This window comes from Alienimonas sp. DA493 (genome assembly GCF_043951915.1).
Classification (GTDB): domain Bacteria; phylum Planctomycetota; class Planctomycetia; order Planctomycetales; family Planctomycetaceae; genus Alienimonas.
Genome location: NZ_JBINJD010000014.1, coordinates 1 through 55542, shown reverse-complemented (window position 1 = coordinate 55542; position 55542 = coordinate 1). Strand labels below are relative to the sequence as shown.

54 protein-coding genes and 1 tRNA gene (1 of these 55 only partly in view) are annotated in these 55542 nt (G+C 73.0%); 19 read left to right on the top strand and 36 right to left on the bottom strand.

The window, feature by feature from the left end; translation table 11 throughout:
* From ACG2DA_RS03825 to ACG2DA_RS03805, 5 genes are all read right to left on the bottom strand, one after another.
* On the bottom strand, positions 1 to 684 hold the 5' portion of the coding sequence (locus ACG2DA_RS03825; protein ID WP_395254143.1) for a hypothetical protein. It extends 498 nt beyond the left edge of the window; only the first 684 of its 1182 coding nucleotides appear in the window; its start codon is at positions 682 to 684; the stop codon falls past the left edge of the window.
* A gap of 114 nt (positions 685 to 798) precedes the next feature.
* Positions 799 to 1395 carry a hypothetical protein gene (locus ACG2DA_RS03820; RefSeq protein ID WP_395254142.1) on the bottom strand — a complete coding sequence of 199 codons (597 nt, stop codon included), beginning with the start codon at positions 1393 to 1395 and terminating at the stop codon, positions 799 to 801.
* On the bottom strand, positions 1377 to 2906 hold the full coding sequence (locus tag ACG2DA_RS03815) for a UDP-N-acetylglucosamine 1-carboxyvinyltransferase (RefSeq protein WP_395254141.1): 1530 nt from the start codon (positions 2904 to 2906) through the stop codon (positions 1377 to 1379). Before ACG2DA_RS03815 ends, ACG2DA_RS03820 begins: the two co-directional genes overlap by 19 nt.
* A gap of 95 nt (positions 2907 to 3001) precedes the next feature.
* Positions 3002 to 4153, bottom strand: a complete 1152-nt coding sequence (locus ACG2DA_RS03810; RefSeq protein ID WP_395254140.1) for an aminotransferase class V-fold PLP-dependent enzyme — start codon at positions 4151 to 4153, stop codon at positions 3002 to 3004.
* Positions 4154 to 4163: 10 nt separating this feature from the next.
* Positions 4164 to 5072 (bottom strand): LON peptidase substrate-binding domain-containing protein, encoded by a 909-nt coding sequence (locus tag ACG2DA_RS03805; RefSeq protein ID WP_395254139.1) that lies wholly within the window; start codon positions 5070 to 5072, stop codon positions 4164 to 4166.
* Between the two features lie 98 nt (positions 5073 to 5170).
* Between ACG2DA_RS03805 and nth the strand changes: the two genes are divergently transcribed.
* From nth to ACG2DA_RS03790, 3 genes are all read left to right on the top strand, one after another.
* Positions 5171 to 5845: an endonuclease III gene (gene nth / locus ACG2DA_RS03800; RefSeq protein WP_395254138.1), complete on the top strand. Its 675-nt coding sequence runs from the start codon at positions 5171 to 5173 to the stop codon at positions 5843 to 5845.
* A gap of 86 nt (positions 5846 to 5931) precedes the next feature.
* Positions 5932 to 6507, top strand: a complete 576-nt coding sequence (gene dcd, locus ACG2DA_RS03795) for a dCTP deaminase (protein ID WP_395254148.1) — start codon at positions 5932 to 5934, stop codon at positions 6505 to 6507.
* Positions 6508 to 6640: 133 nt separating this feature from the next.
* Positions 6641 to 7645 (top strand): sodium:calcium antiporter, encoded by a 1005-nt coding sequence (locus ACG2DA_RS03790; protein ID WP_395254137.1) that lies wholly within the window; start codon positions 6641 to 6643, stop codon positions 7643 to 7645.
* 16 nt (positions 7646 to 7661) lie between these two features.
* On the opposite strand, the gene ligA is transcribed toward ACG2DA_RS03790, so the two are convergent.
* Positions 7662 to 9866, bottom strand: a complete 2205-nt coding sequence (gene ligA, locus ACG2DA_RS03785; RefSeq protein WP_395254136.1) for an NAD-dependent DNA ligase LigA — start codon at positions 9864 to 9866, stop codon at positions 7662 to 7664.
* A gap of 170 nt (positions 9867 to 10036) precedes the next feature.
* Positions 10037 to 10837 carry a hypothetical protein gene (locus ACG2DA_RS03780; protein ID WP_395254135.1) on the bottom strand — a complete coding sequence of 267 codons (801 nt, stop codon included), beginning with the start codon at positions 10835 to 10837 and terminating at the stop codon, positions 10037 to 10039.
* Positions 10838 to 11212: 375 nt separating this feature from the next.
* Here ACG2DA_RS03780 and folP point away from each other — a divergent pair, with 375 nt between their 5' ends.
* Positions 11213 to 12100 carry a dihydropteroate synthase gene (gene folP, locus ACG2DA_RS03775; protein ID WP_395254134.1) on the top strand — a complete coding sequence of 296 codons (888 nt, stop codon included), beginning with the start codon at positions 11213 to 11215 and terminating at the stop codon, positions 12098 to 12100.
* 40 nt (positions 12101 to 12140) lie between these two features.
* Here the strand turns inward: folP and cls are convergent, their stop codons facing one another.
* From cls to ACG2DA_RS03760, 3 genes are read right to left on the bottom strand one after another with little or no spacing between them, the layout of a single operon-like run.
* On the bottom strand, positions 12141 to 13670 hold the full coding sequence (gene cls, locus ACG2DA_RS03770; protein ID WP_395254133.1) for a cardiolipin synthase: 1530 nt from the start codon (positions 13668 to 13670) through the stop codon (positions 12141 to 12143).
* A 5-nt stretch (positions 13671 to 13675) separates the two neighbouring features.
* Positions 13676 to 14746 carry a DUF368 domain-containing protein gene (locus ACG2DA_RS03765; protein ID WP_395254132.1) on the bottom strand — a complete coding sequence of 357 codons (1071 nt, stop codon included), beginning with the start codon at positions 14744 to 14746 and terminating at the stop codon, positions 13676 to 13678.
* Entirely contained in the window at positions 14743 to 15348 is a 606-nt protein-coding gene (locus tag ACG2DA_RS03760; RefSeq protein WP_395254131.1) for an isochorismatase family protein, read from the bottom strand. Before ACG2DA_RS03760 ends, ACG2DA_RS03765 begins: the two co-directional genes overlap by 4 nt.
* A gap of 333 nt (positions 15349 to 15681) precedes the next feature.
* On the opposite strand from ACG2DA_RS03760, the gene ACG2DA_RS03755 reads away from it, so the two are divergent.
* The 3 genes from ACG2DA_RS03755 (at position 15682) to ACG2DA_RS03745 (ending at position 18431) form a co-directional block, all read left to right on the top strand.
* Entirely contained in the window at positions 15682 to 17856 is a 2175-nt protein-coding gene (locus ACG2DA_RS03755) for a 30S ribosomal protein S1 (protein WP_395254130.1), read from the top strand.
* Between the two features lies 1 nt (position 17857).
* Positions 17858 to 18112, top strand: a complete 255-nt coding sequence (locus tag ACG2DA_RS03750; protein WP_395254129.1) for a hypothetical protein — start codon at positions 17858 to 17860, stop codon at positions 18110 to 18112.
* Between the two features lie 121 nt (positions 18113 to 18233).
* Entirely contained in the window at positions 18234 to 18431 is a 198-nt protein-coding gene (locus ACG2DA_RS03745) for a hypothetical protein (RefSeq protein WP_395254128.1), read from the top strand.
* Between the two features lie 174 nt (positions 18432 to 18605).
* Here the strand turns inward: ACG2DA_RS03745 and ACG2DA_RS03740 are convergent, their stop codons facing one another.
* On the bottom strand, positions 18606 to 19595 hold the full coding sequence (locus tag ACG2DA_RS03740; protein ID WP_395254127.1) for an adenosine kinase: 990 nt from the start codon (positions 19593 to 19595) through the stop codon (positions 18606 to 18608).
* A 33-nt stretch (positions 19596 to 19628) separates the two neighbouring features.
* Entirely contained in the window at positions 19629 to 21101 is a 1473-nt protein-coding gene (locus ACG2DA_RS03735) for a hypothetical protein (protein ID WP_395254126.1), read from the bottom strand.
* A 201-nt stretch (positions 21102 to 21302) separates the two neighbouring features.
* Here ACG2DA_RS03735 and ACG2DA_RS03730 point away from each other — a divergent pair.
* Positions 21303 to 21376: transfer RNA gene (locus ACG2DA_RS03730), tRNA-Asp, on the top strand.
* 129 nt (positions 21377 to 21505) lie between these two features.
* The gene (locus ACG2DA_RS03725) at positions 21506 to 22006 is read left to right on the top strand and encodes a hypothetical protein (RefSeq protein ID WP_395254125.1); all 501 of its coding nucleotides are present in this window, start codon (positions 21506 to 21508) and stop codon (positions 22004 to 22006) included.
* Between the two features lie 62 nt (positions 22007 to 22068).
* On the opposite strand, the gene ACG2DA_RS03720 is transcribed toward ACG2DA_RS03725, so the two are convergent.
* The 4 genes from ACG2DA_RS03720 to ACG2DA_RS03705 form a co-directional block, all read right to left on the bottom strand.
* Positions 22069 to 23406: a polysaccharide biosynthesis/export family protein gene (locus ACG2DA_RS03720; protein WP_395254124.1), complete on the bottom strand. Its 1338-nt coding sequence runs from the start codon at positions 23404 to 23406 to the stop codon at positions 22069 to 22071.
* A gap of 89 nt (positions 23407 to 23495) precedes the next feature.
* The gene (locus tag ACG2DA_RS03715; protein ID WP_395254123.1) at positions 23496 to 24455 is read right to left on the bottom strand and encodes a hypothetical protein; all 960 of its coding nucleotides are present in this window, start codon (positions 24453 to 24455) and stop codon (positions 23496 to 23498) included.
* Positions 24456 to 24528: 73 nt separating this feature from the next.
* Positions 24529 to 25212, bottom strand: a complete 684-nt coding sequence (locus ACG2DA_RS03710) for a hypothetical protein (protein ID WP_395254122.1) — start codon at positions 25210 to 25212, stop codon at positions 24529 to 24531.
* A 257-nt stretch (positions 25213 to 25469) separates the two neighbouring features.
* Entirely contained in the window at positions 25470 to 26018 is a 549-nt protein-coding gene (locus tag ACG2DA_RS03705; RefSeq protein WP_395254121.1) for a hypothetical protein, read from the bottom strand.
* Between the two features lie 158 nt (positions 26019 to 26176).
* On the opposite strand from ACG2DA_RS03705, the gene ACG2DA_RS03700 reads away from it, so the two are divergent.
* A complete protein-coding gene (locus tag ACG2DA_RS03700; RefSeq protein WP_395254120.1) occupies positions 26177 to 27799 on the top strand; it encodes an alkaline phosphatase family protein in 1623 nt (540 codons plus the stop codon).
* Positions 27800 to 27817: 18 nt separating this feature from the next.
* On the opposite strand, the gene ACG2DA_RS03695 is transcribed toward ACG2DA_RS03700, so the two are convergent.
* The 7 genes from ACG2DA_RS03695 to ACG2DA_RS03665 all read right to left on the bottom strand — a co-directional run bounded on the left by ACG2DA_RS03695 (position 27818) and on the right by ACG2DA_RS03665 (position 32331).
* On the bottom strand, positions 27818 to 29284 hold the full coding sequence (locus tag ACG2DA_RS03695; protein ID WP_395254119.1) for an AI-2E family transporter: 1467 nt from the start codon (positions 29282 to 29284) through the stop codon (positions 27818 to 27820).
* A complete protein-coding gene (locus ACG2DA_RS03690) occupies positions 29281 to 29745 on the bottom strand; it encodes a phage holin family protein (protein ID WP_395254118.1) in 465 nt (154 codons plus the stop codon). Before ACG2DA_RS03690 ends, ACG2DA_RS03695 begins: the two co-directional genes overlap by 4 nt.
* Positions 29746 to 29794: 49 nt before the next feature.
* Positions 29795 to 30043, bottom strand: coding sequence for a hypothetical protein (locus ACG2DA_RS03685; RefSeq protein WP_395254117.1), 249 nt, complete (start codon positions 30041 to 30043; stop codon positions 29795 to 29797).
* Positions 30040 to 30633, bottom strand: coding sequence for a hypothetical protein (locus ACG2DA_RS03680; RefSeq protein ID WP_395254116.1), 594 nt, complete (start codon positions 30631 to 30633; stop codon positions 30040 to 30042). The genes ACG2DA_RS03685 and ACG2DA_RS03680 overlap by 4 nt, the downstream gene beginning before the upstream one ends.
* A 46-nt stretch (positions 30634 to 30679) precedes the next feature.
* The gene (locus tag ACG2DA_RS03675) at positions 30680 to 31009 is read right to left on the bottom strand and encodes a hypothetical protein (protein ID WP_395254115.1); all 330 of its coding nucleotides are present in this window, start codon (positions 31007 to 31009) and stop codon (positions 30680 to 30682) included.
* 224 nt (positions 31010 to 31233) lie between these two features.
* On the bottom strand, positions 31234 to 31704 hold the full coding sequence (locus ACG2DA_RS03670) for a PA2169 family four-helix-bundle protein (protein ID WP_395254114.1): 471 nt from the start codon (positions 31702 to 31704) through the stop codon (positions 31234 to 31236).
* A 153-nt stretch (positions 31705 to 31857) separates the two neighbouring features.
* Entirely contained in the window at positions 31858 to 32331 is a 474-nt protein-coding gene (locus tag ACG2DA_RS03665) for a hypothetical protein (RefSeq protein ID WP_395254113.1), read from the bottom strand.
* 146 nt (positions 32332 to 32477) lie between these two features.
* Here ACG2DA_RS03665 and ACG2DA_RS03660 point away from each other — a divergent pair, with 146 nt between their 5' ends.
* Positions 32478 to 33986, top strand: coding sequence for a dihydrolipoyl dehydrogenase family protein (locus ACG2DA_RS03660; RefSeq protein WP_395254112.1), 1509 nt, complete (start codon positions 32478 to 32480; stop codon positions 33984 to 33986).
* 105 nt (positions 33987 to 34091) lie between these two features.
* Here the strand turns inward: ACG2DA_RS03660 and ACG2DA_RS03655 are convergent, their stop codons facing one another.
* Positions 34092 to 34847, bottom strand: a complete 756-nt coding sequence (locus ACG2DA_RS03655) for a hypothetical protein (RefSeq protein ID WP_395254111.1) — start codon at positions 34845 to 34847, stop codon at positions 34092 to 34094.
* A 556-nt stretch (positions 34848 to 35403) separates the two neighbouring features.
* Between ACG2DA_RS03655 and ACG2DA_RS03650 the strand changes: the two genes are divergently transcribed.
* Positions 35404 to 36162 (top strand): sugar phosphate isomerase/epimerase family protein, encoded by a 759-nt coding sequence (locus ACG2DA_RS03650; protein ID WP_395254110.1) that lies wholly within the window; start codon positions 35404 to 35406, stop codon positions 36160 to 36162.
* Positions 36163 to 36348: 186 nt separating this feature from the next.
* Here ACG2DA_RS03650 and ACG2DA_RS03645 read toward each other — a convergent pair whose 3' ends face one another.
* A complete protein-coding gene (locus ACG2DA_RS03645; RefSeq protein WP_395254109.1) occupies positions 36349 to 36822 on the bottom strand; it encodes a response regulator in 474 nt (157 codons plus the stop codon).
* 271 nt (positions 36823 to 37093) lie between these two features.
* On the opposite strand from ACG2DA_RS03645, the gene ACG2DA_RS03640 reads away from it, so the two are divergent.
* On the top strand, positions 37094 to 37606 hold the full coding sequence (locus ACG2DA_RS03640) for a SufE family protein (RefSeq protein ID WP_395254108.1): 513 nt from the start codon (positions 37094 to 37096) through the stop codon (positions 37604 to 37606).
* A gap of 256 nt (positions 37607 to 37862) precedes the next feature.
* The gene (locus tag ACG2DA_RS03635; RefSeq protein WP_395254107.1) at positions 37863 to 39074 is read left to right on the top strand and encodes an aminotransferase class V-fold PLP-dependent enzyme; all 1212 of its coding nucleotides are present in this window, start codon (positions 37863 to 37865) and stop codon (positions 39072 to 39074) included.
* A 110-nt stretch (positions 39075 to 39184) separates the two neighbouring features.
* Here ACG2DA_RS03635 and ACG2DA_RS03630 read toward each other — a convergent pair whose 3' ends face one another.
* The 7 genes from ACG2DA_RS03630 to ACG2DA_RS03600 all read right to left on the bottom strand — a co-directional run bounded on the left by ACG2DA_RS03630 (position 39185) and on the right by ACG2DA_RS03600 (position 44510).
* Positions 39185 to 39946, bottom strand: a complete 762-nt coding sequence (locus ACG2DA_RS03630) for a methyltransferase family protein (RefSeq protein ID WP_395254106.1) — start codon at positions 39944 to 39946, stop codon at positions 39185 to 39187.
* Between the two features lie 131 nt (positions 39947 to 40077).
* Positions 40078 to 40725 carry a hypothetical protein gene (locus tag ACG2DA_RS03625; protein ID WP_395254105.1) on the bottom strand — a complete coding sequence of 216 codons (648 nt, stop codon included), beginning with the start codon at positions 40723 to 40725 and terminating at the stop codon, positions 40078 to 40080.
* Between the two features lie 142 nt (positions 40726 to 40867).
* Positions 40868 to 41752, bottom strand: coding sequence for a hypothetical protein (locus tag ACG2DA_RS03620; RefSeq protein ID WP_395254104.1), 885 nt, complete (start codon positions 41750 to 41752; stop codon positions 40868 to 40870).
* A 7-nt stretch (positions 41753 to 41759) separates the two neighbouring features.
* On the bottom strand, positions 41760 to 42164 hold the full coding sequence (locus tag ACG2DA_RS03615; protein WP_395254103.1) for a hypothetical protein: 405 nt from the start codon (positions 42162 to 42164) through the stop codon (positions 41760 to 41762).
* Between the two features lie 3 nt (positions 42165 to 42167).
* Entirely contained in the window at positions 42168 to 43163 is a 996-nt protein-coding gene (locus ACG2DA_RS03610) for a ThuA domain-containing protein (RefSeq protein WP_395254147.1), read from the bottom strand.
* A 184-nt stretch (positions 43164 to 43347) separates the two neighbouring features.
* Positions 43348 to 43860, bottom strand: coding sequence for a GNAT family N-acetyltransferase (locus tag ACG2DA_RS03605; protein ID WP_395254102.1), 513 nt, complete (start codon positions 43858 to 43860; stop codon positions 43348 to 43350).
* Positions 43861 to 44009: 149 nt separating this feature from the next.
* Entirely contained in the window at positions 44010 to 44510 is a 501-nt protein-coding gene (locus ACG2DA_RS03600; RefSeq protein ID WP_395254101.1) for a hypothetical protein, read from the bottom strand.
* Between the two features lie 220 nt (positions 44511 to 44730).
* On the opposite strand from ACG2DA_RS03600, the gene ACG2DA_RS03595 reads away from it, so the two are divergent.
* Positions 44731 to 45051 carry a hypothetical protein gene (locus ACG2DA_RS03595; RefSeq protein ID WP_395254100.1) on the top strand — a complete coding sequence of 107 codons (321 nt, stop codon included), beginning with the start codon at positions 44731 to 44733 and terminating at the stop codon, positions 45049 to 45051.
* A gap of 84 nt (positions 45052 to 45135) precedes the next feature.
* Here ACG2DA_RS03595 and ACG2DA_RS03590 read toward each other — a convergent pair whose 3' ends face one another.
* The 4 genes from ACG2DA_RS03590 to ACG2DA_RS03575 form a co-directional block, all read right to left on the bottom strand.
* Positions 45136 to 45516: a hypothetical protein gene (locus ACG2DA_RS03590; protein ID WP_395254099.1), complete on the bottom strand. Its 381-nt coding sequence runs from the start codon at positions 45514 to 45516 to the stop codon at positions 45136 to 45138.
* 151 nt (positions 45517 to 45667) lie between these two features.
* Positions 45668 to 47353: an AAA family ATPase gene (locus ACG2DA_RS03585; RefSeq protein ID WP_395254098.1), complete on the bottom strand. Its 1686-nt coding sequence runs from the start codon at positions 47351 to 47353 to the stop codon at positions 45668 to 45670.
* A 279-nt stretch (positions 47354 to 47632) separates the two neighbouring features.
* Complete coding sequence (locus ACG2DA_RS03580) at positions 47633 to 48232, bottom strand: hypothetical protein (RefSeq protein WP_395254097.1); 600 nt, start codon at positions 48230 to 48232, stop codon at positions 47633 to 47635.
* A gap of 514 nt (positions 48233 to 48746) precedes the next feature.
* Positions 48747 to 49889 (bottom strand): calcium/sodium antiporter, encoded by a 1143-nt coding sequence (locus tag ACG2DA_RS03575; protein ID WP_395254096.1) that lies wholly within the window; start codon positions 49887 to 49889, stop codon positions 48747 to 48749.
* Positions 49890 to 50440: 551 nt separating this feature from the next.
* Here ACG2DA_RS03575 and flhA point away from each other — a divergent pair.
* From flhA to ACG2DA_RS03555, 4 genes are all read left to right on the top strand, one after another.
* On the top strand, positions 50441 to 52672 hold the full coding sequence (gene flhA, locus ACG2DA_RS03570) for a flagellar biosynthesis protein FlhA (RefSeq protein ID WP_395254095.1): 2232 nt from the start codon (positions 50441 to 50443) through the stop codon (positions 52670 to 52672).
* 68 nt (positions 52673 to 52740) lie between these two features.
* Entirely contained in the window at positions 52741 to 53874 is a 1134-nt protein-coding gene (locus tag ACG2DA_RS03565; RefSeq protein WP_395254094.1) for a hypothetical protein, read from the top strand.
* Positions 53875 to 54017: 143 nt separating this feature from the next.
* Positions 54018 to 54299 carry a hypothetical protein gene (locus tag ACG2DA_RS03560; RefSeq protein ID WP_395254093.1) on the top strand — a complete coding sequence of 94 codons (282 nt, stop codon included), beginning with the start codon at positions 54018 to 54020 and terminating at the stop codon, positions 54297 to 54299.
* Between the two features lie 70 nt (positions 54300 to 54369).
* A complete protein-coding gene (locus tag ACG2DA_RS03555) occupies positions 54370 to 55194 on the top strand; it encodes a FliA/WhiG family RNA polymerase sigma factor (protein ID WP_395254092.1) in 825 nt (274 codons plus the stop codon).
* The last annotated feature ends 348 nt before the right edge of the window (positions 55195 to 55542 follow it).

The following is a 55542-nucleotide window of genomic DNA, read 5'->3' as shown; positions in this document are numbered from 1 at the left end:
TTCGACGCGGAACAGGTCGTGGTGGGAGTCGTCCGTGAACCAGGCGAGCAGTCCCTCCCAAGTCGTCGCGCCCTCCACCGGCCACTCGCGGGCCAGGGGGCGCTCGGAGAGCGGGACCCAAACGCGGATTGCGGGCCGTCCGTCTTTCACCTCCCGGCGATCCACGACCCAATCAGCGGGGTCGGAGGAGGCGAGGGAGATGTACGGGGTCTCTACCGGGTACCCGTGTTGCCATCCCTCCGCCCATCCACGGCCCGCAAACAGCGGCGGGGCCCAAGGAAGCGCCCGCGGGTACTGTGAGGGCTCCTCCCGCACCGAGACGTGCATGTCGTAGGGGATTTCGTCCGAAATCCCGCCGATCCAGCGATAGGGGACGAGCAGGGCCTCCGCAGGTCCGTCGCCGGGCGGCCGCAGGCAGTAGACCTGCCCCACGGCGTCGCGGACGGATTTCTCGTTCAACGGGCGACCGAACGGTTTGCCGGCCAGCCAGTTCCGACGCGGGGGGAGCGGTCCGTAGCTGTCGGGGGTGAGGAACTGCGCCCGATCGCCGCTGAGGAACATCTCGGACCAGCGGGCGAACGATTGGGCCGTGTCCTCCGGGGCGTCTCGACGGGTCTCCCGCTCGGCAACCTCCACCCGCACGCTGTGCAGGCTCTGCCGCATCTCCCGCAGCCCGGCGGCCAATTCCGCCGCGGTGGGCAGCGGGGCGGCGGGGTCGGCCGCGGCGAGGACGCACAGCAGGGCGACGGCGATGACGGACCCCTCAGGCTGGGGATGAACCGGCCGAGTGCCGGGGGATCACTTCAGCTCAAACGGCTTCTCGCTGGCCTTGTCGCCGCCGAAGCTGGCGCGGAAGGCGTCGATCTGCGGGGCGACGGTTTTCTCCGGGCCGGCCATTTTCAGGAAATAGTTGCCCTGACCCGGCACCGCGACGATCGCGGCGAGCATGCGGGAGTCCGGCTTGCGAACGGTTTTGCCCATCATCGGCGGGCCGTCCGGGGCGTTCCAGGTGCCGCTGGCGTCCAGCAGTTTGTATTCGCCCTCGCGGCCCTTGCCCTGGACCACCGTCACCTCGCGGCCCTCAGCGACGAACTGGTCGACCCACCGCTGGAGGTTCGCCGCGTCCGAGCCGCCGAAACCGCCGAACACGGTCAGTTCGGTTTCGTCCTCGACGCCCTCGGGCGCCGGGATGACGAACTGGGCCAGCCGCAGGCGGTTGGCGGCCGGTTCCTTCTTCCAGCTCTCCGGGACCGTGAGGGTGAGATCGCCGGCGGCGACCTCGACCGTCTTCGGCTGCTCGTCGTCCTGCAGAGGGGCGGACGCGGCGGCCGGCAGGCCGAGGGCGGCCAGGCCCAGCAGGGCGGCGGCGGAGGCGGTCAGACGGCGGCGGAACATGCGGGGGTCTCCGAGGCGACGGGGCGAGTTCCCCGGAGTATCCGCCGCGGCCCGACCGCCCGCCACCCGCCGCGTCCCGACCGCCGTGCGGGCCGTTTCCCCACCGCCCGGGCGGGTTCGCCGAGCGTCGCCCCTAACGCCCGCAACTTCTCCGCCGGGCGTTCGTACCCGCGGAGCAGCAACGACGCCCGGCCGATGCGGCTCGTTCCCTCGGCGGCGAGGGCGGCGATCAGCAGGGCGGCGGCGGCCCGCAGGTCCGGGGCGTGCACCTCGCCGCCGTACAGGTCCCCGCCGGTGATGACGGCGGTGGCGCCGGCCCGTTCCACGGAGGCGTGAAAGCGGGGCAGGCGGCGGAGGTGGGCGCTGCGTTCCGGGAAGACGTCGTCCGTCAGCAGGCTGGTGCCCTCGGCGACGGCAGCCAACGCGGCCAGTTGCGGGAGGACGTCCGTCGGCAGGCCCGGGAAGGCGGCGGAGCGGACCTCGAACGCCGTCGGCCGACCGCAGGAGGCCACCCGGACCGACTGGTGGGCGCCGGCCCCGCAGGTGGAGACGCGGGCCCCGCTATCGCGCAGGGCCGCGGCCACCGCGGCGACCTCAGACGGATCCACGCCGTCGACGACCACCCGCCCGCCGGTCGCGGCGGCGGCGATCATCCAGGTCGCGGCTTCGATGCGGTCCCCCGGCACCACGGCGGCCGGGCAGCGGCCGCTCACGCCCCGCAGGCGCCGCACCCCGGTGACGATGAGCGTCCGCGTGCCGAGGCCCTCAATTTCGGCGCCGGCGGCCTGCAGCAGTTCGCCGACCGCGACGACCTCCGGCTCCCGGGCCGCGCCGTTCAACACGGAGACGCCGTCGGCGACCGCGGCGGCGCACAGGGCGTTGATGGTGCCGGTGACCGTCGGCGACGGCGGCAGGCCGGGGGTCGGGGGAGCGGAGAGGAAGATGTCGGCCCCCTTCAGCCGATCCACGGAGACCGTCACGCCGTCCTGATCGCGCTCGACGTTCGCCCCCAGCGCCTCGAAGGCGGCGAGGTGGCGGTCGATCGGGCGGGGGCCGAGGTCGCAGCCGCCGACGGTCGCCAGCCGCACGGCCCCGCCGCCGTGCAGGGCGCAGCGGGCCAGCAGCGGGCCGAGCAGGCAGACGGCCCCCCGCATCGCGGCGACCCGCACCGGGCTGGGTTCGAACGGCAGCGCGTCGGGCCGCACGCGGGCCGCGTCGACCCGCACCGTGCCGTCGCTAGACTCGACGGTCGCCCCGAGTTCGCGGAGCAACTCGAGCATGAACCGGGTGTCGGTCAGGTCCGGCACCCGCCGCAGCGTGGTGGGGCCGTCCGTCAGCAGGGCCGCGGCGAGCATCGGCAGGGCGGCGTTCTTCGACCCGCCCACCCGCACCCGGCCCCGCAGCGGGACGCCGCCGGTCACGCACAGCGTGCCGTTTCGGTTGATGTCGCCGGACCGCGTCGTGCCGCGCGGGCCCCACGGCAGACTGGTCGCCGTCGTCGCTGCGTCCATCCTTGGACTCCGTTGAGAATGTGTTCCGTCCGGCGCGATTCTACGCGCGCCGGGAGTTTCCCCACAAGGGGCTCCTGACTTCGCCCCGGAGTTGGTCACGCGAGGAGCGCCGCGACCGCGTCCGCAGCGGCCTCGACCTCCGCCGGCGTGGTGAAGGGGCCGACGGAGAAGCGGACGGCGCCGCCCCGGCCGCCCGTCACGAAGTGGGCGTGCGCGCTCGGGGCGCAGTGCAGGCCCGCCCGACACTCCACGCCGAAGCTGGCGTCCAGCACGGCGGCGGCCTCCGTCGGTTCCCATCCCGGCAGCGTGACGGCGACGAGTCCGCAGCGCCGGCTCGCGTCCGGCGGGCCGAGAATCCCCACCCCAGGCAGAGCGGTCAGGCGGTCGATCAGCTGGCTGAGCCGTTCGACCGAGCGAGCGTGCAGCGCGTCCACGCCCTCCCGCTCAATCCACTCGACCGCCGCCAGCAACCCGGCGATTCCGGGCAGGTTGGGCGTGCCCGGTTCCAGGCGGTGCGGCAGGTCGGGCGGCATCGCCTCGCCCCCGCCGGCCCCGGTTCCGCCGAGGCGGGCGGGGTTTAGCTGCGGCTCGGCCCGCTCGCCGACGGTCAGCACGCCGACGCCCGGAGGACCGAGCAGCCCCTTGTGGCCGCCGGTCGCCAGCAGGTCCACGCCCCAACTGTCGACGTCAATCGGCACGTGCCCCGCGGTTTGGCAGGCGTCGAGCAGGAGCAGGGCGCCGCGGGCCCGGCAAACAGCGGCCAACTCCGCCACCGGCTGGACCGTCCCGGCGACGTTGGAGCCGTGCGAGAGGGCGACGAGCTTCACCGGGGCCGGGGCGTCGCGGAGGACAGACTCCAGTTCCTCAGGCCGGTAGAAACCGTCCTCGGTGCAGTCGAGGGGGTGGACCGCCACGCCCCGCGCCCGCAGGGCCGCGAGGGGGCGGGTGACGGAGGTGTGCTCCAACACGCCGACGACCGCGTGATCGCCCGGCTTCAGCAGGCCGAACAGGGCGAGGTTGAGGGCGTCGGTCCCGCCGGCGGTGAAGACGACCCGCTCCGGGGAGCCGACGCCCAGCAGCCGGGCCACGGCCCCGCGGCAGCGGGTCAGCAGGGCCGCCGACTCCGCGCCGCGGCGGGCGTTGCCGCGGCCGGGGGAGGGGAGGCCCAGCGCCGCCCGCATCGCCTCGGCGACGCCCGGGGCCTTCGGCAGACTGGTCGCCGCATGGTCGAGGTAAACCGTCTCCACGTCGCCGCTTTCAGTTCCACTGCGGATCGGCCAGCCCGGTGCGACCGGTCTTGAAGCCGGCCTTCACCAGGTGACGGCGGAGGTGGCGGAGGACGACGTCGGTGCGCACGTCGGGGTCGGTCTGGTCCAGCAGTTCCTGCGAATCGTCCGGGGAGAGCTGTAACACGCTCGCCACCACGTCGCACACCATCCCCGGGGTCACGCAGCGGCCGAAGGCCCGGGCGAGCACGTCCGGCAGATCGACGTCCGGGTACAGGCCGACGAAGGCGTCGGTGATCTGCCTGGTGCGGGCGGGGCGGTCGAGGTCCGGGCGGGCGCCGCAGCGGTCGGGCAGGGGGGCGACGGCGGCGAGGCGGTAGCCGGCGTCGGTGATCCGTTCGCTCTTCACCGCGGCCCGCACCACGCCCCGCAGCACGATGTGGAAGCGGCCGTCCGGCAATTCCTGCTCCGCGACGATCTTGCCGAGGCAGACCGTGTCGTGGATCGGCGGGCGATCGCTCTCGGTGACGAACTCCTCGCCGTGGGGCAGTTCGGTGTCGAACCCCTCCCGCAGCCGGGCCATGGCGATCAGGCGTTCGCCCCGGCGGTCCGCGCCGGGCGGTTCGCCCGGTTCGTCCCGCCGCTCCAAGCCGAGGGCGTCCCGAGTCATCGCCCGGTAGCGGGGCTCGAAGATGTGCAGGGGGAGCAGCGTGTGGGGGAAGAACACGCAGCCCGGCAGCGGGAACAGCGGGACCTTGCCGCTGAAGTTGCGGGGCAGCCGCTCCGGCCCCTTGGTGGCGTGGGGGGCGACGGGCTCCGGCACGCCGCAGTCGTCGTCCTCCTCCGCTCCGGCGCCGTCGGCCCCGTCGTCGCGCCCCCGGCCGGACGGATCGTCCCCGGGGCGGGGGTCGTCGTCCGGCGGGTGTTCGGGGGGCGTCATCGCAGTCGCGTCGGAGTGGCGGGCGTTGAAGGGTAGACGGCCGAGAGATTCTGACACCGCCCTCGGAACGATCCGGCGCCGGTTGCTAGGTTGCCGGGATGGCCGCCCCCCCCAAGCCCGACGCCCCCGCCGAACGCCGCGTCCGCACCGTGCTTCGCCGGTTGAAAGCGGCGTACCCGGTCGCGGAATGCGCCCTGCACCACGATTCCCCCTTCCAACTGCTGGCGGCCACGATCCTGTCGGCCCAGTGCACCGACGCCCGGGTCAACCAGACGACGCCGGCCCTGTTCGCCCGCTTCCCCGACGCCGCCGCCCTGGCCGACGCGGACGTGCGAGAGGTCGAAACGCTGGTGCAAAGCTGCGGGTTCTTCCGCTCCAAGGCGAAGAACCTGGTCGGGATGGCGACGGCCCTGGTGGAGCGGCACGGCGGGGAGGTGCCGCGGCGGTTGGAGGACCTCGTCACGCTGCCGGGGGTGGGGCGGAAGACGGCGAACGTGGTGCTGGGCGTCTGCTTCGGCATCGCGGAGGGCGTGGTGGTGGATACCCACGTCGGCCGGATCAGCCGTCGGCTGGCCTTCACCGAGGAGAAAGACGCCGTGAAGGCGGAGCGGGACCTCTGCGAACTGTTGCCGAAGTCCCGCTGGGTCAGCTTTTCCCACCGCCTGATCCTGCACGGCCGGAGCGTCTGCGACGCCCGCAAGCCGCGGTGCGAGGAGTGCGCCCTGCGCAGCGTCTGCCCGCGGGTGGGGGTGGGAAAAACGGGGGAGAGATGAGGAGTGAGGGGGGAGGAGTGGACGAACCGGCCGCTTCACGCCGACAGGACTCCTCCTTCCCCCTCACCCCTTCCTCCTCCCCCGACTTGATCCTCACCGGCCCCGCGATCGAAGCCCGGCGGCAGCGCGGGGACATCGTCATCGATCCCTACGACCCGGCGCGGCTGAACCCGAACAGCTACAACCTCAGTCTGCACGACGAGTTGCTGGTCTACAGCGACCTCGAACTGGACATGGCGAAGCCGGCCCGGTTCACGCGGCACCGCATTCCCGAGGAGGGGCTGACGCTCTACCCGCACCGGCTCTATCTGGCCCGCACGGCGGAGCGGACGGAGACGCGGAACCTCGTGCCGATGCTGGAGGGCCGCAGCAGCGTGGGGCGGCTGGGGCTGTTCATTCACGTCACGGCCGGCTTCGGCGACGTGGGCTTCTGCGGGTTCTGGACGCTGGAGATGTTCTGCGTCCAACCGGTGCGAATCTACGCCGGGGTGGAGATCGGTCAGATCTTCTATCACACCCTCGAGGGCGAGCCGCTGAACTACGCCGAGGCCCCCGGCGCGGGCGGCAAGTACCAGCACAACCGCGACATCCAGCCGAGCCTGCTGTACCGGGAGTTCGACCAGGACCCGCAGGGCGAACTGTTCGAGCACGCCGGCGGCTGATTGGCGGGCGGGGCCGCGGCCGGACGGGCCGGCGCCCGCGGCGGCGATCCGGTATCGTGGCCGGTCCGCCGCGGCAGTCGGTCGCGTTTCGTGTTGCCGTCCGGGTTCGCCGTTGTCGCCGACAATCGCCGTCGTGGTTTTCCTGGCCGGCGCCGCGGCGATCGCGGTGGTCGGCACGCGGATGACGGGGTTGGCGGACCGACTGGCGGACCGCACCGGGTTGGGCGAGGCCGTCGCCGGGGCGGCCCTGCTGGGCGCGGCGACCTCCCTGCCGGGCATCGTGGCGAGCGTGACCGCGGCGCTGGACGGACGGGCCGAAATGGCGCTGTCCAACGCCGTCGGCGGCATCGCGGCCCAAACCGCGTTCCTCGCCGTCGCGGACCTCTGTTATCGCAAGGCGAACCTCGAACACGCCGCCGCCAGCGCCGCGAATATGGTGCAGGCGGCGTTGCTGGTCGTGTTGCTGACTTCCCTCCTCGCCGCGATACAGGCTCCGGCGGTGACCGTGTGGGGCGTGCACCCGATCACGCCGGCCCTGTTCGTCGCCTACGTCTTCGGACTGCGGTTGATCGCCGCGACACGCGACGATCCCGCCTGGGAGCCGGAGGAGACCCCCGAGACAGTGCCGGACGTCGACGAGTCGGGGAGCGACGACGCGTCGCTGCGGCGGCTCTGGGCGGAGTTCCTCGCCGCGGCGGCGGTGGTGGGCGTCGCCGGGTGGGTCGTCACCCGGGCGACGGTTACGCTGGCGGCGGAGTGGGGCTTCAACCAGACCGTCGCCGGGGCGCTGTTCACCGCGGTGGCGACGAGTCTGCCGGAACTGATCACCTCGGTGGCCGCCGTGCGACGGGGGGCCCTGACGCTGGCGGTGGGCGGGGTGATCGGGGGGAACTGCTTCGACACGCTGTTCGCCGCCGCCGCCGACGTGGCCTACCGCGACGGCAGCCTCTACCACGCCGCGACGGCTCATTCGAACCGGGAAACGCTGCTGCTGGCCGTCAGCGCCGCGATGGCGGGCGTGCTCCTGCTGGGGCTGCTCGACCGCCAGAAACGCGGACCGGCGACGATCGGGTGGGAGTCCTGCGTCGTGCTGGTCCTCTACGCCGGGACGCTGGGGCTGATCGGCCTGGCAATGTGACGGGCCGGGCGCCGGTTCAGCCGTCCTCGCCCGTTTCCCCGGCGACCGGCTCCGCCGCGGGCAGGCCGACGAGCGCCGCGAACTGCTCTTCCGTGAGCACCGGCACGCCGGCTTTCTCCGCCTTGGCCAGTTTGGAGCCGGCCCGGGCGCCCGCGACGAGGTAGTCGGTCCGTTTGCTGACGGAGGAGCTCGCCTTGCCGCCGTGCTGCCGGATCAATTCTTCGATCTCGTCCCGCTTGAAGCGGTTCAACGTGCCGGTGACGACCACGCTTTTGCCGCCCAGCGGGCCGTCCGCCTCGGCCTTCGGCTTTTTCTCCGCCTCGCTGCCCAGGTTCAGGCCGAGAGCGCGGAACTCCTCCACCGTGGCCCGGTTGGCCGGGTCGGCGAACCAGGCGGCGAGGCTGGCCGCGATGACCCCGCCGATCTCCTCCGTCGCGGCGAGGCTGTCGGCGTCGTGCTTCATGATCTCGTCCAGCGTGCCGAACTCGTTCGCCAGCGCCCGCGAGACCGTGTTGCCGACGTGCCGGATGTTCAAACTCGTCAGCAACCGCCAGAGCGGCTGCGATTTGCTCTTCTCGATCCCGGCGAGCAGGTTGTCCACGCTCGTTTCGCCCATCCGTTCCAGGGCGAGCAGCTCCTCTCGCCGGTCCTTCAGGCGGTAGAGGTCCGGCAGGCTGGTGACGAGGCCGCTGGTCAGCAGGGCGTCGATCAGCTTCTCGCCCAGGCCGTCCACGTCCATCGCCTTACGACTGGCGAAGTACTTGATGCTGCCCCGCAGGCGTCCCGGGCAGCGTTCGTTCGGACAGCGGAAGTCGACGCCGCCCTCCTCCCGCACCAGCATGTGACCGCAGACCGGGCAGTCGGCGGGGAAGCGGATCGGCGTCTCGTCGCCGGTGCGGGCCTCCATCTCCACGCGGACGACGTGGGGGATGATCTTGCCGGCCTTCTCCATCACGACGCGGTCGCCGATCCGCAGGTCGAGGCGTTCGATCTCGTCCCGGTTGTGCAGGCTGGCCCGGGAGACGGTCGTGCCGGCGATCTCCACCGGCTCCAGCGCCGCCACCGGCGTGACCCGGCCGGTTTTGCCCACCTGGAAGGTGACGTCCGTCAGCGTCGTCTCGGCCTCCCATTTCTCCCACTTGAAGGCGACGGCCCACCGCGGGGACTTCGACCGCAGTCCCAGCGTCGCCCGCTGGGCGTGCGAATCGACCTTCACCACGATGCCGTCGACTTCGAAGTCCAACTCCGGGACGGCCTCGACCATCTCGCCGATCGCGGCGACGAGGCCGGGCATGTCGGTCGCCGTCCGCACCTGCGGGGTCGGGGCGATGCCCCAGGCCCGCAGCCGGTCGAGGAACGCCCCGTGCGTGCCGAACGCGGCGGCGTCTCCCCCGCTGACGTACCCCGTGCCGTGCCCGAGGAATCGCAGTCGCCGCTGGGCGCACAGCGACGGGTCGAGCAGCTTGAGCGACCCGGCCGTGAGGTTGCGGGGGTTGGCGTAGACCTCGTCCCCGGCGGCCTGGCGGGCGGCCCGCAGCTTGGCGAAGTCGCTGTTGCGGATGTAGGCCTCGCCGCGGACCTCGCACTCCTCCGGCACGTCGTCCGGGGAGGCGTCCAGCCGCAGCGGCACGCCGCCCAGGGTGCGGGCGTTGTGGGTCACGTCGTCGCCCCGGGCCCCGTCTCCCCGCGTGACGGCCCGGGCCAGGGCGCCGCGTTCGTAGATCAGGGCGAGGGCCACGCCGTCGATTTTGTATTCCAGCAGGTACGTGACCTCCGGCTCGGGCGGCGCTTCGCCCCCGGCCGGTTCGGCCCCGGCGGCTTTGGCGTCCGCGGCGGCCTGTTCCCGCAGGCGTTTGCGGACGCGGGCGTCCCATTCGGAGAGCCCCTGCTCGTCGTAGACGTTCTCCACCGAGAGCATCGGCGTGCGGTGCTCGACGGTGACGAACCCCTCGATCGGCTCCCCGCCGACCCGCTGGCTGGGGCTGTCCGCGGAGGCCAGCTCCGGGTGGGCCTCCTCTAGGTCGATCAGCCGCCGCATCAGGCGGTCGTACTCCCGGTCCGGGATCTCCGGCCTGGCCTCGACGTAGTACAGCCGGTTGTGGCGCCGCAGTTCGGAGCGAAGGGATTCGACCTCCGCGGCGGCCTCCTCGGCGATCGTGGGCGGACCGTCAGCCGGCGGGGCGTCGAACAGGTCTGCGGCGGGGGAACCTGTCTGTGCCAACGCAGCCTCCGAACGGATGTGGTGAACGGGAGGATACCGCTTTCGCCCCGACCCGAACCACCGAGCCGACGGCTCGACATGAAAAAACGGACCCGCCCCGGGCGGGGCGAGTCCGTCGGCGTTTCACCGGCCGACCGGGAAGCGGTCGGCGGGCAATGAAACGGGGGGGCTCAGGCGTCGTCGCCGCTGATGTCGCCCGGGGTCTCCGGGGCCTCGGTGGCGGGGCCGGCGTCGATGGTGGCGTCCGGCACGACGCTGTTGGAGGAGCCGGCGTCGTTGACGTCGACGTCGACGTTCGGGGCGTTCTGCACCGGGGCGGCGTTCCGCACCGGGGCGTTCGGCTGGGTGGTGGTGTTCAGCGGCTGCGGCTGAATCACGCCGCCCTGCTGCAACGGCTGGGCGAAGTTGGTGGTGCCGTCCACCTGGGTGCCGGTGGCGCAGTTCGGGCAGTTGGAGACGGCCGGGGCGCCGTAAACCGGCTGGCCGTAGCTGGGCTGACCGTAGACCGGCTGACCGTAGCTGGCGCCGTAGGACTGACCGCAGGGGGTGGCGTAGGAGGAGGTCGCCGCGCCGGAGCAGCTGTTACACGTGCCGGAGGTCTGCACGACGCCGTAGCTGGGCTGGCTGTAGGCGACGGTCGCGGAGCCGCAGGTGCTCGTGGCGCAGGGGGAGCAGCTGGACGAAGCGTAGCTCGGGGCGGCGTAGCTCTGCCCGTAGGCGCTGGTCGGGGCGGCGTAGCTCTGGCCGCAGGGCGTGCCGCAGGAGGAAGACGGGGCGCTGTAGGCGTGGCTCGTCCGGGTGACGTAGCCGGTCGAACCGCAGCGGTTGGCCGGGGCGCTGTAGCCGTAGCTCGGGGCGGCGTAGGTCGGGGCGGCGTTGCCGCAGGAGCTACAGGAGCTGCCGTAGCTGCCGGCGAAGGCCGGAGCCGCGGTCAGGGCGGCGGCGCCGGCGAAGAGAGCGAAGCGGATCATGGGAGGCGGATCTGGGTCTTCAGGAGGGGGGTGCGAACGGCGGGCGCGACCGCCGCGGGATTCGTCCCACCCAGGACCGGGAGTCCCAGTCGGGGAGACGGCACCGTGTCGGATGAGACTCGCGCCGCGAAACCACAGACGACGTCGCTGAAAGCAGACGTCCCCCGTCGTTCCGAACGGCCTAACCTTGACAGTCCCCCCAAACCTTCGCAACGACCACGACGCCTGCCGCGACCGGACGAGCGGACACATCCGGCAATCTCCGAGTTTCCCCTACCACCTGCACCCGGGACGGGCCGGCGGGCGCTATGAAGGCGGTCTCGGCCCGATCTCCCGTTCCCCCCTCCCGTTCCCGCCTCTCGCTGGCGTCCCGCGATGTCTTCCCCCGCGACTCCGCCCGCCGCCCGGTGGTCGTTCCGCGACGCCTCCGGGGCGACGGCGACCTTCGGCCCCGCGGCCGTCCCCCGGCTGATGGGAATCGTCAACGTCACTCCCGACAGCTTCTCCGACGGCGGCCGCTGGGCGACGGTCGACGCCGCCGTCGCTCACGCGCTGGAACTGGCCGACGCCGGCGCCGCGATGCTGGACGTCGGCGGCGAGTCCACCCGCCCCGGCGCCGACCCGGTGGGGGAAGAGGAGGAGCTCCGCCGCGTCGTGCCGGTGATCGAAGCCTTGGCGGAGCGGACGGCGGTTCCGATCTCCGTCGACACCATGAAGGCGGCCGTCGCGGCCGCGGCCCTCGACGCCGGGGCCGGGGTGGTCAACGACGTCTCCGGCCTCCTGCACGACCCGGCGATGACGCCGCTGTGCGCCCAACGCGGGTGCGGCGTCGTGGCGATGCACATGGTCGGCAACCCCCGCACGATGCAGATCGATCCCCGTTACGACGACGTGCTGGCGGAGGTCTCCGCCCACCTCGCCGTGCGGCTGGACGAATTGGAGGAGGCCGGGGTGCGGCGGGAGGCCGTGCTGATCGACCCCGGCATCGGCTTCGGCAAGACCGCGGCCCACAACCTCGCCCTGCTGCGGGGCGTGCCGACGCTGAAGCAGCTCGGCCGGCCGACGCTGATCGGGCACAGCCGCAAGGGGTTCCTCAAGGCCCTGCTGGGGCGGGAGGTGGAGGAACGCACCGCCGGGACGATCGGCGTGTCGGTCGCGCTCGCCTCGCTGGGGGCCGACTGGCTGCGGGTGCACGACGTCGCCGCCGTTCGCGACGCCCTCGCCGCCTGGGCCGCGGTCGCCGGGACGCCCCGCCCCGCGTAACGCCGAGGCCCCGCGGGGCCTCGGCGTTACGACTCGTCTCCTAGAAGACCGGAGCGAACATCCGGCAAAAGTTCTCCGCCAGCACGCGCCAGTGGGCGCGGGCGGCCCGGCTCTCGGGGGTGATCCGCGTCGCCTTCTTCAGATCGGCGTCGAACCGCTCGACGAGTCGTTCGGCGGTGCGGTCGTCGAACAGGGCGAGGTTCACCTCGAAATTCAGGAAGAAGCTGCGGGCGTCGAGGTTGGCGCTGCCGACGAGGCTCCAGGTGCCGTCGATCGTCAGCGTTTTGGCGTGCAGGGTGCCGGCGGCGTATTCGTGGATCTCCACACCGGCCCGCAGGAGCACGTCGTAGTCGCTGCGGCCGGCGAAGATCGTCCACGGCTTGCCGCCCACCCCGGGCACCAGCAGTCGCACCCGCACGCCCCGCCACGCCGCCGCCTCGAGCGCCTGCACGATCGGCAGCGGCGGGACGAAGTAGCCGGTCGTCAGGTCGATCGTCTTCCTCGCTCCGGTGATCGCGGTGAAGAACAGATTCGGCAGCCCCCGCGGCACGGACCGCTCCCCGACGGGCGTCGGCCCGGACGGCCCGCCGGGCACGCACTGCACGATCGCGGAGCCCCGGCTGACGGGCTCCGGATAAAGCTCTTCGTGCTCCTCCTCCTCGCCCAGCACGACCCCGGTGGCGAAGTACCAGTCCTCCGCGAACACCTGTTGGAGTTGGAGGACGCCCGGCCCCTCGACCCGCAGGTGGGTGTCCCGCCACCAGCGGCGCCGCTCCTTCGCCGCTTTGCCGAACCAGTGCCGCCAGCCGCCGGTGCGGGCCAGGCCGAGGTACTCGTCGCCGACGTTCATCCCCCCCGTGAAGGCCACCTTGCCGTCGACCACCACGATCTTGCGGTGGTTGCGGAGGTTCAGGCTCCACCGCTCCCGCAAGCTGGCGCCGGGCAGGAACGACGCCACCTTCGCCCCGGCCTCCCGCAGCGGCCGGAGCCACCGCCGGGTCAGCCACAGCGACCCGATGCCGTCGTACAGGAACCGCACCTCCACCCCCTCCGCGGCCTTCCGGACCAGTAAATCCCGCAGCGCCGTGCCGGTGCGGTCCGGCTTCCAGATGTAGTACTCGAGATGAATCGAAGAGGTCGCCGCCTCGATCTCCCGCCGGATCAGCCCGAGGGTGCGGTTGGTGTCGTCCAGCACCTCGACCCGGTTCCCGCCCACCGCCGGGAAGCGGCCGACGGCGGTTTGCAGCCGCATCAGGGTGCGGTCCGGCTCCTGCGTCGACTCCGACGGGAACACGCGATACTCGTTCAGCGACGGGGTGACGGCGTCGATGCGGGCGTCGCCGATCGCCTTCAACTCCGCCCGGCGGTTCACCCGGTTCACCCCGAACACGAGGAACAGCAGACCGCCGAGGTAGGGCACCAGCACGATCGCCATGATCCAGGCGACCGTGCTGGCCGGACTGTCTTTTTTGAGCAGCAACACCCATCGCACGAGGACCAGCGTGAGCAGATAGCCGTCCACGGTCAGGACCGCGGCCAGCCAGCCGGACACCGGGAGCCAGTCGAACACGGGCGTTAGCCGTCCTCTTCAAGAGGACGGCTCCCCGACACGCGATCCGTCCGCACGCGATCCGTCTGGACGTCCTCGGCCATCGTGGGTTCGCCGGGTTCCTCGGCCCGCTCCCGGCCCAGCCAGTCGAGACCCAGCACGATCGCGAACCCGAGCGCGGCGGCCAGTAGGGCCCACCACGTCTGCGGGTCGGCGGGGGAGGGGAGGTACGGTTCCGGCCGCCACTCCTTGAACGACACCCCCTCCGGCCGCGGCTCCACGAACGGCCACAGTCGCCGCAGCGAGCCGAGCATCGCCCCCGTCAGCGCCGCCAGCGTAGCCGGCCCGTGCGTCGCCAGCAGCCAGCGGAGCAGCTTCGAGAACAGCGCCAGCCCGAGGACCATCCCCAGCCCGAAACAGACGCCCTCGATCAGCATCGTCGCGTCCACGTCCCCCGCCGTCAGTCGTTTCGCCCACCCGCTGACGTGGTGATACGCCCCCAGGACCAACAGCAGAAATGCCCCGCTGATGCCCGGCAGGATCATCGCGCAAATCCCGATCGCCCCGCAGGCGAACAGGTACGCAGGCCCGAGCGGCGGGTTCTCCAGGGCGTCCAGCCCGACGATCAGGTAGGCCCCCGCCGCCGCGGCGAGCAGCAGGACGACCCGCCCCGGCGTCCACCCGGTGATCGTGCGTCCCGTCTCGCCCACCAGCCGGGCGACCAGCAGCACGCTGCCGGCGATTAGGCCGGTGAATAAGGCGAAGGTCAGGGCGTATTGCGTCTCCATGGCGGTGCGGGTGACGCTGGCCAACGTCACCGCCCCGGCGCCGATCCCCGCCAGCAGCCAGCACAGGAACCGGCAATCGAGGTAGGTCCACACCTCCGCCAGCCGCCCCCGCCGCAGCAGGGAGAAGAGGTGTCCGTCCACCCGGCTTACCGCCGTCACCAATCGGGCGTAGATGCCCAGCACCAGCGCGACCGTCCCGCCGGAGACGCCCGGGACGGTGTCCGCGGCGCCCATCAGCACGCCCCGGGCGAACTGGGCGAGGTCCGTCTTCGGGTCGAAGGGGCGGCCGGGCCGCGGGGGAGCCGTCACGCCGTCTTCACCAGGTCGCGGAGCGCGGCGAACGCCGGGTGCTTGGCGGAGCGGCACCACTCGAACAGCACGGCCTCCGCGCTGGTCACGGTGGCGCCCTCGGCGGTCAGCCGGGCGAGGGCGATCTCGTGATCCCGCGTCCGCCGGCTCCCGCAGGCGTCCGCGGCGACGTGCACGGCGTAGCCGGCGCTCATGAGTTCCAGCGCCGTCTGGGCGACGCAGACGTGCGTTTCGACCCCGCAGAGCACCGCCTGATGCCGACGATCGCTGATCGCCTCCGTGAGCTTCACCGCCGCGGCCGCCCCGAAGGTAGTTTTGGCGGCGGGCTCGGTGCTCGCCTCCGCCAGCGCCCCGGCGACGGGCTCCACGGTGGGGCCGAGCTTGTCGGGGGCCTGCTCCGTGGCCCGCACCTCCACGCCGAGGGCCCGCGCCCCGCGGATCAGTAGCGTCGCCCGCCCCGCGACGCGGGCGCCGTCCTCAATGTGCGGCAGGAGTTTGGCCTGCAGATCGACGACGATCAGCCGCCCGGCCGAGGGCGCCAGCAGGGCGGGGTGCTCCGGCGGGAGTTCCGGCCGGTCGGCGGGGTCGCGTTCTGCGGGCACGGCGGGATTCCGACGGGGCGAACCGGCGACCGGCGGCGGGACGGACCGCCGCGGCAGGGACCGGAACCGGGGGAAAGGGGACGGATCGGTGACGACGGGGAAAACGGTGCGGTCGTGAGCGTCGCGCATTTTCTCGCGGACGCAACCCCAACGGCTCGGTCGGTGGAGATTGCGGGCCGCAGGGCGTATCGTCGCGCGCAATCACGGAGGTGCCCGCCCTGGTGGGGCGCCCCGTTTCATGCGTACACAGTAGGGCCTCGCCGCCCGGCCTCCCATTCCGGAAGCCGAACGGGTCGGCGGGGTCGGCGACGACGAGAACAGGACCGGCCGGCGATGACCCCCGACCCTTCGACCAACCCGCTCGATTCCGCCCCGGCGGCCTCCGGACCCACCCCGCCGGAGAAGTTCGAGCCCACGCCCCCGCCCGGGCCGACCTCTTCTTCTCCCTCCGGTCCCGCGAGCCCCGGCGCCGCGGCGCCGTCCGGCCCCACGCCGACGGTTCCCCCGGCTCCGACGGCCACGCCGCAGCAGGCCGCCGCCGCCGATACGGTCGAGCACACCGGCGTCTCCGCCCCGGCGCCGGAGCCGCCGAAGGAACTGCCGACCCCCGCCCCGACGCCTGCGGCGGCGGCTCCCGGGACTCCGGCCCCCGAGGGCGTCGCCCCGGCGCCCGGTCAGTTGGAAGCCGCCGCGGAGGCCGTGACCCACACCGGCGAGCAGGAGTCTGAGGGGCTCAGCACGACGGCGAAGGTCGGCATCGCCGCCGCCGCCACCGCCGCGACGGCCGCCGCCGGGGCCGCGGTCGCCGCCGTCGCCAACGCCCTCTCCGGCGACGATACGGACAAGGCCACCAAGGAGGGCGGCGACGAGGAGAAGGCGACCGCCGAAGACGCGGAGCCGCCGAAGGTCGAGGAGGAGACGCCCGCCCCCGCGACGGCCTCCACCGCCCCGCTGGCCGCCCGCATGAAGGGCACCGCCGACAGCGGCGAAACCAAGCCCGCCGCCCCGGAGCCGAACGTCCCCCACGTCCCCAAGGAGGGCGAACTGGGCGGCGAGGACCTCGTGAAGGCCGAGACCCCGGCCGAGCCCGCCGCGAAGGCCGCCCCGGCCCCGCCGGCCCGCTCGCAGGGCATTGCGATCCCGAAGTCGGCGGAGCTCGACAAGAGCTTCGAGGAGGAACTCGCCGCCGGGATGAGCGACGACGCCCTCTCCCTGCAGATGAACACGGGCGCCAAGAAGTCCGGCGCCGGCGGCCCGGACGTTTCCGGGACCGACCCCGCCACCGGCAAGGGCCCCGGCCAGCCGATCGGCGGCGACGAAGCCGCCACCCCGGCCCCGCAGATCGGCGACGAGGAGAACATCGAGCCCGGCACCAAGCTGATGGGCAAGGTGGACTCCAAAACCGACAGCGACATCTTCGTCAATCTGGAGACCAGCCGCCTGCAGGGGATTATCCCCCGCACCGACTATCCGGACGGCAACGGCCCGCCGGAGGGCTTCAGCGGCGCCTTCTTCGTCGATCGCGTCGACACCGAGAACGGCCTGATCCACCTCAGCAGCCCCCGCGGCCGCCGCAAGGTCACCGGCGACTGGGACAGCGTGAACGTCGGCCAGACGGTCGAGTGCAGCGTGACCGGCACCAACAAGGGCGGCCTGCAGGTGCAGGTCGGACAGCTGCGCGGCTTCATGCCCGCCAGCCAGATCGATATCGGCTTCGTCTCCGACATGGGCCAGTTCGTCGGCCAGCGGCTCCAGGCCCGCGTGATCGAGGTCAAGCCGGAGAAGAAGAACCTCGTCCTCTCCCGGGCCGCCGTCCTCAAAGAGGAGCGGAAGGGGCTCGAGAAGGAACTGTGGGACACCCTCAAGGTGGGCGACGTCCGCGACGGCATCGTCCGGGCGATGAAGCCCTACGGCGCCTTCGTCGATATCGGCGGGGTGGACGGCTTCCTGCACATCGGCGAGATCAGCCACAACCGCATCGGCCACCCGTCCGACGTGCTGAACGACGGGCAGAAGATCCAGGTCAAGGTGCTGAAGGTCGACCCCGAGAGCCGCAAGGTCGGGCTCGGCATGAAGCAGCTCGAGAAGGACCCCTGGCAGCAGCTCGAGGAAAGCTATCCCGTCGGCAGCACGCTGAAGGGCAAGGTCACCCGCTGCACGGAGTTCGGCGCGTTCGTCGAAATCGAGGAGGGCGTCGAGGGCCTGATCCACATCTCCGAGTTGGACCACAAGCGGGTCAGCCGGGTCTCCGACGTGGTGCGGGTCAACGAGGAGGTTGAGGTGAAGGTCCTCACCGTCGAGCCGAACCGCAAACGGGTCTCGCTCTCGCTGAAGGCCCTGAAGGACAAGCCGGCCTCCGCGGCGCCGCGCGGCGGGCGGAAGAAAAAGGAGGACGAGGAGCCCGAACTGCCCGCTTACGAGCGGCAGCGGAAGGGCCCGCTGAAGGGCGGCACCGGCGGCAAAAACGCCGGCGGCCTGTTCGGCGACCCCAGCCAGTTCGGCGGGTGAGGTGCGGCCGGTTCTGCTCGCCCACGACCTCGGCCTCCTGCTCGCCGTCCTCGGCGGACTTGGGGTTCTGGTGAGCGTGGCCGCGGGCGCGTTCCGGCTCGCCGCCGCGGCGGGGGCGGTGTTTTCGGTCGGGACCTCGCTGTACGCCCTCTCCCGCGCCCTCCCGCCGGACAAACGCCGTTCGGGGCGGGAGGAGTTCGCCGCACAGCGGCGGGCCGCGCGGGAGCGACGCGGCGACGGCCCGCCCGAGGTTTGAGCGGCCGCTCGGACGCGGGGGCCGCGACAATCCCCCGGCGGCAGAACCCGGGGGCGCACCCCGGGGGCGGACCCGGGCGATCGCCGTCGTTCCCGCCGCCGCACTGCGCCACGCTGTCGGGATGAACCCCTTCAACGTCGCCCTGACCCTCGGTATCGCCGCGTCCGTGCTGGGAGTGATCGTGCTCGCCGGCGCTCTGCTCGGCGACGGCAATCCCGTGCCCGGCGTGGTCGCGTTGGCCCTCGGCGTCGTCGCACTGGCCGCGGCCGCCGTTTCGAAAAAGCTGGGCCGGGACGAGAAGCGTCTGCCGCCGAAGTGACGGCGGCCCGCCTGACCCCCCGGGGCCGCGGAGGCCGTGGGGAACGCGACAAGGGTCCACGGGGATTGGGGCGGCGAATCCGCGTCGCCGATCAGCGGCTGGCGCCGGCCCAGGTCGAACAGGAACCGGCGTCCCGCACGCCCGCGGGCGGGACGATCGCGGCGAGTTGGGGACTCACAGCTTGATCGCCCTATCGATTTCGCTCTGCGGGATCGGCTCGGAGAGGCGGGCGCCCATTTGGCTGACGACCTTCGCCGCGGCCAGCGAACCCAGCCGGCCGGCCTGCTCCCATTCCAGGCCGTTGGTGATCCCGTACAGCACCCCGGCGGCGTACATGTCGCCGGCCCCGGTCGTGTCGATCGCCTTCACCGGCACGCCGGGCACGTGGTCCAGCCCCAGCGGGTCGACCAGCAGCGAGCCCTCCTTGCCCATCGTGAGGGCCACCCGCGGCCCGTAGGCGGCGAGGGCGTCGGCGCAGTCGCGGGCCGATTCCTTGCCCGTCAGACCGCGGGCCTCTTCGAGGTTGCAGAAGAGCAGGTCGACCGGGCCGCCGATCAGCTCCAGGAAGTCCGCCTTGAAGGCGTTGACGAGGAACGGGTCGGAGACCGTCAGGGCGACCTTCACCCCGGCCTGCTTCGCCTCGCGAATCGCCGCCCGGGCCGCGGCCTGGTTCTCCGGCGTGCCGAACAGGTAGCCCTCGACGTACACCCACTCCGCCGAGTCCAGGTCGCGGTTGACCACGTCCTCCTCTCCCAACTCGGCGGAGACGCCCAGGTGGGTGAGCATCGTTCGCTCGGCGTCCTCGGTGATCAGCACCACGCAGGTGCCGGTGTGGCCCTCCGGGGCGGGGGGCACCTCAATGACGACGCCGGCCTCCCGCATGTCCTTCAGGAAGAACTCGCCCAGTTCGTCCGCCGCCGTCTTGCCGGCGTACGCGGCCGTGCCGCCGAACTGCTGGACGCCGAGGATCGTGTTCGCGGCGCTGCCCCCGGCGCAGCGGAAGGTGTCGATCTCGCCCAGTTCCGACAGCACGCGGATCTGCACGCTGTCGTCCACCAGCGTCATCACCCCCTTGTCGTAGCCCACGCGGGCCAGCAGTTCGTCCGGCACCCGCGCCTGCACGTCGACGAGGGCGTTACCGATACCGTAGACGTTCAGCGGCATGAAACAGGGGCGGGGGCGAAGCGGAAGCGGGGGTCAGTCGGGTTCGACGACCGCCGAGACGCCGCCGCGATTGTCGGCGCGGCGGTCCGGGCGGTCGTTGATCCGAAGGTACAGGGTTCCGGCCCGCGGGGCGACGACGACGCCGTCGGCCCCCACCGGGATCGGCTCCGCCAGCCCGACCGGCGGGGCGGGGGCGTCCGCCAGCACGGCCGCCTGCAATTCGCCGATCCGCCGGCCGCGGTGGTAGTCGATGCTGACCCCGTCCGCCGTGCTCTCCCACGGCTTCGGCTGATCGGCGAGGGTGAACCGGCCCTCGGCGGAGACCCGCACGCGGTCCCCCCGCTGCACCCGCACGCCGGCGTGCTGCCAGCCGGCGTCGGCCGCGACCTCCACCGGTCCGGGCGGCGGCGGAGCGAAGCGCGCCGCGTTCGCCGCCACGTCGTAGTTTGGGACAAGTTCCGTCACGAACGCCGGCCACTCCGCTTCGAGCTGCCGCCGGACCGGGTCGAACGCCGACAGATCGCCCCGCCGGCCCGGTTCGGCGAGCGTCCGGAACGTCTCGGCGTAGGCCGGATGACCGTCGAGGAACGCGGCCAGCGCCCACGCCCAGGCGTAGGCCCGTTCGCCGTCGAGGAAGTCCGCGTCGGACAGGTTCGCGATCTCCCGGAGAGAGGGGACAGCCCCCGCGGCCGCGTCCGCCCGCACCCGTTCGATACGGTTCCACCCGCCGACCGCAGCCTCCTCGCCGGGGACGACCCGCACTGTCAGCGTGCCGTCCGGTGCGAGCCGGTGAGCCCCGAACCGCTCGGCCATGCCTTCGAGATACCACAGCGGCCCGGCGTCGCGGCGGTCGACGTGCAGGCCCATGACCACGTGCGTCGCCTCGTGCAGCGTGAGGGCTCTGCGAAAGTAGTCCTCCTCCACGTCGTACATCCAGAACCGGCGGCCCCGCTGCCGGCCGGTGAGGAAGGGGGGCAGGTCGTCCGGGAACAGGCCGGCGGAGCGAAACCGGTCCGGCTCCTCCATCAGGAACGCGATCATCAGCGGGCCGTCGGGCTCGCCGTCCCGTCGGGGGGGCGGCTCCCCGAAGTAATCGACCCACGCCGGCCAGGCGGCGTCGATCAGGCCGGGCAGGTCTTCGCCGTGTTCGGGGCGATCGGTGACGACCGTCAGCCGGTCGCCGTCGATCCGGGTCAGGCCGAAGGCGGCGAGGCGTTCGTTCGACGGCAGCGGCGGCTCCCGGTCCCGCGGTCGGGCGACCGGGAACGGGGCCGCCGCCCCGTCGGGCTCCTCGACGGGAGGGAACACGACCGGGTCGGGCCGCGGCGCCGGCTCCGCGAGGTCCGCGGCCGGCGGGGTCCACGGGGCCGGGACGTCCGCGACGGGCGGCGGCGGCGGTTCGCCGGTGCACCCGGTCAGCCCGGCGGCGCCGAACGAACCGGCGAGGAAAAGCAGCGCGGCGGCGCACGACGCCGCGGAATGCGGGAGGGGAGCGGAACGCGTCACCGGTGCAGGATAGCGAGACTCTCCCGACGAACGGCGGCTCCCCGACCGGTTCCCGAAACGGTCCGCAGGATTCGCTCGTCGGTCGGTTGACGATCTGCCGACCCTCGGTAGACTCACCGCCCCGCTGACGCGAACCCGGCACCGCCGGCAAGTGTCCGGCGGGGGACCGTCGGGTTCGATGAGAACCCACCGGTCGCACACGGGGCCGTAGCTCAATTGGTTAGAGTACCGGACTGTCGATCCGGGGGTTGCGGGTTCAAGTCCCGTCGGCCTCGCTCCCGTGCCCACAGCGCCGCCCCCGGACGGTTCGCCGTCCGGGGGCGGTTTGCGTATCCGCCCCGCGGTTGTCGTCAATCGCCCCTCGTTCGTTTCGCGCCCGTTCGTTCCCGCGCCCGCTCACTGCGATGAAAACCCCCCGCCCGTTCCAGGACACCGGCAACCCGGTGCTCGACAGCACCGTGAACCTCGTCGCAGCGTATCTCAACGGCCCGGCGGGGGAGATGGAGCCGAGCCGGTTGGCGGACTTCATCCGCGAGGTGCACGTCGCCGTCAGCCGCGTCGCCGGCGAGGAGCCCAACGGCCTGAAGCGCCGCCTCGACGAACCCAAGCCGAAGGCCCCCTTCGCCGATCGGCCCCCCTTCAAAAAGGCTGGCGGCTTCAAGTCCAGCGGCGGCGGCTATAAGGGCGGCGGCAGCGGCGGGGGCGGCGGGTACAAGGGCGGCGGGAGCAGCGGCGGCGGCGGCTACAAAGGCGGGGATTCCGGCGGCGACTCCGGCGGCGGGTACTCCGGCGGCGGGTACTCCGGCGGCGGAGGCGGCTACCAGGGCGGCGGCGGCGGGTATTCCGGCGGCGGGGGCGGTTACTCCTCCGGCGGCGGCGGCTACAAGAAACGGGACGACGGCTGAGCAAGCCCCGTCGGTGAGCCGCCCTCTTCAAGAGGGCGGCTCACCCGCTTCACCCCCCCTGTTCAGAGCGCCCCCCGCAACAGCAGGGCCGGGAGCAGGTTGAGGGTCGTGTTCGCGATCTCCTCGCAGAGCGTGTACTGCACGATGATCACGTCTTCCGGCTGAATCAGGATTCGCTCCCGCGGGTCGGTGAGGGCCCGGTTCAGGTCGACCCCGATCACGATCTCGCCGCAGTTGTTGGGGAGCTGGCGGATGACGATCGCCCGGCTGGGCGGGAACACGGAGGAGTTGCGGCCTCCGCCGAACAGGTTCAGCCCGCTCAGCCCGCTTCCGGACGTGCCGATGGAGCCCTTCGCGGCGGCGATCGCCTGGAGGATGTTCAGGTCGTAGTCGCGGGGGAGCAGGAACTCGCCTCCGCCCAGCACGCCGCCGGTGTAGTACTTCTCCCGATCCCGGGCCGGAACGTAGACGATGTCGCCGGCTTCGAGGGTGATGTCCTCCTCGGTGAAGGTCGGCGGGTCCTCCGGGAAGAACCGCAGGGGGATGCGGATCGCACCGGGGCCGTAGGGGTCCGGCAGCGGCGGCTTGCAGCCGCAGGGGTTCGGGCGGCTGCGGAAGGCGGCGACGCGGGCGTCGAAGTCGGCGCCGCCGGCCTCCCCGCCCTTGAAGATGATCGCCTCGTTCAGCGCTTCGTTGCCGGGCAGCCCGCCGGTGGCGGACAGGGCGGTCAGCAGATCGTTCTCGCCGGCCTTCAGATCGACGAGGTAGCCGGAGCCGCTCTTGCCGCCGGCGTCGTTCTCGGTCGGGTTCTGGGCCCCGCCGGCCTCCTCGCGGATCACCAGCACCCGCACCTCGCGCTGCCGCTGCAGGGTGACGATGATGCCGGTGTTCGACAGCGCCTCCGGCTTAAGGATGTTCCCCTCAATGTAGGCCTGACGGACCAGCGCCTCCGCCTGGGCGAGGGTGGAGCCGGTCACGGAGACCGGCGCGATCAGCGGCAGGGAGATCGTCCCGTCCTCCCGCACCGGCACCGGGAAGCCGATCGACGGCGGGATGCTGGCGTCCTCCGGGAAGTTCACCGGCGGGACGCTATCCTCGTCGCCGAGGATGCCCTCGATGTACACGCCCAGCGTATCGCCGGCGGCGAGGGTGTAGACTTCCTGCGGACGCTGCCGCAGGCGGGCCTTGCTGGTGTCGATCAGATCCTCCTTCGGCCGGGCCAGCACGCCGGGCGGCAGCCGCCGGGCCGGGATCGAGTCGATCGCACAGGCCGTGAACGGCCCCGAGGCGAGCGATTGACAGCCCGGCGCCAGCAGGACGACCGCGAGCAGCAACGCGAACCGGCCGGCGAGGCGACCGGCGGGCGAGCCGGCGAGCGAAGAGGGGAGGGAAGCAGGCATGTCGGGCGTCCGGAGGTCCCCGGCCGGGGCGGTCGGCGGGAGCGGCGGGGAGCGGAACGGGAAGCGGGGGGGCGAGGCGGCGACGGCGATCATTCGGAGGCCCCCCACAGGGCGGTCACGCGGGGGCCGTCGCCGGCCGGGCCGGCGTGCAGCGTCGGGATCGCGTTCGTCACGGGGCCTTCCGCCTCGGAGAACGGGTCCTCAAGCGCGGGCGGCTCCGGCTCGGCGTCGCCCGGGGCCGGGATTTGCGGCGCCGGGTCTTGCGGGGCCGGTTCGGCCGGGTCGCCCGGCAGCGGTTCGGGAGCCGGCAGCGGGCGGTAGCCGTCGGCGTCGAGCAGCCGCTCCAGGGCGTCGTCGCCGGCGGGGCCGCCCACGCTGTTCTCGCCGCCGGCGGGCGGAAGCAGGGGGATCGGGGCGGGCGTCGGGCCGCCGTCCAGCGGTTCGTCCCACTCCGGGGCCTCCAGACCGGGCGTCGGGGCGGGCGGGGCGAACGTCCCCGGCCCCTCCGACCCCGGGGAGGCGAACGGCGCCGGCCCGCCGTAGGGGGGCTGGCCAGGGGCGTGATCGAAGCCGGGCGGCATGTTCCCGTACCCGCCGCAGACGTTGCGGATCGGGACGGTGTTCATCCCCACGATCCCGTCCTGGGCGGCGGCGATCGCCCCGTGGGCCCAGCCGTCGTAGTAGCAGTTCAGCAGTTCGGTGCGGCTGCACGCGTCCCCGGTCGAGCAGCCCCAGTAGCAGGAGGGCGGCGTGGGGGAGGCGCACACGTCGTCGCCGTTCAGCGCCACTTCCACGTAGCCGTCCTTGAACCCGTGCTTGAAGTCCAGCGGCGACGAACAGCAGTTGTGGAACAGGTCGCCGCGGTGGAGGAACGCTTTCTCCGCGGCGTGGATCGCCCGCAGGTGGACCGTCGCCTCCCGGAACCCCTCGCGGGCGCTGCCGACGCAGCCGACCAGCGTCGCCACGGCGGCGGCGGGGATCAGCCACAGGGCCAGGGGGAACGGGCGCCGGGGCGCGTCCGGGGCGGCGGGGCGGCGGGGGCGGGACATGGAACGCTTCGGGGAGGGCCGTGGGGGAGCCGTACGCGGGGGGCCAGCCGGGGGGACGAACCCCCGCGGGGCGTCACGGGGCGGGGGCGACCGGGTCGAGGCGGGGGATCGGCCGGAAGCCGGGCGGCGGGGCCGCGGCGGCGTCGAGCGTCGGCACCCGCCGCACCCGGAATCCGTCGGGCTCCGCGGCCGGGCCGTCGGGCCGGGCGATCGGCCGCCATTCGGCCCCGCTGCTCGTCGGCCCCCACTCGGCCGCGTCCGCCCGGGGTTCGACCGCGGCCGGACCGGCCGGGGCGGCGGGGATCTCCGCGTGGGCCTGGAAGACGGGCGCCGGGGCGTCGGGCTTCGTCTCCGCCGAGACCGGTCGCACCGCACCCGCGTCGGGCGCGGCCGCGACCGGCGACGCCTCCGCGAGCTGCGTGGGGGCGAGGGGCACCGGCGAGGGCGGCTCGACCCGCGGTTCGACCCCGGTCGGGGCGGCGGGGCGGGAGGCCGGGACGCCGGCGCGGCGGTCGGCGACCGCGAAGAGGCGGTCCGCCCGGGCCTGCCGGCCCTGCGCCTCGAAGGTGGCGGCGACTTCCCGGAGCTGCTCCGGGCTGAGCGTGCGGGCCGCCGCGTTCTTCCCGCCCGTCATGCTGGGCGTTTGCAGCGCCGAGCACCCGCCGGTGCCGAGCGCCGCCGCGGCCACCGCAACGACGGCGGGGCGGCGGGCGCTCCGCCAGGCGGCGGCGAGTCGCCAGGAGGTTCGGGTCGGCACGGGGGCTCCTCCGGCCCGCGTCGGGACGCGGGGTGGGATCTGCGGGACGGACTGCGGGGCCGGCCGAAACCGGGCTCCCCCGTCGTCATCGGCCCGATCGCTCGCGCGCCATCACCCCGCGCGCCCCGAATTCCGAAAAAATCCTCAGAAACCTCCCGGCCGGTGCCATTCCCCTCATCCGTTCGCGGGCGAAGCCGACCCGGTTCGCGCCCGAAGCGTCTGGAACCGCAGGGGAAACGCCCGCCGGGCCGGTTCGCTCAGCCGTCGGAGAGGGACACCGACTTCACGCCCTCGGCCTCGAAGATCGTCTCGGCAGCTTTGAGGCGGGCGGCGGCGTCCCGGCCGTGCGCCTCGACGCCGATCAGCAGTTGCCCCTCGCGGACCGCCTGGTCGTAGAAGTCCGCCAGTTCCCCCTCGGAGCCGCGGGTGAGCATCGCCCCGATCAGGCTGCCGGAGATCCCGCCGGCGCCGGCCACCGCCGCGGCCCCGATGACCGCCAACCCGCCGGTCGCCGCCCCGACCGCCGCGACGGCGCCGGCGATCAGCAGGCCGGCCACCCCGCCGGCGGTCGCGGCTTCGGCGGCGTGGTCGCCGGCCGGGTCCTCGTGTTCAAAGCGGCGGAAGTGGGCCTCCTTCACCTCGTCGCTGCACAGCACAGTGATCTCCTTCACGGAGAACCCGGCGTCCTGCAACTGCTCGACCACCCGGTCGGCCGCAAGCACGTCCGGGACGAGCGCCGCCCGCACGGGCAGGGCCTCCCCGGAATCGGACGCGGCGGCGGGCGAGGGTTCCACGGGCGAGGACATCGGGGACCGATCAAAACGGGGGCGGACGCCGGAGCCGAGCGGACGCTGGCGCCGGGGGGACGCCCGGGGACGTCGGGGGCGGGGCGGCCGTCGACAGGCGGACGGGGGACCGTAGGTTAGGGTGCAACACGCCTGCTGACCGTCCCCCGAGCCCCCCGATGTCCGAAACTGTCGAACCCCGACCGCCCAAGCCGGTCGTGCAGGTGATCGTCGACGCCCTCGCCTCCCGGGTGGTCCGGCCGGCGCTGGAGGACGGCAAGCTGCCGCACTTCGCCGCCGTCGCCGATCGCGGCGGGGTGCGGTGGGACTGCACCTCGATCTTCCCCTCGATCACCCCCGCGGCCACCTGCGCCCTCTCCACCGGGCAGTACCCGGACCGCAGCCACATCGCCGGCGCCTACTGGTACGACCCGGAGGAGGAAAACGTCGTCTACTACGGCGACGACGTCTGGACCATCCTCGCGGAGAACCCCGGCCGGTACGTCAACGACTTCCAGATCGGGCTGAACTTCCACCGCCTCCAGGCGGCGACCGTCTTCGAAATGCTGGAGGAGGCCGGGCACCCCACCGCGGCGCTGAACAGCATGTGGTTCCGCGGCCCGCACCGCCACGAGATCGCCCCGCCGGCGGAGTTGGACCTCGCCCCGGGGTTGGAGTTCGCCAAGGAACTGACCGGGCCGACGGTGCTCACGCTGGCGGACTTCTGCCGCTCCGGCGGCGTTGAGGGCGGCGCCCCGCTGGACGCGCCCGGCGGACCGACCCGCCGCTACGGATTCCACGACGCGGCCACCTCCGCCTTCCTGCTGGACCTGTTCGGCCGCTCCCGGCCGCCGGCGTTCACCCTCGCCTACTTTCCCAACAACGACTTCGAGAGCCACGCCGACGGCCCCCGCAACGCCCTGACCGTGCTGGAGGACGTGGACCGGACGCTCGGCGGGCTGTTCGCCCTGTTCGGCGGCGTGGACGGCTTCCTGGAGAAGTTCGCCTTCCTGATGACCGGCGATCACAGTCAGACCGACTGCGCCGACGATCCCGCCGCCCGGGAGATCGACCTCACGGAGGTCCTCTCCGACTACTCCCTGGCGTACGGCGGCGACGATTGGGATCGGGGCGAAGAATTGCTCGCCTGTCCGAACATGCGGGCCGCCCAGATCTACCTGTCGGAGGACGGTCCCTCGCTGGAGGAGGTCCGCGACGCGTTGTTGAAGTGCGAGCGGGTCGACCAGGCGATCTGGCGGACGCCCGTCCGGCGGGCCGGCGGTCCGAATCCGGGGCAGGAGCCGACCACGTTCCACGTCGCCGCCGACCGCGGCACGCTGCGGTTCACGCCCGCCAGCGGGCCGGAGGCGGCCGACGCCCCCGGCTGGGCGACGGCGGACGACGACTACGGCAACCGCTGGCGCTACGACGGCGACCTCGCCGTGGTGGACGGCGAGGTGACCGCCGGCGGGGGCCGGGACGGCGCCGACCTGATCCGGTTCCCCCACTACCCGAACGCCTTCGAGCGGATCGTCACCTCCTTCTTCCCCGAAAGCGGCGCCCTGTGGGCGACGGCGGCGCCGGGGGCGGAGTTCCGCCTGCCCCGCACCACCACGCACGCCGGCGGGTCGCACGGCTCGCTGCACCTGTTCGACAGCGCCAGCCCGCTGCTCTTCGGCGGGCTGCCGGACGACGTGTCCATGCCGGAACGCCCCCGCACCGTCGACGTCGTCCCGCTGGCGATGCGGTGTTTGAACGTCAAACCGCCCTGGGAGCCGGGCCAGGGGCGCGTGCTGAACTGAGCGGCGCCCCTCGCGGGTTCACGCGGCCGGGACGGCGGCGGCGTTCGAACCGGCGGCGTCCGCGGTCGCGGCGTCGGTTGCGACGGCGTCCGTCTTCGCGGTGTCGTTCGCGGCGGCCATGCTTTCCCGGTCCAACCGCGGGCCGAGCAACAGGGCCAGCGGTCGCAGGGCCTCCACGTCCTCGCAGACGATCTTCGTCATCGACAGCAGCGGCACGGCCAGCACGGCGCCGGTCGGCCCCCAGATCCAGCCCCAGAACGCCAGGCTGAGCAGCACCATCAGCGGGTTCAGGGCGATCGTTTTGCCCAGCACCGCGGGGGTGACGAAGTTGCCCTCCAGCAGGTTGATCCCCATGTAGCACAGCGGGGCCAGGGCCGCCTCGCCCAAGGAGAACTCCGGCTCCAGATAGGCCACCAGAAACACCACCGCCGCCCCGACGAACGCCCCCACGTAGGGGATGAAGTTCAGCAGGCCGGCCATCACCCCCCACAGCACGGGGTTCGGCAGGCCGACCAGCCACATCGCGATGCCGATGCAGACCCCCAGCGCCGCGTTGATCGCCGAGACCAGCATCAGATAGCGGCTGACGCCCTTCTCGGCGGCCCGGGTCAGGCCGACGGCCTCCCGCTTGTCGGCGATCGTCGGCAGCAGGCCGATCACGTTGTTGAGGATCGCGTCCCCCTCCGCCAGCAGGAAGTAGAGGAACACGAAGGCCAGGGCGAACCCGCCCAAGGCCTCCGGGGCGTCGTTGAACACTCGGTTCAGCAGGCTCGGCGGGCGCTCCTCGACCACCAGGGCGGGCACGTCCTCGTCGACTTCCGCCTCCACGCCGCCGGCCTCGCGGACCTCCTCGGCGACGGCGGGGCCGGCGGCGCCGAGGGCCGCGTAGTTCGGGTCCTCGCCGTCTAACTCCTCGTCGCCGACGGGCGGAGGGGGCGGCGGCTCCGCGGGCAGGGACAGCTCCCCGGAATTGCTGAGCTTCCGCTGGATCGACTGAAAACTGCGGAACAGTTTTTCGTCCTGCAGCTTCACCGTGGCGGCGTCCACCTTCTCCGGGATGCCGCGGACGAAGTCCTCCGCCGGCACCGCCAACAGGAACAGGCCGAACGCCAGCAGGCCGAGCGTCCCCGCCAGCACCCCCGCGGCGCCGGCGTATTCGTTGAGGTGCCAGCGCCGGCGGAGGTGTCGCACGACGGGCCGGAACAGCAGGGCCAGCACGAAGGCCAGCGTGAAGGGCAGCAACACCGCCCGGGCGAAGAACAGCGTGTAGGCTACCGCGAGCGCCGCCAACACCTCCAGCGCCCGCGTGCGGGTCGTCCAGCCGGGGTCCAGCGGTGCCGGCGCCGGCAGGGAGCCGCCCGGCGGGGCGAGGTCCGGCGGCACGGCGGTCAGCGGCGGGAGCGCCGGCAGTTCAGAGGGGACCTGCGACGGCGCCACCGGCGAATCGGCGGCGGAGGAGTCGGCGTCGGCCGGGGGGGAGGTCATCGGGGCGTCGTCGCCGGGCCGGCGGGGGCGGGCCGCCGGGGAGCGGGCGACTGCCCGTTCAGCGAGGCCTTCACCCAGGTGAGGTTCTGTGAAAACGCGTCGCCGCTGCGGCGGAACGTGCGGAGGGCCCTCGACAGTCCCTTCCACCCGGCCCAGGCGAACAGGCCGCCGACGACCAGGCCGACCGCCGCGGCGATCAGGAACGCCGCCCACTCCGGCAGCCCGAGGGCGTGCAGGCCGTAGGCGCAGGCGACCAGCAGCACGGGCAGGGCGGAGGCCGCCAGCACGGCGCCGACCGCCACCAACGCCAGCGAGCCCGCCGACCGCTTCGCCGCGATCCTGGCGTCGGCGGCGAGCAGTTTCGCCTGCAGTTCGCCCAACTCCGTCAGGTCCGACAGCAACGCCGACCCGGTCCGACCCAACTCGACGGGGGGCAGCGGCGGTCGGCCGGAGGTGAACATCGGCGAACGGGCGGGGGGAAGACGGGGGAGAACGGCGGTCGCGGCGGGCTCAGCGGCGCTTCAGCAGCCAGCCGAGGACCAGACCCGCGGCCGCGGCGGCGCCGAGGCCGGCGGCCGGGTGATTCGCCACCCATCCCGCGGCGACGTCCTTCAGGCCGGGCTCCGGCGGGCGGATCCCCGCGGCGGGCCGCCACAGGCCCGAGGGGAGCGTACCGGCCGGCCGGCGGGGCGGCGGGGTCCGCGGCGGGGGCGGGTTCACGGGCGGGGCGAGGGCGGGGGGACGGGGGAAACGGTTCATCGCGGTCCGCCGAAGGGACGGTCGGCGTTGCGTTCGGAGGTGCGGGCGTCGTCGCCGCGGGGGTTCGGGGCGGCCTGTTTCCGGGAGGACTCCGTCTTCCGCTCCGCGTCGGCGACGGACTCGCCGAACATCGAACCGGCCTTCTGGGACAGGTACGCCGTGCCCGCCCGCACCGCGACGTTGCCGATCACCGCCGCCAAACCCATCCACGGCCCCTTGCCGGAGACCGGCCGCTCGACCGCTTCCGCGGGGCTGGCGCCGGAGGCGTCGGACGACTTGCCGGTCGACTTGCCGGAGGACCGCTTGCCCTTGGCCCGCACGACCTTCGGCTTCCGCGGCTTCGCCGGCACCACGAGGTACCCGGCGACCGCGGCGGCCGCGGCGCAGGCCAGCGGGGCGGAGCGGACGTAGCAGGTCCAGTCCTTCGACCGCCGGATCGCCTCGTTCAGGTCCGCCGCGTGACCGTCCGCCCGGTCCCGCACCCCCGCCATCGCGGCCAACAACGCGGCGGGATCGGCGGCGTGAAGGTCGGCGGCGTCGGGACGGGGCCCGGGGGAGCCGGGCGGGACGGGGGGGCGGGGCGAAACCAAGGCGGAGACCGTGCGGCGGACGGGGGGCGGACCGAACCCGGGGCGGTCAGTCGAGGTAGCGGGCCACGCTCTCGGGCACGACTTCGCGGAGCGAGGCGAGCATCTTCTCGCCCAGCTGCTCCGCCCGGTTCGGCAGGCTCGGCGGCTGTTCGCGGACGATCCGGCCGAGGGCGAAGCCCAAGGCGGCGCCGAAGCCGACGCCCAGCCCGAAGGCCGAGAGCACCGTGCCGGCGGGGTACTCCGCGGCGGTCTGCTCGAACTGTTGACGGTAGCGGGCCAGCAACTGCTCGTCGGATACGTCGGCGGAGTCGTGCCCCGCGTCGGGGTCCGGCGTGTACAGGCCGGAGCCGGTTTGATCGAATTCGCCTTCGGGCATCGGATGGTGTCCGGTGAGAGGGGGGCGGCGGGGGCGAGGGACGTCCCGCGCTCGAACTCTATCACACCCGCACGGGGGCCGGGTTGCATGAGGGAAAGTCCCAGCCTTCGCCCCGGCGCCCCCCCGCCGCCGGGCGTTCCCGCGGGGCGGGGGGCCAAACGAAACGCCGGCCCTCCCGCGGGCGGCGGGACGGCCGGCGTGCGACTCGGCGGGGCGGTCGCGATTCAGGCCGCCTGATACGCGTCCCGCAGGTCGCGGATCTGGTCGTGGTGGGCCTTCACCTCGGCCAGTTGGCGGTGCAGCACGTCGCTGACGGCGCTGCCCGGGTCGGACTTCACGGCCTCTTCGTACTGGGCCTTGATGTGGTCCTCGCCGCGTTCGGCCTCAGCCAGAACCGCGGCCTTATCGCTGCCGGACAGCTTGCTGCGGAGGTCCAGCCAGGTGCGGTGGAAGGCGGCGGCGATGCTGCCCCGTTCCTGCGGCTCCTTGTTGTTGAGGGCGACCAAGCCCTGCAGCTCGTCCGCGTTCTTGCCGCGGATCTCGCCCACCTGACGGAACAGGGCGGCGATCCGGTCGTCGCCGACCTGCTCGGCGGCCTCGGCGAAGCCGTTCTTGCTGTCGATGTTGATCTGGATCAAGTCCTGCAGGTGCTTGATGGACTCGTCGGAGAGGTTCGTCTTGGTTTCGAGCGCCATGATTCGGTGGGGAGTCGGGGGAGCGTCGGGGGAGTGATTCGCGGCAGTCAGGGGAGGCCCCTGCCGCGGCGGGCCGGATCGACGGGTTCGGTGACTCTGCGATTCGGTGATTCGGTGATTCGGGGGCCTCGGCGATGCGGGCGGACGGTCGCCTCAGGCGACGCCCTCGCTGTATTGCTCGCTGTCGGAGGCGCTCCAGGAGTTGCGGAGCGTCTGCCATTCCTGGGCCTCCAGCAGGTTTTGGAAGACCGCCTGCACCCGCGGCGGGACCTGGCTGCTTTCGGAGAGCGTGCGGTACATGTCGCGGAGCTTGTCGTCGAACTCCACGACCGTGGCCGTCGCCTCGTCGAGGGACTGATCGGGGTCGAGGTTGACCTTCTGGAAGAAGGTGCGGACGTCGTCCTCGCTGGTGTGCTGGATCCAGGTGTCCAGCAGGCCGTTGCGTTCGTCCTTGGGATACTGGTCGAGGATGCGACGCAACTCGCGCTCGTGCCCGGCGAAGTAGTCCATCATCGCCGTGGTGCGTTCGTCGGAAGAGCGGTCGGCGACCTCCTCGCAGAACTCCTCCACCCGCTGCTGCCAACGCTCCACGTGCTGGAACAGTTCTCGAACGGTCTTGTACGACACGGTTGGGGGCGCCTGTGAGGGATCGGTGAGGGCCGGAGATCGATGGCGTGCCATTATCCCGCCGGCCGCGGAACGTCGCCCCGGGCCGAACCCGGGCGCGACGACGGGACGATCCCCCCGAAACGGGCGACGCCCCGACCGCAATGATGCAGGGACCGCACGCCCCGCTTCTCGCCTCCGCCTCCGCCTCCGCCGCCGACATGCCCGCAGCGTCCGCCCCGTCGCCGTCCGCCGCCCCGCGTGCCTACGACGTGGCGGTGATCGGCAGCGGCCCGGCGGCGGGAACGGTCGTCAGCGGGTTGAAGGGCAGCGGGAAGACCGTCGCTGCGATCGACCGCCGGGCGTTCGGCGGCACCTGCGCCCTGCGGGGCTGCAACCCGAAGAAGGTGCTGCTGAACGCCGCCAAGGCCGTCGACTTCGCCCGCCGGGCCGACGGCCTGCTGGTGAACGGCGGGGCCGGCGTGGGCCTGGATTGGCCCCGGCTGCACGCCTTTCAGGAGAGCTTCACCGAACCGGTTCCGCCCAGCCGGCTGGAGCAGTTCCGAGACGCCGGGGCCGACTGCTTCGCCGGCGCCGCCCGCTTCACCGGACCGGACACGCTGGTCGTCGAGTCTTACCCCGGCCCCGCCGATCCCGACGACCGCGACTGGGAGGAGCCAGGCGTCACGCTGCGGTTCAATCAGGCGGTGATCGCCGTCGGTTCGCAGCCCGCCCCGCTGAACGTGCCGGGGGAGGAATTCGTTATCCGCTCCGACGATTTCCTCGCCGCCGCGGACCTGCCGGGCCGGGTGGTGATCGTCGGCGGCGGGTACATCGGGCTGGAGTTCGCCCACGCCCTGCTGCGGGCCGATCGGGAGGTGACGATCGTGGAGACGGGCCAGCATCTGCTTTCGCCGTTCGACGCCCAACTCTCCGAACGGCTGGCCGACCGCACGCGGGCCCTCGGCGCCCGGTTTGAGTGCCGGGCGAAACTGACGGGAATCGAACGGGCCGCCGACGGCTCGTTCGTGGCGACCGCGGAGCGGGAGGACGGCAAAGCGCTGCGGATTCCCTGCGACATGGTCGTGCACGGGGCCGGCCGCGTGCCGGCGGTGGCGGACCTCGACTGCGACGCCGCCGGCATCGACTGGGACGAACGGGGGATCGCCGTGGACGACCGGCTCCTCAGCCGGTCCCACCCGCGGGCGTTCGCCGCGGGGGACTGTGCGGGGCTGGGCCACCCGATGCTCACCCCCGTGGCGGAGGCCCACGGCGAGGCGGTGCTGCGGGCCCTCCTGACCGGCGAGCCGACCGCCCCGGACGTGGAGGCGCTGCCCAGCGCCGTGTTCACGGAGCCGGAGATGGCCGCCGTCGGCCTGACGGTCGAGCAGGCGGAGGACCGCGGCGTGCCCTTCCGCCTGATCGAGGAGGACCTCGGCACGAAGGGGGCGCTCCGCAAGCTGTGCGAGCCGTGCGCCGGCTACCGGATGCTGTTGGAGCCGAACGGCGGCACGCTGCTCGGCGTGCACCTGCTCGGCCCGGGGGCGGCGGAGCTGATCAACCTGTTCGCCGTCGCCATGCGGCACGGCCTGACGCTGCGGGACCTCGCCGCCGTGCCGCTGGTCTACCCCTCGCTGGCCGCGGAGTTCGTCAAGGACGCCGCGGAGAAGGCGTGACGGCGGGGACGTTCCAAGGGACCGAAAAACAAGAACCAAGGGGCGGCGGCGAGGCCGACCCCTTGGTTCCTGATCGCTTGGCGCCGGCGGCGTCCGCGGAGCGGCTCAGAACTCGCCGTCGCGGTCGTGGAAGTAGTCGTCCGGCCCCTTGGTGGTGTAGTAGGGGTACTGGACGACGGGCATCGGGCCCATCTTGCCGGGAACGCGGGGGTCGGCGCCGGGCGGGTAGAGCAGGCCCTTGGGGGCGTCGTAGGAGTACTCGTAGCGGTGCTCCGGCACGAAGGTCCCGCCGTGGTGGAAGGCGCCGTGGGCCCGGCCGAACAGGCCGCAGGGCGGGCACATCGGCAGGCCGGGCACGCCGAAGCAGGTCGGGCAGCCGTGCGGGGGGCAGTGGCCGTAGCAGGTCGGGCAGTCGGCGTAGCCGCCGTGCGGTTCGCCCTGCAGCGCCGGGTGGTGCACCGTCCCGCTGTGGACCGGGCCGCTGTGCACGGGGCCGCTGTGCACGGGGCCGTGATGCACCGGGCCGCTGTGGACCGGGTGCGACTCGACGACGCCGGAGACCGGGCGGACGGGGGCGGGGGCGACCGGCGGGGCGGTCGGCTGAGCGGTCGGTCGGGCGGGCTCGCTGGAGCGGTCGTGGGACCGACCGAAGCCGCGGCCGCCGCGGTTCTGGGCCCGGATCACGACGCCTTCCGGCGAGTCGGCGGCGTCCGCCTGGGGGGCGGCGGCGGGCACGTGGAGCCGCACGACGCCGTCGGCGTCGGACGGGGCGGCGGCGCCGACGGCGGCCCCGGCGTGCGCCGCGGCCAGCGCCGCGATCGCCACGGCGGGGGCGGAGAGGGTTGCGGCGAGGCGGGGCATGTCGGAATTCCTCAGGACGGGCGACGGACGGACCGATCCGGCGGCCCGGCGGGCCCCCGGCGGTCGGGGACGGTCCGCGGGGGCGCCGGCCGGGGGGGCGCTGCTCGGACCGGTCGGTCCGTCGGTCCATTCGGCAGAACCGCTTCGCCCGCTTGAACCGCTCTGACGATCCGCCCGCCCCCCTTCGCCCCCCGGTGGTTCGCCCCCGTGGCGTGTGGGGGGGAGGCGAGCGGGGGACGGGAACCGCCAATCGGGAAGGAGGGTTGAGGGAGGAGGGAGGAGGGAGGGGTGACGGCGACGCTGGCGGCAGCCGGGATTGACGCTCGCCTGCTCTCTCCTCCCTCAACCCCCCTCCCTCAACCCCCCCTCCCTCCTTCGTCCCCCCCCCGCCCGGCGGGAACCGGCAAACCTTTCCTCCTCCGTCTTGTCGGTCGGCGGCGGGCCGGATAGTTTCGCCTCTCGCCCCGCGATCCGCACCGTGCGATCGGCGGGAGCCCCGTCTGTCATGGAGGCCCGGGTCGCCGCCCGGGCGACCGGTTCCCACGGAGAGCCCCGGGTGTACGTCGCCGTTTCGACCGAGAGTTTTCTTCCCGCCGAGGGCCCGTCCCCCTCGTTGGCGGAGCTGTGCGAGGGCGCCGCGGAAACCGGCTTCGACAAGCTGGAACTGCACCTGGACGAAGCCGAGGGCCCGCTGAAGCCCTCCGAGATCGCCGCCGCCCCGGAGCGGTTCGCGGCGACCTTCCGGGAGACCACCCGCCTCACGCCGGTCGGGTTCTGCCTCGCCGACGACGTGCCGCCGAGCGTCACCGCCGGGCTCGCCAAGGCGGCGAAGCACCTGAAGGTCGCCCAGCTGACGGTGCCGGCCTCCCCGCTGGGCACGCCCTTCAACGACGAGGTGGACCGCCTGAAGGCCCACCACGCCGCCGCCTCGCCGGAGGCCGTCCGCGTCTCGGTGCGGGTTCGCTCCGGCGAACTGACCGAGGACCCGGACACCGCCGTCCAGCTGTGCAAGGCGGTGAAGGGGCTGGGCATCACCTACGATCCCAGCTACTTCGTCGGCGGCCCCTACGCCGACGTGGACCGCGAGGCCGTCTACGGCCACGTCTTCCACGTGCACCTGCGGGACACCTCCAAGGAGCGGTTGCAGGTCAAAACCGGCCTGGGGGAGATCGACTACGCCAAGCTGATCGCCCGGCTGGAGAAGGAGGGCTACCGCGGCGCCCTCTCCGTGGACCTGCTGCCGGAGAACGTCCCCGCCGACGAGCGGGCGTTGGAACTCCGCAAGCTGCGGATGCTGCTCGAAACGCTGCTGTAGGGCGACCCGTCCGCGTCGCGGCCCCTGGGAGGGGCCGGGACGCTCCCGCTCCGGGGCTGACCAGCCCGGAGCGCAAGCTCCGGCCGTGAGTCTCCGGCCGTGCGTTGGGCCGCTCCACGGCTGTGCCGACGGCCGATGCTTGCGCATCGGGCTGGTAGTCGCCGCGATGCGTCGCGGAAGAGCGCTCTAGGCGGAGCGGGCGGCGGCCCGTTCGGCGACGACCTCGGCGACGGCCCGGCCGAGTTCGCGGTGGCCCATCGGCTTGAAGAACAGCCGGTCCACGCCCAGTTCGACCAGCCCCTCGTGAAGGCGGGCGTCCAGCGAGCCGGACAGCACGATCAGCCCCGGCCGGTCGGGCCGCTCCAGCAGCTTCAAACAGAGCGTGCGGCCGTTCATCTCCGGCATCGCCAGGTCGGTGATGATCACGTCGCAGTCCAGGCCGCCGTCCAGCAGTTCCATCGCCTGCCGGCCGTTCTCGGCGGTGCGGCACTGATAGCCCTGTTTCTTCAGGCCCCAGGCGGTCACGAGCCGCAGGGCGGTGTGGTCGTCCACCACCAGCGCCCGCACCGGCCGGCCGTCGTCCCGGTGCGGGGCGTCCGATCCGGGCGGGGCGTCGACGGAGGGGGCGGACTCGGAACGTTCGATCGTGTCGATTCCCATGGGGGGGCCGAGGGGCGGGGCGAGCGACGGCGGAGGAGGCGAACCGGCCCGAGTTCGACCGCGGCAGAATGGGGCCGCGGGGCCGCGGTGAAAAGCCCGGCGGGGCGCCCGTTCGCCACGGGGGGGAAATCCGACCCCCGCCGACCGAAGGCCTCCCCGAACCCGTGGGGTCCCCGTCGGCGCCGCAATCCCCGCCCGGGGCGCCGCCCGATCGACCCGCGGGGGCGAGGGGCGAACTCCCCTCCGCGGCGATCGGTCTATACTGCCCCGCATGAGCTCCCCGACTTCGCCCCCCGCCGCCGCCGACCGCTCCGGGTCCGCCTCCGCTCCGGGGGCTCACGCCCCCGGCTCGCCGGATTCCGCCGTGCCCTCGCTGGAGGAGCTCCGCGAGGAGTTCGAGTTCCTCGGCAACTGGGAGGACCAGTGCGAGTTCCTCATCGACGTCGGCATGGACCTGCCCCGCCTGCCGGAGGAGGACAAGACCGAGGACACCCGCGTCCACGGCTGCCAGAGCCTCGTCTGGATGACCGTGCACGAGCGGGACGGCCGGCTGAACATCGCCGCCGAGAGCGACGCGATGATCGTCAACGGCCTGATCGCCGTGCTGCTGGCCACCTTCGACGGCAAGACCCCCGCCGAGGCCCTCGATGTGGACGTGGAGGAGGTCTTCTCCTCCCTCGGCCTGGACGAACACCTCTCCAGCGCCCGCAAAAGCGGCCTCGCCGGGATGGTCCAGCGGATCCGCGGCGAGGCGGCCCGGTTCCGGGTCGAAGGGGAGGGGTGACGTCCGCTCGTCCCGACGCTCTGCGTCGGGACGCACGGGCCGCGGAGCGGCCGGACGCTCCGCGTCCCCTGCGGGGCGACGCAGAGCGTCGCCCCGAGAGGCGCTCGCTTCCCGCAAGAATTTCGCCTCAGCGGGCTCATGCCCGCCGCTCGCCCTCCGGCTCCTCACGTTCTGACTCCTCACTCCTCACTCAACGCCCATCACTCCTCCCTCCCCCCCCGCCGCCCCGCCGACGACGCCGCTGAACGTGGACGCCGTGCGGGCCCAGTTTCCGATCCTGAACCGGCCGCTGCCGAATGGGAAGACGCTGACGTACCTCGACAGCGGCGCCACCGCCCAGAAGCCGGCCGCCGTGCTGGACGCGATGCGGGAGTGCTTCGAGGAGTACTACTCCAACGTCCACCGCGGCAAAAGCACGCTCGGCCGGCGGGTGACCGGCGCCGTGGAGCAGGCCCGCGAGGACTGCCGCCGGTTCGTCAACGCGGAGGACGCCTCCGAAATCGTCTTCACCGCCGGCACGACCGCCGGGGTCAACCTCGTCGCCCAGACGTGGGCCCGGGCGAACCTGGGTGAGGGCGACGTGATCGCGACGACCCTCATGGAGCACCACTGCAACCTGGTGCCCTGGCAGATGGTCGCGGAGGAGACCGGGGCCGAACTACGGTTCCTCCCCCTCACCGACGACGGCCGGATCGACATGGGGCGGCTCGACGAAGCCCTCGGCGACCGCACGAAGCTGCTGGCGGTCACGGCGTGCAGCAACGTGCTGGGCACGCTGCCGGACGTGCGGGCCCTCTGCGACGCCGCCCGCTCGGTCGGGGCCGTCAGCCTGATCGACGCCGCCCAGTTCGCCCCGCACCGGCGGACCGACGTGCGGGCGTGGGGCTGCGACTTCCTCACCTTCAGCGGCCACAAGCTGTACGGCCCCACCGGCGTCGGCGTGCTGTACGGCCGGCGGGAGTTGCTGGAGGCCATGCCGCCGTGGCAGGGCGGGGGGAACATGATCCACCGGGTCTTCGCCGACCGCAGCGAGTGGGCCCCGCCCCCGGCGAAGTTCGAGGCCGGCACCCCGCCGATCGCGGAGGTCGTGGGCCTCGGCGCCGCGGTGAACTGGCTGGAAGGGCTCGGCTGGGACGCCGTGGAGGCCCACGACCGCGAACTGGCCGCCTACGCCTCGGAGCGGCTCTCCGAGGTCCCCGGCCTGCGGGTCTACGGCCCGGAGGCGGAGCAGCGGGCCGCCCTCGCCAGCTTCACGGTGGAGGGCGCCGCCGCGGAGGACCTGAACTTCCTGCTGGACCGCCGCGGGATCGCCGTCCGCCACGGCCACCACTGCACGATGCCGCTGCACGATCTGCTCGGCGTGCCGGCGACGACCCGGGCCAGCTTCGGCGTCTACAACACCCCCGCGGAGGTGGACGTCCTCATCGACGCCCTCCTCGCCGCCCGCATCCGCCTCCGGCTGGCCTAGGCGAGCGGGGAAGGCGAGGCCCCGGAGCGGTGCGGGGAAGGGGGGAGGAGGAAGGGGGGAGGAGTGACGAGCCCGCGGCGCCCCTCCCTCATCACCCCTCACTTCTCGCCTTACTCAATCTCCCCTTCAACCGCCGCCGCATCGTCCGGCCCCGGGAGCGGTCGCGTGGCGCCGGCCCGGGGGGCGGGGAGGTAGAAGGGGACGCCGCTGCGTTGGTAGGCGACGTACCGCTCGCCGTACGCCTCGCGGAGGCGGGCCTCCTCGTGCTTCGAGCCGACGACGAGGTACAGCGTCGCGGCGGCGTTGAAGGCGGCGAGGTTCGTGGTCATCCGCGGGTTCAGCCAGAGGATCGGCAGCGGGGCGAGGTTCAGCGGGTGCCGGCTCCAGGCGAACGGCCCGGCGGCCCGGGACAGCCCGACGGCGTCCAGCGCCGGCCCCTGACCCTCCGGCGTCTCCGGGACCGGCCCGTCCCCCAGCCAGGCCAGGGCGCTCGGCAGACCGAGGAACCGCGTCACGCCCACCTGCCGCACCGCCGCCAGGGCGAACAGCGTGCCGGCCAGTTGCCCGACCCGCAGCGCCCCCGCCGCCGGCCCGCGAACGTGATACAGCGTCCGCCCCGGCGCCCGCACGGCGACGACCGCGACCAGCCCCGCCCCCGCGACCGCCGTGCCGTTGTAGAGGACCCGGTACAGCCCGGCCCGATTCCGCTCTCCGATCCGCTCGCCTACCGCCCGCTTCACCCGGCGGGAGGCCAGCAGACTGTGCACCGCCGCGAACGCCGCCGTCGCCGCCACGATCCCCGCGGCCCCGCCCCACGCCGACCGGCTCCCGTGGGACCGCGGGGGCGTTCGTTCAGCAGGACGACGGGACACGGGGATGGCTGAGTGAGGAGTGACGAGCGAAGGGTGAGGAGACTTGGGGGCGATGCGGGGGCGAGTCGGGAGTGAGGAAGAAACAGAGGGCGAGCGGGCGGCGTCAACCCCCCCGAGGCGTCTCGGACCGCTCACTCCGGCGGCGTGGGAATCCCGTTCCAGTCCCAGCGGCGGCCGTCGGCGAGGGCCTCGAAGCTGGTGTCGTAGCATTCGACGAACGCTGTCGGCGGCAGCGGGTCGCCGGCGTCGCGGACGATCGCGGCGAGCCGGTCCAGTGCGTCCGCCAGCGGGGAGTCCGTGCCGAGGTCGCCCCGCCATTTCAGGTCGTCCCACCCGCCGCCCGTCCGGATCTCGAAGCGCCCGGCCTCCCAGGGGCCGTGCTCGCCGAAGTCCCGCCGCGTGGGCAGGCCGAGCGTGCGGAATCGCAACGCCTGCACGGCCTCCTGCTGGCGGCGGACTTCAGCCTGCACCGTCGGGCAGTCGAGGGGCAGCCGGAACCGCTCGATCCGCACGTCCGGCCAGCCTTCCGGGGCGGCCTGCAGGTCGTCCAGCCGGTCCCACCTCGCCAGCCGGGCGATGGGGTCGAGGTAGCCCTCCTCGTCGTCCCCGCAGGCGTCGCAGTAGAGCCGGACCGACCGCCACGTCAGGCCCTGCGGGTCGTGCCAGTGCAGGCTGTGCTGTGATTCGACGTACTTCCATCCGACCCGGTCCGGCACGTGGAGCGTCCACGGGCCCTTCGTCAGGGCGTTGCCGATCCGAAGTTTGGCCCGGCGGTTCATGGATGCTCCGACGTCGGCGGGACGGGGTTTCTGCCGAGAAAGCTGACGGGGCCCTCATCGGAACGGCTTTGGTCGAGCCGCGGTCGGCCCTCTCGTCGGCGACCCCGCCGTCTGACCTCGCCGGTCCCTGCGGCGATCGCCCTCAGAACGTTTCGAACAGCGTTTCGCGGTACCGCTCCGTCGTCCAGAGTTCCTCGTCCCAAAAGGCGTGGACCTCCAACCCGCCGGCGCCCAGCCGCAGCGCCCAGTGGTACTGCCGGGGCGGGTCGGTCCGGTCGTCGAGCCCGATCCGCACGCAGCGACCGAGTAGCCGACCCGGCTTCGCGGCGGACCCATACCGCTCCGCGTGCTCCGGAACCGGGGCGGGCAGGCGTTCATCGAACAGCGTGTTGAACGTCGCCACGAACCGGGCCGCCCGCTCACAGATCGTCTCGTCCACCGACCAAATGTATTCTGGCTGCTGCTCCACGAGCGGCGACCCGCCAGCCATCACCGCCGCGTACAGCACGGCCGTCTCCCGCAGGGCGGCCAGGGGCACGGCGTCGCGGGCGAGGGCGGCCAAGGCGACCAACGAGCAATCGTCCTCGTCCGCCGCCGCTTCCGCGTAGGCCGCCGCGGTCAGCGTCTCGACGGCCCAGTCGTCCGGAAACGTCTTGCCCAGCGCCCGCGACAGCGGGTCCTTCCCGGCCGGCAGCAGATCCCCGGTCTGCGTCGACGGGCCGAACAGCGGGGAGCCGGTCACCTCCCGCAGCCGTCGGTAGCCCGGCAGGCCGGCGACCTCCGGCTCCCGTCCGGCCGACACGTCCTGCAACGCCCGCACGAGTTGGAAGTACTCCGTCAGGGCCTCGTCCTCCGCATAGTACCCCTCGACCGGCCCGGTCGCCGGGGCGACGGAGAGGGCGGCGGCGGTCTCGCGGGCGGCGTCGAGCAGTTCGCCCCGCTCGTGCGGCTTCATCGCCCGGCGGTAGAGCTCGTCCAGCCCGAGCAGGAAGGTGCGGTCGTCGACGACGTGGGTCTCGGCGGTCACGGCGGGGCTACGTCAGGGCGTCGAACAGGAAGTAGAGCAGGGCCGCCGCCGCGACCAGCCGGACGGCCACGCTGAATTGCGAGTATCCCATCGGCCCCTCCCGTTCCTCGACCGGGAACGGCAGATGCTCCTCCGGGGCGGCCCACGGGTTGAACCCGAACTGGTACGTCCGGCCGGCGGCGTCCAGCTCCAGCACGCCGACCTTCACGAACGGCAGATAGGTCGCCCGGTGCAGCACGGCTCGGTCGATCTGCTCGAACGGAATCCGCCAGTCGCCGACCTCAATGCGGTCCGCGAACACCTTGAACGTCCCCCGCCGGGCCCCGACCCAGCTCGCCGAGAACCGCGGCCCGCCGGACTCCCGGTCGGTCCCCTTCGTCATGCACTGGTAAACGGGGGCTTCGGCGGCCATTCGTCAGTTCGTCGCGTCGCGGTCGAGCCCCGGGAACGGCCGGGAGGAGGTCGCCTCGGCGGTGGGGAAGTCGTCGGGCACCGGCAGGGTGACTTCGCCGGTGGCGGCCCATTGGGCGCCGCGGGTGAGGGTGACGAGGAAGTCCACGCTTTCGCAGGCCTCCGCGGAGTGCCCCAGCGTGGTGTGAAACACGCGGCCCTCGCCGTAGCGGATCGTCATCAACACCGGTTCGTGCCGATCGCTGGGGGCGTTGTCGGTCTGATCCTTGCCGGTCGCCAGCACCGTGAGGTTCTCGGCGGGGCCGCGGAGCCGGGCGTAGCACTCGTCGGCGGCGTGTTTCCACCGCTCCGGCAGGCCCTGCACGATCGGGTGTTCCGATCGGCGGACGATGGGAAAGGGCTCCCGCCCGCCGTGGGCGCCGGCCCGGCCGGGGTCGGAGGCGTCGCGGACCAGTTCGCCGGCGTCGTTCACGTACACGTAGACCCCCGCGTCCGGCCCGCGGCCGCCCCAGCCGCCGACGCCGATCATGCGGTTGTAGGCCGGCCAGTCGCCGAAGCTGTTGTCGGCCGCGTGCACGCTGACGAACCCGCCCCCGCCGGCCACGTACTCTTCGAAGGCCGCCTTCGTCTCCTCCGGCCAGGGGGCGGCGTCGTTGCCGAAGTTCGAGATCACCACGTCGTACTTCGACCACTCCGGGCTGAACCGCGGATCGGTCTTGGGTCGCGGCAGATCGACGCTCTCCCCGGCCCCGGCCCGCGGCAGCCACTCGGCCCGCCGGTCGCCCCGCCAGGTGAACCGCGTGCGGGCCACGTCCACCGCGAACAGCCCGGTCTCCTCCAGATACCGCTTCATCATCACGGTGATGAGCGGCCAATCCGTGTGATTGTTCTGCCCGTCGACGATCAGGGCCCGCAGCGGCGGCTTCGTCTCCTCCGCCTCCCCGACCCCGGGCAGCACGCACAGGCCTGCCGTCACGGCGAGCAGGAACCGACGGGACAGAACCACGGCGACGAACCTCGAACGGGGACACGAGCGACCGCCCCATCCTCGCCGCCCCCGCCCGCCGCCCGCAACGCGGCCCGGAGCGGCGGGGGACGGGAGTCAGGCGTGAGGAGTCAGGAGTGAGGAGTTTTGCGAGAGGGCGCCGCGGACGCTTCACTCCCGACCCCTCACTCAACGCCCCTCACTCAACACTCCTCACCCCGTCCAACGCCAACTCCATCGCCACGTCGCAGCGGGAATAGCCGGTCGCGGGGGGGCAGGGGACGCGGCGGAAGCCGAGCCGTTCGTACAGCCGCAGGGCGGCGGTCAGTTTCGTATTGGACAGCAGCGTCACCCGCCCCGCCCCTTCGGCGGCGGCGTGGGCGAGGGCGGTTTCGACCAGCGCCCGCCCGACGCCCCGGCCCCGCCACGCCGCGGTGACGCCCATCTTGGCCAGCTCGAAGGTCGCGTCCGGTTGCCGGATCAGGGCCACGGTCCCCACGGCGACCTCCCGGTCCACGGCGACGTCCCGGTCCGCGGCGACGTCCCGGTCCACGGCGAACCAGATCGCCCCGCCGGGCTCCAGAATCGTGCCGACCGGATCGGCGAAATAGGCCTCGTCGGCCGGTTCGACGGCGAACAGGACCTCCAACCACTCCCGATTGAGGGCTTCGAACGCCGGCCGAAACTCCTCCGCCCACGGCACGATCCGCACCACGCCACGCTCCCGTCTGCGAGAAACCCCCGCCCGGAAGGACACCGCCCGCCCCGCCGCGGTTCAACCCCGAGCGGGGCAGGGAGGAGTGAGGGGTGAGGGGGGAGGAGTGAGGGGTATTGAGTAGGGCAGAAGGCGAGCGGGGGACGTCAGTCCCCTGTGCGAATCGCCGGTCGCGGCTCGGGTTGCCGGTCGCGGTGCAGGGAGCGGTAGTGAAGGGAGACGGCAAGGTCGTCGTCCGTGCCGTGGACGCCGTCGCGGCCGGCGCTGGAGACCCGGACCGTTTCGTCCCACGGCACGACCAGCCGCAGCGGGCGGCCCCACCCGTCGCGGGCCGCGGGGCCGTGCGTGCTGATCGCGGGGTGGTGGAACCAGTCGGCGGAGACCCGCCAGTCGTCCTCGGGCCGCAGCCGACCGGCGGACGCCGCGAGATTGCCGAGCGGGGCGTCGGAGAGCAGCGGGTTCGGCTCGCCCCGCTCGAACAGCCACAGCTGATGCCAAGCGAGGGTGTGCAGGATCGTCTGCGTGGCCAGGCGGGCCTCCTCCTCCCGGGCCTGCCGTCGCTCCCTCGTTCCCTGCACGCCCCAAGAAACCAGCCACCGCAGCGCCACCGCGGCGACCAGCGTTTTGAGCAGCGTAGAGCGAGTCATCCGAACCTCCGCCGAATCGAAGGAACCGGCCCCACCCTACGCCCCCCGCCGCCCGGCGACGAGCGGTTCCTACGAAGGCGGCGAAGGCGTGTCCCCCCGGGGGGGCCCGCCTTCGCCGCCTTGGGCGACCTTGGGGGGGAGCCGTGCGAGAGGGACAGGCTCGACTCTCGGTAGATATGATCGTGACGACCGCCGTCTCCTGCCCGCTGGCCGCCCCTCGATGCAACCGCGAACGCCCCGGCCGTGCCCCGATCCGCTGCGGGAGGCGTTCCTCGAACTGCTCCGGTGCACGCTGATCCTCATCCGTAACGGCCCGGACGACGCGGCATGGTGTCAGGCCCTCGCCGACCACCTGCACAACGTCCCGACCCTGCTGATCGACTTCGACCCTGATCTGCTGCGGTATTACTGGGAAGTCGAACGAGCGTGTTTCCTCGACGCTCTCGGCCGGATCGACCGGCCGCCGCCGGCTTACTTCGACGAACCGTGGCGGGTGGTCGAGCGGTCCTACCGCCGACTCCCTCCCCCCCCGACCAAGTGACTTGAGCCTTCTCGTCCACCGCCCCGCCTGGACACGGCCGCGACAGGCTCCCGTTCAGCTCGTCCAGAGTGGGGGTGACGTGAGTCATCCCGTCCGCGGCGGCGATTCTTCGTACAGCCGGGCCGCGGCGACGTGCATGACGACGCCGACGGCGCCGATGAGCGCCGCAAATCCGCCGGTCATCACTGCGAAGACCCAGACGCCCTGCACGACACCCAACGCCGCCGGCGCTGCGATCAGCAAGGCCAGAAAGTACATGACCCAAGCGGCTCCGCGGAGCATCCCTTGGTTCGTCCGCCGACTCGTGCCGATCACCCGGTCGAATTCGTCGCTGGCTGCCGCACAGGCGTCGGAACAGACGCAGCAGTCGTGGGCCGACCGCCGCAGGCAGGCCCCGCACATCGCCCGTCCGCAGTGCACGCACAGGGCGACGGCGTGGCTGTCGAGATGATCGAGACACCGCATGACCGCCGCCGCTGGGGAACCGGAACGCGGCCGAGGATACCGAGCAGTCAGTCTGCTCCGCCCTCTCGAACGCTCGGATCACCCGAAGGCGGCGAAGGCGGGCGGCCCCGGGGGGACACGCCTTCGCCGCCTTGGGGCTGACGGTCGACCGTCACGGCTCTCCGGCGTCGGGCAGGGACAGTTCCCACCCGCCGCCGAACGCCCGCTTCGTCGCCCGCACGTCCAGCGCCTTTCGGGCTCGACGGAGCCGGTTCTCCGTGATCCCCGCCTCACAGGCTGCGTCTGTCACGGTCTTGCTCGGGGCCGTGCCGCCGTGGCTCATGAGCTCCGCTCGGAGCCAGGTTTCGCAGCGGGCGTCCTCGTCCTCCGTCGAACCGCGGTCGTTCGGGCCGGCGGCGGCGGACAGCACCGCGGCGGCCGTCGTCTCCACCGGCGTCGGGTCCCACCAGACCCGCGGCGGGGCGGCGTCGGGGGAGGAGGCAGGGGGCAGGGGGGAGGAGGAACCGGCGAAGTTCGCCCCCTCAAAGCCCGGCGGGTCGGGGAACGGCTCATCGCTCAATACTCCTCCCTCATCACTCCTCCCCCCTCCCCCGAACCCCGGGTCGTCGCCGCTGATGCGGTACGCCAGCCCGCCCACGGCGGCGGCGAGGTTGTTCTTCAGGCTGACCAGCAGCCGTCGCGGGGGGCGGCCGAGTTCCGGGGTCTCGTCCGGGTCGGACCCGGCCAGCCAGGCACAGCGGGCCGCCGCCCCGATGCCGCCGCTGCCCGTGATGCGGGACAGCGGGGTCCCGCCGTGGTTCCCCTTGTTCAGATGGCAGACCAGCACCACCGCCACGTCCCGGCGTTCGGCGAGGCGGGCCAGCGGGGCGAGCAGGCCGCGGACCTCGGCGTCCTTGTAGCTGTCGGAGCCGCCCATGTAGGCGCCCAGCGGGTCGATCACCACCAGCCGCGGCGGAGCGATCTCGGCCAGCCGGTCCAGGGCCGCGTCCAGGCGGGGCAGGTCGCGGGAGAGGTCGAAGCAGCGCTCCGGGCGGCCGGGGTCCTTGACGGCCTCCAACACGGCCAGCCGGGCCGGGTCGCCGCCGGCGGCGTCGAAGCGGGGGCCGAGCGTGTCGTCGGCGGCGTCCTCGGCGTTCAGCATCAATGCCGTGCCGGCCGGGGCGTGGCCGCGACCGTCCGGCCAGGGCAGTCCGCGGGTGACGCGGGCCGCCAAATCGCAGGTGAGGAAGCTCTTGCCGCGGTCCGGCTCCCCGGCGAGCAGGTTCAGCTTGCCGACGGCCAGCCGCTCCGGCCAGAGCCACCGCACCGGGCGGCGGGGCACGTCGCAGAGCATCCGCAGCGTGAGTTCCCCCTGCCGGTCGGCGGGGCCGGTCAGCGGGGGGAAGCGTTCGGCGACCTCGGCGAGAGCGGCGGCGAGGGCGTCGGGGTCGTCGTTCGCCCCCTCCCGCACCGCGTAGCGGACGGCCCGGCGGCGGGCGTGCTCCCGCAGGATGGCGGCGTAGTCGCGGCCGTGGCCGGCGTGGGGCGTCTCTTGCAGCAGCGTGTCGAGGTGCAGCAGTCCGCCGGCGGCCTCCAACCGGTTCGCCCGGGCGAGGTCGTCGGCGACGGTGACGAGGTCGATCTTCCGCCCCGCCGCCGCGACCCGGTGCAGGCTCTCGAAGACGGCGGTGTTGCGGTCGGAGAAGAAGTCGTCGGCGGTGAGGTTGGCGGACTCGTCGGTCGGCAGGGTTCCGGTCAGCAGCACGCTGCCGAGGAACCCGCGTTCGGCCATCTCGTCGCGGGAGGGGCCGTCGTCGACGACGGAGGCGGGCAGCCGGGACGGGGGAATCGCGTTCATCGGGCGGGGTCGGTGCGAGGTTCGAATGGGAAATCGGGGGGGCGGCCGGATGACGACCTCTCCCCCCTAGACCCCGAACCGGGACGTTTCGCCCCCGCCCCGCCCGCCGCCGGACCCCGCCGAGCCCTGTCTCGTAAGGCTTTGATCCACGCAAAAAAGAGAGGCCGGAGGGACGAACCCCTCCGGCCTCTCCGCGGTCCGGTCGCCCCGCCCGGTCCCCGCGGCGGGGACGGGGGCGGGACGCCGTCGTTGTGACGAAGGCCGTCGCCGGCCGTTCGGTCAGGCCTCAAGCAGGCCGTTCAGGAAGTCGAGAAAGGAGTCCAAGAGGTTGGCGCTGATCAGATCTTCGAGCAGGCCGGCGATGTCGGAGATCAGCCCGTCCGGGCCGACCAACGCACAAAGCAGACTGCCGAGCGCCCCGTCGGACGGGACGGCGAAGATGTCGAGGACGATCGGTTCGAGGTCGATCACGAGCCCGAGGAGGTTGAGGTCCAGCGGGCCAAGGTCGAGGTCGAGGATCATGCAGGAGTCGGCCGCCATCGCCGCCCGGTCCGTCCCCGTCGCCGTCGCGTTCGTGTCCATCATCGTCAGGGACTGAACGGGGGCGCTGAGATCCTCGCTGATCGACCGGGTCACCTTGCCCTTCTTGTTCAGCAGGTCGCCGGAAAGGGTGCCGTTGGCGATCAGCTGATTGCCTTCGACGGTGAATTCCGTCACCTCGAACACGCCTTCGAACGACCCGATGACCTTGCCGTTCCGGTTGGTCAGATCGCCGCGGACATCGTTATCCGTGACCTGGGCCTGGGCCGTGCCGGCGGAAAGGCTGGTGGCCGCGAGGGCGCCCAAAGATAGGGCGGCGACTTTGAGGAGGTGGTTCATGGGGTCTCTCCAGAGCGCTCGGAGCGAGGGGGTGAAGCGGCGTGGTCGAGGGATGAGCAGGCCCCCAACCGCCACGCGGAGACCATGACCGTTAGGACCGGCAGAACCGGACGGATCAATCCGGGTTCAGCCGCTCGGCGTCCGGCTGAAGGAGGTCGGGGTCGGTTCCCGACGGGAGCGACACCGCCGAAAAGTGGGGACGACACGCTGGACGCAGGGGGACGCCGTCCGCCACGGGCGCACGCGATCGATTGCCGTGCCGATCCGAGTCGACGCGGCGGAGGTTCCTCGGGGCCAAGGCGTTACGGCGGCGACGGCGGTGCGGGGCACGCCTCCGGGGCCGCCCGCCGACCCCCTCGTTCGCTCACTCGTCACCCGCGAACGGTCACGGCCTCCGGGGCACGCGTCGCCCGATCGCCCTCCTCCCGCCTCACCCATCACTCCTCACTCCGCCGCGTTCGCCCCGCGTCGCACAGGGGGCTCACGCCCCCCGCTCGCCGTCGCTCCTCACTCCTCACCCCTCGCTCCTGCCCCTCGCCCGCACCGACAGGGCGGCGGAGAGCGCCACGGGGGCGACGGCGAGGAGCAGGACGACGGCCAGCGTGGCCGGGCCGGGGTTCTCCGCCCAGGCGGCGCCGGAGGCGGCGGCGAACAGGCAGCCGGTGTAGGCCGCGTAGTAGGCCAGCAGCAGGGCGCCCTCCCAGCGGGCGACGACCTGCCCGGTCCAGAAGATCGGCAGGCAGACGACGGCGACGGCGACCATCACCGGCAGATCGAACCGCAGGGCCGCCGGCGAGACCGTCACCCCGCCGCCGGAGAGCAGGGCAGAGAGCCCGAGCACCCCGAGCAGGTTGAAGATGTTGCTGCCCACGACGTTGCCCACCGCGATGTCCCGCTCCCCGCGGACGGCGGCGAGGATCGAGGTGGCCGCCTCCGGCAGCGAGGTGCCCGCCGCGACGACCGTCAGGCCGATGACCAGCTCCGACACCCCGAACCCGCGGGCCAGCTCCGTCGCCGCGTCGACGAACAGCCGCGACCCCAGCGCCAGCGCCGCCAACCCCCCCGCCAACCACAGCAGCGAAAGCCAGACGCCGCCCTTCCCCCGGGCGGGCTCGGTCGCGGCGGGGGCGGCGGGCTCGGTCGCGGCGGGGGCGGCGGGCTCGGTGGCGGGCCGGTTCGCGGCGGGGGCGGCCCCGGCGGGCTCGGCGTCGGAACGGCCGCGGCTCGTCAGGACGGCCCGGGCGATGTAGAGGACCAGCCCGGTCGTGAGGAGGGCGCCGTCGATCCCGCCGACGCGGCCGTCGAGGGCCAGCAGCAGCACGAGGCCGGAGAGGGCGATCATCACCGGCACGTCGAACCGGACGAACTGCTCCGCGACCCGCAGCGGCACGACCAGCGCCGAGGCCCCGAGGATCACCAGCACGTTGAAGTTATTGCTGCCGACGACGTTGCCCAGGGCGACGTCCGGCCGCCCGGCGAGCGTGGCGTGCAGGCTCACGACCAACTCCGGGGCGCTGGTCCCGAAGGCCACGACCGTCAGCCCGACGATCAGCGGCGGGATGCCCAGCGTGCCCGCCAGCCGGGCGGCCCCCCGCACCAACGCCTCCGCCCCGACCGTCAACACGGCCAACCCCGCCGCCAGCGTCACCCAGGTCATCACGTTCGTTCTTCAAGAGAGGCCGGACGAATCCACAACCCCCGCCCCGCGAACCGACGCGGGCGCCGCCGGGCCGCGTCCCGTTCCGAACCGCACAGAATAGGCGCTCGGCGACGGCGTGACGACGGGGCGGCCCGACCGAGCCGGCGTGTGAGCCGGGCGGGGGGCGATCGGCATTTTGAGGGAGGAGTGGGGAGGGAGGAGGGAGGAGGGAGGAGGGAGGAGGGCGAGCGGGGGGGCCGCCGGGCGAGCGGATCGGTTGCCCCGCCCCGCCTCTGGCTCGTCGCTCAACACCCCTCACTCACGAATCGGCCCGCCGGGGGGCCGTCGGCTGCCGCTCGTCCCGCCCCTCAAAAACAGGGGTCCGGGGAATCTTGAGGGCAAGAGTTACAATTCTGGTTTGCAAGTCTGGACTCCGCCGGCCGGGCGAAACTACACCCCCGCCCGTCGTCACTCCCCCGCCGCCCCGGTCCGAACCGGGCGGCGTCGCGACTCTCCACCCCCCAACTCGTTCCGTTCGAACCGACCCCTCAGGGGTCGCCGCCCCCGGTATGCCCGCCGCGTCCTCCCTTGCCGCCGGCTCTTCGCCCTTCGCGGCGGACGGGGCGTTCGGCGGGGCCGTGGCCAGCGGGCGGGCGCTGCTGTTTCCGGCGCTGCTGTGCGGCGCCGTGCTGGTCATCATCGTCCCGCTGCCGGCGGCGATCCTCGACCTGATGCTGGCGGCGAACGTGACCCTCGCCACCGTCATCCTGCTGGTGACGGTCTACGTGCGGCGGCCGCTGGAGTTCAGCGTGTTCCCCGCCGTGCTGCTGGGCACCACGCTCTCCCGGCTGGTGCTGAACGTGGCGAGCACCCGGCTGATCCTCTCCAAGGCCGCCAGCGACGGGACCAACGCCGCCGGCGGGGTGATCGAGGCCTTCGGCTCGTTCGTCTCCGGGGACAACCTCGCGGTGGGGCTGATCCTGTTCGTGATCCTCGTGGCGATCCAGTTTCTGGTCATCACGAAGGGCGCCACCCGCGTCGGCGAAGTCGCCGCCCGGTTCGCGTTGGACGGGATGCCCGGCAAACAGATGGCGATCGACGCCGACCTCTCCGCCGGTCTGATCGACCAGGAGGAGGCCAAACGCCGCCGCGACGACGTGACCAGCCAGGCGGACTTCTACGGGGCCATGGACGGCGCCGGCAAGTTCGTCCGCGGCGACGCGATCGCCGGCATCGTCATCACCTGCATCAACATCGCCGGCGGGCTGTACGTCGGCGTGATTGAAGAGGGGATGAACGTCGGCACCGCCGCCACGGTGTTCACCACGCTGACGATCGGCGACGGGCTGGTCAGCCAGGTGCCGGCCTTCCTGATCTCGCTGGCCGCCGGCCTGATCGTCACCCGGTCGAGCAACAGCACGCACCTGCCGACGGAGATCGTCACGCAGCTGTTCCGCTACCGGGAAAGCATGTTCCTGGCCGGCGGGTTCCTGGCGGCGCTGGCCTTCACCGGCCTGCCGGCCGCCCCGCTGCTGAGCCTCGCCGGGGTGTGCGGCGTCGTCGGCTGGACCCTGGGCGGCAAGACCGACGAGAAGGAGGCCCACGCCGCCGGCGAGGACGCCGACGAGACCTCCCCGAACAAAGACAAGTCCGCCGGCAAGGCCCCGGAGCCGAAGCCCGAGGACGAACTGACCGTGGAGCCGCTGGCTCTCGAACTGGGGGTCAATCTGCTCAAGCTGGTCGATCCCAGTGCCGGCGGGGACCTGCTGGACCGGGTGGCGAAGGTGCGGCGGAACGTGGCGGGCGAACTGGGCATCATCCTGCCGAAGGTGCGGTTCCGCGACGTGCCGACGATGGACCCGAACAGCTACCGGGTGAAGATCCGGGGCGTGGTGATCGCCAGCGGGGAGTGCCACGCGAACGCGAAACTCGCCGTGGACACCGGCTCCGCCAGCGGCGCCCCCCCGGGGATGCCGACCGTGGACCCGGCCTTCGGCCGCCCGGCCGTGTGGGTCGATCCGACCGCCGCCGAACGGGCCGCCCTGATGGGCTACCATGTCGTCGAACCGGCCGCGGTGGTCGTCACGCACCTGACCGAGATCGTCCGCGACCACGCCGCCGAACTGCTCACCCGTCAGCAGACGCACGCCCTCCTCGATCACCTCAAGGAGCGCTGCCCGGAATTGGTCGGGGAAGTCGTGCCGGAGATGCTGCGGGCCGGCCAGGTGCAGGCCGTGCTGGCGAACCTCCTGCGGGAGCGGGTGCCGGTGCGGGACCTGGAGGCGATCCTGGAAGCCCTCTCCGATCACGCCGGCCGCACCAAGGACCCGCACTTTCTGACGGAATGCGCCCGGCACGCCCTCGCCCGCACCCTCTGCGAGCTGCACCGCGACGACGCCGGCGTGCTGCACGTCGTTAGCCTGGATCCGGCCGCCGAGGAGCTGATCGCCTCCAAGAGCGAATTCCGCGAGGGCGGCTTCGTGCTGACCCTGCCGCCGGTCGTCCGCGACGCGGTGGTGCGGGGCCTGAAGAACGAACTGACCAAGCTGACCGCCGCCGGGCACGCCCCGATCGTGCTGGTCGGCCCGCAGGTCCGGCTGGGGCTGCGGGAGATCGTCCGCGACAAGCTGCCGAAGCTCACGGTGATGAGCCTCACGGAAGTGACCCGAGACACGAACCTTGAAGTGCACGGGCAACTCGCCGCCGAGGGCCTGCGGTCCGCCGGCAAGCCGGCCCCAACCGCCGCCGCCCCCGCCGCCGAGCCGGCCCCGCCGAAATCGCCCTTGGCGGCCTTCGCCTGACGCCCTGACTTTTCCCTCCTCCCTCGACACGCCTCCCTTCCTCCTTCCCCCCGTCCGTGAGCACCCCGATGAGTGAGATTCGCACCTTCCGTGCCGCCACCATGCGGGACGCTCTCCGCCGGGTGCGGGACGAGTTCGGCCCCGACGCCTCCCTGCTGAGCAGCCGCACGCTGCCGGGCCGAGCCGGGGGAGCCGGGCGGGAAGTCGAAGTGACCGCCGAGGTGACCCCGCGGACCGCGGCCCGGTCCGGGGAGCGTCTGGACCCCCGGACGGCCCACGCGGCGAACATCGTGCGGGAACTGACCCGCACCGGCGCCCTGCCGAAGGCTCCGCCGGCGGAGCAGCGTCCGCTGTTCGCCCGGCTGACGGCCCGGGACTTCGCCCCCGCCGCCGCCCAGTACTACGTGGACAACCTCGGCGACGCCCCGCTGGCCGACGTGGCCGCCGTGCTGGCCGAGGACCTGCCGGTCCGCGGCGGCGTCGCCGCCGACCCGACCCGCCGCCACGTCGCCGCGTTCATCGGCCCGACGGGCGTCGGCAAGACCACGACCCTCGCCAAGCTCGCCGCCCGCCTGTCCCTCCGCGGCGGCCGCCGGGTGGGGCTGGTCACCGCGGACACCTACCGGATCGGGGCGGTCGAGCAGCTCGCCACCTACGCCCGCATCCTCGCGGCCCCCTTCGAGGTCGCCGCCGACGCCGCCGCGTTGCCCGAAGCCCTCTACAAGCTCCGCGGCTGCGACGTGGTCCTGATCGACACCGCCGGCCGGGCCCCGCGGGACGACGCCCACCTATCCGAACTGGCCTCCCTGCTGTCGGCCCGCTGTGCGGACGGCACGGCGGTCGAGGCTCACCTGGTGCTCTCCGTGGCCGCCGGTCACCGGGCCCTGCAACGGGCCGCCCTGCGGTACGGCCGGCTGCGGCCGTCCTCCCTGGTGCTGTCCAAGCTGGACGAGGCCGAGGGCGCCGGGGCCGCGGTGGACCTGCTGCGGAGCGCCCCGCCGGCCCCGGTCAGCACGCTGACCTTCGGGCAGGACGTGCCGGACGACATCTGCGAGGCGACCCCGGCGAACCTCGCCGCGGCCTGCCTGGGCGACTGGGAACCTCTGCTGACCGAAGCCGCCCCCGGCGGCCCGGCGGCGGGCGTCCGGACCGCCGGCGCTGCGACTCACGGCTCCGCACGGATTCGGGAGGCGGCTTCATAACCGACCCGGTTCGGGCGGCCGTGACGGCCGGTCGAACTTCGCTCAAGCCGCGGACCGCCCGGTGACGATACCAGCGGGGTCCGCGGGAACGGTCCGCGCGGGGTCTTTCACAAGACGAACCACGGACGCACGGGGAGAACGGCGTGGCGACGGCCTTCGGCGTGCGGCTGGCGACGGTGGTTTTCGTGGCGAGCGTCCTGCGGGACGCGGCCCGGGGAACCGACGCCGACGCGGCCCTCTGGTCGGCTCTCCTGGCGGCGGGCTTCGGGTTCCTCCCCGGCCTGATCGCCGGCGGCGCCTGCGGACGACTCGCCACCGAGCTGGCTCAACGCGAGCTGGCCGCCGAGGCGAATCGGGGGGCTCAGCCCTCCGAAGCGATTGCGAACAAACCGATTGGGAACACGGCGGCCCCCGCGGCCGCCTGAGGCGAAACCACCTGACTCGCCGGGGACGGCCCCCGGCGAACCCGGCACTTTTTAGACCACGGAGCGGTCGATGGCGTTACGGACGACTGGCCTGCGAGGACTCACTTCCCGCACCGAAAACAGCGCCCTGGGCCCCGAGGAGACGGCGGCTCTCTGGAAAGCCTACAAGGCCGACCAGAACAATCGGCAGGTCCGCAACACCTTGGTGGAACGTTACCTGCCCCTCGTGCGGTACAACGCGGAAAAGGTTTGGCAAAAGCTGCCGGACGGCGTCGATATCGCCGACCTGATGAGCAGCGGCGTCTTCGGCCTGATGGACGCCATCGACGCCTACGATCTGGACCGCGGCGTCAAGTTCGAGACCTACTGCGTGCCCCGGATCCGCGGCGCCATGCTGGACGAACTCCGCAGCATGGACTGGGTCCCCCGCCTCGTCCGCTCCAAGGCGACGAAGCTGGAGAACGCCCGCAAGGCCGCCGAGGCCGAGGCCGGCCGTCCGCCCACGGACGCCGAGATCGCCAAGAAGATGGAGCTCGACCCCAAGGAGTTCGCCAAGCTCAAGGCCGAGGCGAACGCCGTGGGCCTCGTCTCCCTCAACAAGAAGTGGTACGAGACGGACGGCTCGCGGGACGTCTCCGAGATCGACGTCCTCGAAGACGGCCGCAGCGACGATCCCACCGGCGGGATTCAGAAGCGGGACGTCATGAAGATGGTCACCAAGGGCCTGAACCGGAACGAGCGCCTCATCGTCATCCTCTATTACTACGAGGAACTGACGATGAAGGAGATCGGCGGCACCCTCGGCCTCTCCGAGAGCCGCGTCTCCCAGATGCACAGCAGCATCGTCGCCCGCCTGAAGGAACAACTCGCCCCCCGCCGCCCCGAGTTCGGCTGAGCCCGGCCCGGCCGAGGCCGGCCCAATCCGCCCGCGATCGCAGCGTCCCGGCCCTCCTCAGGGCCGGGACGTTTCGCGTTCGGGAATGGCTCGCTTCGCCCTGAGACCAGCCCGAGACGCAAGCATCGGCCGTGCGTCGGGGCGACGAGACGCACCGCCGGAGCTTGCGCTCCGGGCTGGTATCGAACCCGCCCTGCTCGTCCGCGTCAGTCGTCGTCCTCGTCGCCGGTCGCGGAGCCGACCAACTCCGGCGAGCGGTTCCCGTTCTCGTCGTCCGAGTCGTCGTCCTCCTCGGCGCCGGCCGTCGTCCGCGGGGGCGTCGCGGCAACCGCCGGGCCGCACTGGGCG

What these genes read in the sequence shown, in the direction of transcription:
- ACG2DA_RS03685 (WP_395254117.1), bottom strand. Translation starts at nt 30,043, where the DNA reads ATGAACCGTTTCCCCCGTCCCCCCGCCCTCGCCCCGCCCGTGAACCCG.
- ACG2DA_RS03575 (WP_395254096.1), bottom strand. Translation starts at nt 49,889, where the DNA reads ATGACCTGGGTGACGCTGGCGGCGGGGTTGGCCGTGTTGACGGTCGGG.
- ACG2DA_RS03670 (WP_395254114.1), bottom strand. Translation starts at nt 31,704, where the DNA reads ATGGCGCTCGAAACCAAGACGAACCTCTCCGACGAGTCCATCAAGCAC.
- ACG2DA_RS03675 (WP_395254115.1), bottom strand. Translation starts at nt 31,009, where the DNA reads ATGCCCGAAGGCGAATTCGATCAAACCGGCTCCGGCCTGTACACGCCG.
- ACG2DA_RS03660 (WP_395254112.1), top strand. Translation starts at nt 32,478, where the DNA reads ATGCAGGGACCGCACGCCCCGCTTCTCGCCTCCGCCTCCGCCTCCGCC.
- ACG2DA_RS03715 (WP_395254123.1), bottom strand. Translation starts at nt 24,455, where the DNA reads ATGTCCCGCCCCCGCCGCCCCGCCGCCCCGGACGCGCCCCGGCGCCCG.
- ACG2DA_RS03600 (WP_395254101.1), bottom strand. Translation starts at nt 44,510, where the DNA reads ATGACTCGCTCTACGCTGCTCAAAACGCTGGTCGCCGCGGTGGCGCTG.
- ACG2DA_RS03745 (WP_395254128.1), top strand. Translation starts at nt 18,234, where the DNA reads ATGAACCCCTTCAACGTCGCCCTGACCCTCGGTATCGCCGCGTCCGTG.
- ACG2DA_RS03805 (WP_395254139.1), bottom strand. Translation starts at nt 5,072, where the DNA reads ATGACGCCCCCCGAACACCCGCCGGACGACGACCCCCGCCCCGGGGAC.
- ACG2DA_RS03725 (WP_395254125.1), top strand. Translation starts at nt 21,506, where the DNA reads ATGAAAACCCCCCGCCCGTTCCAGGACACCGGCAACCCGGTGCTCGAC.
- folP (WP_395254134.1), top strand. Translation starts at nt 11,213, where the DNA reads ATGTCTTCCCCCGCGACTCCGCCCGCCGCCCGGTGGTCGTTCCGCGAC.
- ACG2DA_RS03640 (WP_395254108.1), top strand. Translation starts at nt 37,094, where the DNA reads ATGAGCTCCCCGACTTCGCCCCCCGCCGCCGCCGACCGCTCCGGGTCC.
- ACG2DA_RS03585 (WP_395254098.1), bottom strand. Translation starts at nt 47,353, where the DNA reads ATGAACGCGATTCCCCCGTCCCGGCTGCCCGCCTCCGTCGTCGACGAC.
- ACG2DA_RS03755 (WP_395254130.1), top strand. Translation starts at nt 15,682, where the DNA reads ATGACCCCCGACCCTTCGACCAACCCGCTCGATTCCGCCCCGGCGGCC.
- ACG2DA_RS03595 (WP_395254100.1), top strand. Translation starts at nt 44,731, where the DNA reads ATGCAACCGCGAACGCCCCGGCCGTGCCCCGATCCGCTGCGGGAGGCG.
- ACG2DA_RS03705 (WP_395254121.1), bottom strand. Translation starts at nt 26,018, where the DNA reads ATGTCCTCGCCCGTGGAACCCTCGCCCGCCGCCGCGTCCGATTCCGGG.
- ACG2DA_RS03555 (WP_395254092.1), top strand. Translation starts at nt 54,370, where the DNA reads ATGGCGTTACGGACGACTGGCCTGCGAGGACTCACTTCCCGCACCGAA.
- ACG2DA_RS03815 (WP_395254141.1), bottom strand. Translation starts at nt 2,906, where the DNA reads ATGGACGCAGCGACGACGGCGACCAGTCTGCCGTGGGGCCCGCGCGGC.
- ACG2DA_RS03820 (WP_395254142.1), bottom strand. Translation starts at nt 1,395, where the DNA reads ATGTTCCGCCGCCGTCTGACCGCCTCCGCCGCCGCCCTGCTGGGCCTG.
- ACG2DA_RS03720 (WP_395254124.1), bottom strand. Translation starts at nt 23,406, where the DNA reads ATGCCTGCTTCCCTCCCCTCTTCGCTCGCCGGCTCGCCCGCCGGTCGC.
- ACG2DA_RS03690 (WP_395254118.1), bottom strand. Translation starts at nt 29,745, where the DNA reads ATGTTCACCTCCGGCCGACCGCCGCTGCCCCCCGTCGAGTTGGGTCGG.
- ACG2DA_RS03780 (WP_395254135.1), bottom strand. Translation starts at nt 10,837, where the DNA reads ATGATCCGCTTCGCTCTCTTCGCCGGCGCCGCCGCCCTGACCGCGGCT.
- flhA (WP_395254095.1), top strand. Translation starts at nt 50,441, where the DNA reads ATGCCCGCCGCGTCCTCCCTTGCCGCCGGCTCTTCGCCCTTCGCGGCG.
- nth (WP_395254138.1), top strand. Translation starts at nt 5,171, where the DNA reads ATGGCCGCCCCCCCCAAGCCCGACGCCCCCGCCGAACGCCGCGTCCGC.
- ACG2DA_RS03700 (WP_395254120.1), top strand. Translation starts at nt 26,177, where the DNA reads ATGTCCGAAACTGTCGAACCCCGACCGCCCAAGCCGGTCGTGCAGGTG.
- ACG2DA_RS03565 (WP_395254094.1), top strand. Translation starts at nt 52,741, where the DNA reads ATGAGTGAGATTCGCACCTTCCGTGCCGCCACCATGCGGGACGCTCTC.
- ACG2DA_RS03740 (WP_395254127.1), bottom strand. Translation starts at nt 19,595, where the DNA reads ATGCCGCTGAACGTCTACGGTATCGGTAACGCCCTCGTCGACGTGCAG.
- ACG2DA_RS03645 (WP_395254109.1), bottom strand. Translation starts at nt 36,822, where the DNA reads ATGGGAATCGACACGATCGAACGTTCCGAGTCCGCCCCCTCCGTCGAC.
- ACG2DA_RS03615 (WP_395254103.1), bottom strand. Translation starts at nt 42,164, where the DNA reads ATGGCCGCCGAAGCCCCCGTTTACCAGTGCATGACGAAGGGGACCGAC.
- ACG2DA_RS03695 (WP_395254119.1), bottom strand. Translation starts at nt 29,284, where the DNA reads ATGACCTCCCCCCCGGCCGACGCCGACTCCTCCGCCGCCGATTCGCCG.
- ACG2DA_RS03580 (WP_395254097.1), bottom strand. Translation starts at nt 48,232, where the DNA reads ATGAACCACCTCCTCAAAGTCGCCGCCCTATCTTTGGGCGCCCTCGCG.
- ACG2DA_RS03590 (WP_395254099.1), bottom strand. Translation starts at nt 45,516, where the DNA reads ATGCGGTGTCTCGATCATCTCGACAGCCACGCCGTCGCCCTGTGCGTG.
- ACG2DA_RS03625 (WP_395254105.1), bottom strand. Translation starts at nt 40,725, where the DNA reads ATGAACCGCCGGGCCAAACTTCGGATCGGCAACGCCCTGACGAAGGGC.
- ACG2DA_RS03655 (WP_395254111.1), bottom strand. Translation starts at nt 34,847, where the DNA reads ATGCCCCGCCTCGCCGCAACCCTCTCCGCCCCCGCCGTGGCGATCGCG.